This is a genomic window from Halobacillus litoralis, assembly GCF_020171725.1.
Lineage (GTDB): Bacteria > Bacillota > Bacilli > Bacillales > Halobacillaceae > Halobacillus > Halobacillus litoralis_F.
The window spans coordinates 57,672-114,066 of the sequence record NZ_JAIVAJ010000009.1; the positions used below are offsets into that span (position 1 = coordinate 57,672).

60 protein-coding genes, 2 tRNA genes and 1 other annotated feature (1 of these 63 running past the window's edge) are annotated in these 56,395 nt (G+C 47.3%); of the genes, 37 read left to right on the plus strand and 25 right to left on the minus strand.

Annotated features, from left to right (window positions below; all coding sequences use genetic code 11):
• Both LCM20_RS17115 and LCM20_RS17120 read right to left on the minus strand, forming a co-directional pair.
• A protein-coding gene (locus tag LCM20_RS17115) for an ABC transporter ATP-binding protein (protein ID WP_225196718.1) crosses the window boundary here: on the minus strand, positions 1-205 show its beginning. 650 nt of this gene lie to the left of the window's left edge; only the first 205 of its 855 coding nucleotides appear in the window; its start codon is at positions 203-205; the stop codon falls past the left edge of the window.
• Between the two features lie 265 nt (positions 206-470).
• Positions 471-803 (minus strand): hypothetical protein, encoded by a 333-nt coding sequence (locus LCM20_RS17120; RefSeq protein WP_225196719.1) that lies wholly within the window; start codon positions 801-803, stop codon positions 471-473.
• A gap of 203 nt (positions 804-1,006) precedes the next feature.
• Here LCM20_RS17120 and LCM20_RS17125 point away from each other — a divergent pair, with 203 nt between their 5' ends.
• Positions 1,007-1,270 carry a transcriptional regulator SplA domain-containing protein gene (locus LCM20_RS17125; RefSeq protein ID WP_318247325.1) on the plus strand — a complete coding sequence of 88 codons (264 nt, stop codon included), beginning with the start codon at positions 1,007-1,009 and terminating at the stop codon, positions 1,268-1,270.
• Positions 1,264-2,292 (plus strand): spore photoproduct lyase, encoded by a 1,029-nt coding sequence (gene splB / locus LCM20_RS17130; RefSeq protein ID WP_225196720.1) that lies wholly within the window; start codon positions 1,264-1,266, stop codon positions 2,290-2,292. Before LCM20_RS17125 ends, splB begins: the two co-directional genes overlap by 7 nt.
• 28 nt (positions 2,293-2,320) lie before the next feature.
• Here the strand turns inward: splB and LCM20_RS17135 are convergent, their stop codons facing one another.
• Entirely contained in the window at positions 2,321-2,779 is a 459-nt protein-coding gene (locus tag LCM20_RS17135) for a GNAT family N-acetyltransferase (RefSeq protein WP_225196721.1), read from the minus strand.
• Between the two features lie 104 nt (positions 2,780-2,883).
• Here LCM20_RS17135 and LCM20_RS17140 point away from each other — a divergent pair, with 104 nt between their 5' ends.
• Both LCM20_RS17140 and nei read left to right on the plus strand, forming a co-directional pair.
• The gene (locus LCM20_RS17140) at positions 2,884-3,753 is read left to right on the plus strand and encodes an SDR family oxidoreductase (protein ID WP_225196722.1); all 870 of its coding nucleotides are present in this window, start codon (positions 2,884-2,886) and stop codon (positions 3,751-3,753) included.
• Between the two features lie 63 nt (positions 3,754-3,816).
• Entirely contained in the window at positions 3,817-4,638 is an 822-nt protein-coding gene (gene nei / locus LCM20_RS17145; RefSeq protein ID WP_225196781.1) for an endonuclease VIII, read from the plus strand.
• Between the two features lie 27 nt (positions 4,639-4,665).
• Here nei and LCM20_RS17150 read toward each other — a convergent pair whose 3' ends face one another.
• Positions 4,666-5,160 (minus strand): metallophosphoesterase, encoded by a 495-nt coding sequence (locus tag LCM20_RS17150; RefSeq protein ID WP_318247326.1) that lies wholly within the window; start codon positions 5,158-5,160, stop codon positions 4,666-4,668.
• 121 nt (positions 5,161-5,281) lie between these two features.
• On the opposite strand from LCM20_RS17150, the gene LCM20_RS17155 reads away from it, so the two are divergent.
• Positions 5,282-5,890, plus strand: coding sequence for an acetate uptake transporter (locus LCM20_RS17155; protein ID WP_225196723.1), 609 nt, complete (start codon positions 5,282-5,284; stop codon positions 5,888-5,890).
• 41 nt (positions 5,891-5,931) lie between these two features.
• On the opposite strand, the gene LCM20_RS17160 is transcribed toward LCM20_RS17155, so the two are convergent.
• The 8 genes from LCM20_RS17160 to rpmH form a co-directional block, all read right to left on the minus strand.
• Complete coding sequence (locus tag LCM20_RS17160) at positions 5,932-6,654, minus strand: alpha/beta hydrolase (protein ID WP_225196724.1); 723 nt, start codon at positions 6,652-6,654, stop codon at positions 5,932-5,934.
• A gap of 240 nt (positions 6,655-6,894) precedes the next feature.
• A complete protein-coding gene (gene rsmG, locus LCM20_RS17165) occupies positions 6,895-7,611 on the minus strand; it encodes a 16S rRNA (guanine(527)-N(7))-methyltransferase RsmG (RefSeq protein ID WP_225196725.1) in 717 nt (238 codons plus the stop codon).
• A gap of 17 nt (positions 7,612-7,628) precedes the next feature.
• On the minus strand, positions 7,629-9,518 hold the full coding sequence (gene mnmG, locus LCM20_RS17170; protein ID WP_225196726.1) for a tRNA uridine-5-carboxymethylaminomethyl(34) synthesis enzyme MnmG: 1,890 nt from the start codon (positions 9,516-9,518) through the stop codon (positions 7,629-7,631).
• Positions 9,519-9,544: 26 nt separating this feature from the next.
• Positions 9,545-10,921, minus strand: coding sequence for a tRNA uridine-5-carboxymethylaminomethyl(34) synthesis GTPase MnmE (mnmE, locus tag LCM20_RS17175; RefSeq protein ID WP_225196727.1), 1,377 nt, complete (start codon positions 10,919-10,921; stop codon positions 9,545-9,547).
• 254 nt (positions 10,922-11,175) lie between these two features.
• A complete protein-coding gene (gene jag, locus LCM20_RS17180; protein ID WP_225196728.1) occupies positions 11,176-11,793 on the minus strand; it encodes an RNA-binding cell elongation regulator Jag/EloR in 618 nt (205 codons plus the stop codon).
• The gene (gene spoIIIJ, locus LCM20_RS17185; protein WP_225196729.1) at positions 11,790-12,551 is read right to left on the minus strand and encodes a YidC family membrane integrase SpoIIIJ; all 762 of its coding nucleotides are present in this window, start codon (positions 12,549-12,551) and stop codon (positions 11,790-11,792) included. The genes jag and spoIIIJ overlap by 4 nt, the downstream gene beginning before the upstream one ends.
• A gap of 82 nt (positions 12,552-12,633) precedes the next feature.
• Positions 12,634-12,981 carry a ribonuclease P protein component gene (rnpA, locus tag LCM20_RS17190; protein ID WP_225196730.1) on the minus strand — a complete coding sequence of 116 codons (348 nt, stop codon included), beginning with the start codon at positions 12,979-12,981 and terminating at the stop codon, positions 12,634-12,636.
• A gap of 218 nt (positions 12,982-13,199) precedes the next feature.
• Positions 13,200-13,334, minus strand: coding sequence for a 50S ribosomal protein L34 (rpmH, locus tag LCM20_RS17195; protein ID WP_079477485.1), 135 nt, complete (start codon positions 13,332-13,334; stop codon positions 13,200-13,202).
• A 662-nt stretch (positions 13,335-13,996) separates the two neighbouring features.
• Here rpmH and dnaA point away from each other — a divergent pair.
• The 8 genes from dnaA (at position 13,997) to LCM20_RS17235 (ending at position 24,493) form a co-directional block, all read left to right on the plus strand.
• The gene (dnaA, locus tag LCM20_RS17200; RefSeq protein WP_225196783.1) at positions 13,997-15,349 is read left to right on the plus strand and encodes a chromosomal replication initiator protein DnaA; all 1,353 of its coding nucleotides are present in this window, start codon (positions 13,997-13,999) and stop codon (positions 15,347-15,349) included.
• 175 nt (positions 15,350-15,524) lie between these two features.
• The gene (gene dnaN, locus LCM20_RS17205) at positions 15,525-16,664 is read left to right on the plus strand and encodes a DNA polymerase III subunit beta (RefSeq protein WP_225196731.1); all 1,140 of its coding nucleotides are present in this window, start codon (positions 15,525-15,527) and stop codon (positions 16,662-16,664) included.
• A 272-nt stretch (positions 16,665-16,936) separates the two neighbouring features.
• A complete protein-coding gene (yaaA, locus tag LCM20_RS17210) occupies positions 16,937-17,158 on the plus strand; it encodes a S4 domain-containing protein YaaA (protein WP_225196732.1) in 222 nt (73 codons plus the stop codon).
• A gap of 17 nt (positions 17,159-17,175) precedes the next feature.
• Positions 17,176-18,294 (plus strand): DNA replication/repair protein RecF, encoded by a 1,119-nt coding sequence (gene recF, locus LCM20_RS17215; protein ID WP_225196733.1) that lies wholly within the window; start codon positions 17,176-17,178, stop codon positions 18,292-18,294.
• Between the two features lie 9 nt (positions 18,295-18,303).
• Positions 18,304-18,588, plus strand: coding sequence for an extracellular matrix regulator RemB (gene remB / locus LCM20_RS17220; protein WP_225196734.1), 285 nt, complete (start codon positions 18,304-18,306; stop codon positions 18,586-18,588).
• A 40-nt stretch (positions 18,589-18,628) separates the two neighbouring features.
• Complete coding sequence (gene gyrB / locus LCM20_RS17225; RefSeq protein ID WP_225196735.1) at positions 18,629-20,551, plus strand: DNA topoisomerase (ATP-hydrolyzing) subunit B; 1,923 nt, start codon at positions 18,629-18,631, stop codon at positions 20,549-20,551.
• Between the two features lie 234 nt (positions 20,552-20,785).
• Positions 20,786-23,329: a DNA gyrase subunit A gene (gyrA, locus tag LCM20_RS17230; protein ID WP_225196736.1), complete on the plus strand. Its 2,544-nt coding sequence runs from the start codon at positions 20,786-20,788 to the stop codon at positions 23,327-23,329.
• 78 nt (positions 23,330-23,407) lie between these two features.
• Positions 23,408-24,493 carry an HD-GYP domain-containing protein gene (locus LCM20_RS17235; RefSeq protein ID WP_225196737.1) on the plus strand — a complete coding sequence of 362 codons (1,086 nt, stop codon included), beginning with the start codon at positions 23,408-23,410 and terminating at the stop codon, positions 24,491-24,493.
• 375 nt (positions 24,494-24,868) lie between these two features.
• Here LCM20_RS17235 and LCM20_RS17240 read toward each other — a convergent pair whose 3' ends face one another.
• Entirely contained in the window at positions 24,869-25,576 is a 708-nt protein-coding gene (locus LCM20_RS17240; protein ID WP_225196738.1) for a YaaC family protein, read from the minus strand.
• A gap of 173 nt (positions 25,577-25,749) precedes the next feature.
• Here LCM20_RS17240 and guaB point away from each other — a divergent pair, with 173 nt between their 5' ends.
• From guaB to LCM20_RS17270, 6 genes are all read left to right on the plus strand, one after another.
• The gene (gene guaB, locus LCM20_RS17245; RefSeq protein ID WP_225196739.1) at positions 25,750-27,219 is read left to right on the plus strand and encodes an IMP dehydrogenase; all 1,470 of its coding nucleotides are present in this window, start codon (positions 25,750-25,752) and stop codon (positions 27,217-27,219) included.
• Positions 27,220-27,379: 160 nt separating this feature from the next.
• Positions 27,380-28,654, plus strand: coding sequence for a serine hydrolase (locus tag LCM20_RS17250; RefSeq protein ID WP_225196784.1), 1,275 nt, complete (start codon positions 27,380-27,382; stop codon positions 28,652-28,654).
• A 196-nt stretch (positions 28,655-28,850) separates the two neighbouring features.
• A complete protein-coding gene (gene pdxS, locus LCM20_RS17255) occupies positions 28,851-29,735 on the plus strand; it encodes a pyridoxal 5'-phosphate synthase lyase subunit PdxS (protein WP_225196740.1) in 885 nt (294 codons plus the stop codon).
• A gap of 77 nt (positions 29,736-29,812) precedes the next feature.
• Positions 29,813-30,403: a pyridoxal 5'-phosphate synthase glutaminase subunit PdxT gene (pdxT, locus tag LCM20_RS17260; protein WP_225196741.1), complete on the plus strand. Its 591-nt coding sequence runs from the start codon at positions 29,813-29,815 to the stop codon at positions 30,401-30,403.
• Between the two features lie 39 nt (positions 30,404-30,442).
• Positions 30,443-30,665: a binding site (T-box leader), on the plus strand.
• Positions 30,666-30,715: 50 nt separating this feature from the next.
• Positions 30,716-31,990, plus strand: coding sequence for a serine--tRNA ligase (gene serS, locus LCM20_RS17265; protein WP_225196742.1), 1,275 nt, complete (start codon positions 30,716-30,718; stop codon positions 31,988-31,990).
• Positions 31,991-32,180: 190 nt separating this feature from the next.
• A tRNA-Ser gene (locus tag LCM20_RS17270) sits at positions 32,181-32,273 on the plus strand.
• Between the two features lie 129 nt (positions 32,274-32,402).
• On the opposite strand, the gene LCM20_RS17275 is transcribed toward LCM20_RS17270, so the two are convergent.
• A complete protein-coding gene (locus LCM20_RS17275) occupies positions 32,403-32,768 on the minus strand; it encodes a winged helix-turn-helix transcriptional regulator (protein WP_225196743.1) in 366 nt (121 codons plus the stop codon).
• A gap of 256 nt (positions 32,769-33,024) precedes the next feature.
• Between LCM20_RS17275 and LCM20_RS17280 the strand changes: the two genes are divergently transcribed.
• The 3 genes from LCM20_RS17280 to LCM20_RS17290 all read left to right on the plus strand — a co-directional run bounded on the left by LCM20_RS17280 (position 33,025) and on the right by LCM20_RS17290 (position 35,418).
• Positions 33,025-34,230 (plus strand): MFS transporter, encoded by a 1,206-nt coding sequence (locus tag LCM20_RS17280; protein ID WP_225196744.1) that lies wholly within the window; start codon positions 33,025-33,027, stop codon positions 34,228-34,230.
• 102 nt (positions 34,231-34,332) lie between these two features.
• Positions 34,333-34,947 (plus strand): NAD(P)-dependent oxidoreductase, encoded by a 615-nt coding sequence (locus tag LCM20_RS17285; RefSeq protein WP_225196745.1) that lies wholly within the window; start codon positions 34,333-34,335, stop codon positions 34,945-34,947.
• Positions 34,948-34,962: 15 nt separating this feature from the next.
• Positions 34,963-35,418, plus strand: coding sequence for an NUDIX hydrolase (locus LCM20_RS17290; protein ID WP_225196746.1), 456 nt, complete (start codon positions 34,963-34,965; stop codon positions 35,416-35,418).
• A 112-nt stretch (positions 35,419-35,530) separates the two neighbouring features.
• On the opposite strand, the gene LCM20_RS17295 is transcribed toward LCM20_RS17290, so the two are convergent.
• The 3 genes from LCM20_RS17295 to LCM20_RS17305 all read right to left on the minus strand — a co-directional run bounded on the left by LCM20_RS17295 (position 35,531) and on the right by LCM20_RS17305 (position 37,521).
• Positions 35,531-36,085: a hypothetical protein gene (locus LCM20_RS17295; RefSeq protein WP_225196747.1), complete on the minus strand. Its 555-nt coding sequence runs from the start codon at positions 36,083-36,085 to the stop codon at positions 35,531-35,533.
• 114 nt (positions 36,086-36,199) lie between these two features.
• A complete protein-coding gene (locus tag LCM20_RS17300) occupies positions 36,200-36,883 on the minus strand; it encodes a deoxynucleoside kinase (protein ID WP_225196748.1) in 684 nt (227 codons plus the stop codon).
• Positions 36,883-37,521, minus strand: a complete 639-nt coding sequence (locus LCM20_RS17305) for a deoxynucleoside kinase (protein ID WP_225196749.1) — start codon at positions 37,519-37,521, stop codon at positions 36,883-36,885. The genes LCM20_RS17300 and LCM20_RS17305 overlap by 1 nt, the downstream gene beginning before the upstream one ends.
• 196 nt (positions 37,522-37,717) lie before the next feature.
• Between LCM20_RS17305 and LCM20_RS17310 the strand changes: the two genes are divergently transcribed.
• Positions 37,718-37,790, plus strand: a tRNA-Arg gene (locus tag LCM20_RS17310).
• Positions 37,791-37,798: 8 nt separating this feature from the next.
• Here LCM20_RS17310 and LCM20_RS17315 read toward each other — a convergent pair.
• The 4 genes from LCM20_RS17315 to modA are packed head-to-tail and all read right to left on the minus strand — an operon-like array spanning position 37,799 to position 40,469.
• The gene (locus LCM20_RS17315; RefSeq protein ID WP_225196750.1) at positions 37,799-38,383 is read right to left on the minus strand and encodes a VanZ family protein; all 585 of its coding nucleotides are present in this window, start codon (positions 38,381-38,383) and stop codon (positions 37,799-37,801) included.
• Positions 38,380-38,997 carry an ATP-binding cassette domain-containing protein gene (locus LCM20_RS17320; protein WP_225196751.1) on the minus strand — a complete coding sequence of 206 codons (618 nt, stop codon included), beginning with the start codon at positions 38,995-38,997 and terminating at the stop codon, positions 38,380-38,382. The genes LCM20_RS17315 and LCM20_RS17320 overlap by 4 nt, the downstream gene beginning before the upstream one ends.
• 14 nt (positions 38,998-39,011) lie before the next feature.
• Positions 39,012-39,689, minus strand: a complete 678-nt coding sequence (gene modB / locus LCM20_RS17325; protein WP_225196752.1) for a molybdate ABC transporter permease subunit — start codon at positions 39,687-39,689, stop codon at positions 39,012-39,014.
• 3 nt (positions 39,690-39,692) lie between these two features.
• Positions 39,693-40,469 (minus strand): molybdate ABC transporter substrate-binding protein, encoded by a 777-nt coding sequence (gene modA, locus LCM20_RS17330; protein WP_225196753.1) that lies wholly within the window; start codon positions 40,467-40,469, stop codon positions 39,693-39,695.
• Positions 40,470-40,549: 80 nt separating this feature from the next.
• Here modA and LCM20_RS17335 point away from each other — a divergent pair, with 80 nt between their 5' ends.
• Positions 40,550-41,206 (plus strand): M50 family metallopeptidase, encoded by a 657-nt coding sequence (locus tag LCM20_RS17335; protein WP_225196754.1) that lies wholly within the window; start codon positions 40,550-40,552, stop codon positions 41,204-41,206.
• A 42-nt stretch (positions 41,207-41,248) separates the two neighbouring features.
• Here the strand turns inward: LCM20_RS17335 and LCM20_RS17340 are convergent, their stop codons facing one another.
• Positions 41,249-42,478 (minus strand): Ig-like domain-containing protein, encoded by a 1,230-nt coding sequence (locus LCM20_RS17340; protein WP_225196755.1) that lies wholly within the window; start codon positions 42,476-42,478, stop codon positions 41,249-41,251.
• Positions 42,479-42,626: 148 nt separating this feature from the next.
• Here LCM20_RS17340 and LCM20_RS17345 point away from each other — a divergent pair, with 148 nt between their 5' ends.
• Both LCM20_RS17345 and LCM20_RS17350 read left to right on the plus strand, forming a co-directional pair.
• A complete protein-coding gene (locus tag LCM20_RS17345) occupies positions 42,627-42,743 on the plus strand; it encodes a YjcZ family sporulation protein (RefSeq protein WP_318247327.1) in 117 nt (38 codons plus the stop codon).
• Between the two features lie 253 nt (positions 42,744-42,996).
• The gene (locus LCM20_RS17350; RefSeq protein WP_225196757.1) at positions 42,997-43,248 is read left to right on the plus strand and encodes a hypothetical protein; all 252 of its coding nucleotides are present in this window, start codon (positions 42,997-42,999) and stop codon (positions 43,246-43,248) included.
• A 10-nt stretch (positions 43,249-43,258) separates the two neighbouring features.
• Here the strand turns inward: LCM20_RS17350 and LCM20_RS17355 are convergent, their stop codons facing one another.
• Entirely contained in the window at positions 43,259-43,453 is a 195-nt protein-coding gene (locus LCM20_RS17355; RefSeq protein ID WP_225196758.1) for a hypothetical protein, read from the minus strand.
• 101 nt (positions 43,454-43,554) lie between these two features.
• Here LCM20_RS17355 and aldA point away from each other — a divergent pair, with 101 nt between their 5' ends.
• Complete coding sequence (gene aldA, locus LCM20_RS17360; RefSeq protein WP_225196759.1) at positions 43,555-45,006, plus strand: aldehyde dehydrogenase; 1,452 nt, start codon at positions 43,555-43,557, stop codon at positions 45,004-45,006.
• Positions 45,007-45,081: 75 nt separating this feature from the next.
• Here the strand turns inward: aldA and queF are convergent, their stop codons facing one another.
• Positions 45,082-45,576, minus strand: a complete 495-nt coding sequence (queF, locus tag LCM20_RS17365) for a preQ(1) synthase (protein ID WP_225196760.1) — start codon at positions 45,574-45,576, stop codon at positions 45,082-45,084.
• 347 nt (positions 45,577-45,923) lie between these two features.
• Between queF and acsA the strand changes: the two genes are divergently transcribed.
• From acsA to LCM20_RS17415, 10 genes are all read left to right on the plus strand, one after another.
• Positions 45,924-47,633, plus strand: a complete 1,710-nt coding sequence (acsA, locus tag LCM20_RS17370) for an acetate--CoA ligase (RefSeq protein ID WP_225196761.1) — start codon at positions 45,924-45,926, stop codon at positions 47,631-47,633.
• A 670-nt stretch (positions 47,634-48,303) separates the two neighbouring features.
• A complete protein-coding gene (locus tag LCM20_RS17375; RefSeq protein ID WP_225196762.1) occupies positions 48,304-48,867 on the plus strand; it encodes a sigma-70 family RNA polymerase sigma factor in 564 nt (187 codons plus the stop codon).
• A gap of 4 nt (positions 48,868-48,871) precedes the next feature.
• Positions 48,872-49,102, plus strand: a complete 231-nt coding sequence (locus tag LCM20_RS17380; protein ID WP_225196763.1) for a hypothetical protein — start codon at positions 48,872-48,874, stop codon at positions 49,100-49,102.
• A gap of 232 nt (positions 49,103-49,334) precedes the next feature.
• Positions 49,335-49,970 (plus strand): D-Ala-D-Ala carboxypeptidase family metallohydrolase, encoded by a 636-nt coding sequence (locus LCM20_RS17385; RefSeq protein ID WP_225196764.1) that lies wholly within the window; start codon positions 49,335-49,337, stop codon positions 49,968-49,970.
• A gap of 15 nt (positions 49,971-49,985) precedes the next feature.
• Positions 49,986-50,534, plus strand: coding sequence for an N-acetylmuramoyl-L-alanine amidase family protein (locus LCM20_RS17390; protein WP_225196765.1), 549 nt, complete (start codon positions 49,986-49,988; stop codon positions 50,532-50,534).
• A gap of 24 nt (positions 50,535-50,558) precedes the next feature.
• The gene (locus tag LCM20_RS17395) at positions 50,559-50,711 is read left to right on the plus strand and encodes a YvrJ family protein (RefSeq protein WP_225196766.1); all 153 of its coding nucleotides are present in this window, start codon (positions 50,559-50,561) and stop codon (positions 50,709-50,711) included.
• A 131-nt stretch (positions 50,712-50,842) separates the two neighbouring features.
• Positions 50,843-52,180, plus strand: coding sequence for a purine/pyrimidine permease (locus tag LCM20_RS17400; protein ID WP_225196767.1), 1,338 nt, complete (start codon positions 50,843-50,845; stop codon positions 52,178-52,180).
• A complete protein-coding gene (locus tag LCM20_RS17405) occupies positions 52,173-53,471 on the plus strand; it encodes a lysine N(6)-hydroxylase/L-ornithine N(5)-oxygenase family protein (protein ID WP_225196768.1) in 1,299 nt (432 codons plus the stop codon). Before LCM20_RS17400 ends, LCM20_RS17405 begins: the two co-directional genes overlap by 8 nt.
• Positions 53,472-53,576: 105 nt before the next feature.
• The gene (locus LCM20_RS17410; RefSeq protein WP_225196769.1) at positions 53,577-54,092 is read left to right on the plus strand and encodes a type 1 glutamine amidotransferase domain-containing protein; all 516 of its coding nucleotides are present in this window, start codon (positions 53,577-53,579) and stop codon (positions 54,090-54,092) included.
• A 199-nt stretch (positions 54,093-54,291) separates the two neighbouring features.
• Complete coding sequence (locus LCM20_RS17415; RefSeq protein WP_225196770.1) at positions 54,292-55,059, plus strand: DUF3891 family protein; 768 nt, start codon at positions 54,292-54,294, stop codon at positions 55,057-55,059.
• On the opposite strand, the gene LCM20_RS17420 is transcribed toward LCM20_RS17415, so the two are convergent.
• Complete coding sequence (locus tag LCM20_RS17420; protein ID WP_225196771.1) at positions 55,060-56,346, minus strand: glycosyl hydrolase family 18 protein; 1,287 nt, start codon at positions 56,344-56,346, stop codon at positions 55,060-55,062.
• Between the last annotated feature and the right edge of the window lie 49 nt (positions 56,347-56,395).

The window sequence follows — 56,395 nt, forward strand, 5'->3', positions numbered from 1 at the left end:
GTCCGATCTTTTTCTTTCCTTCGTACCAGTCGATGTGCCCGTTCGTCGCTTTAATATTTCCCATCAGAATGTCGAGAAGTGTCGTTTTCCCAGCTCCGTTCGCCCCAAGCAAAAGGACACTCTCTCCCTTTTCAAGCGAAAATGTAACATCGTGCAGCACGCGCTTTCGGCCGAAGTCTTTTGCCAAATGTTCTACGCTCAACATAACCATCACCCTTTCTATCCTTATCATAAAGGGCACAGGATTCGTCTTGTAGAAACCTCTGTCATGACTTCAGATGACAATTGTCACATCCAAAAAAATCCTATGGTCTCTTGCTCAGACTTCTATATTGTTTCAGATGAAAATTCCGGGCTAAGTCGTTCATTCAATGATTACGACCCCAAAGTCGGAATGCAGACTTTAGACCTTCTTTACACACATAAAAAAGGCCACTTGAGTCTGTTAAAACTCAAGTGGCCTTCTAAGATTATTCAACTTCAGGTGCGTTCCTTAGACGTGCACCGATTCTGAGCTTCTCAACTACTTTCTCTTCGATACAGCACACTCGATCCAAGACCCCGCGCACAGAATTATCGATTTCAACCAAGTCATTCATCGCCGTCTCTGTTGGGCTGTTATGCGTAACATAATGTGTCGCAGCTTTGATTTTCTTCGCTTCTGCTCCAATTACTTCCGCCAGTTTGAATTCTGTCAAAAGTGCAGACAGGATGATCAACCCACCCAGTCCGTCGTTACCTAGAAATTCTGTCGCCTGACCAGCTTCATCAATCATTCCCATGATTTCTTTTTTTTCAGCCATTATTATCCCTCCCTTTTCTCTTGATAGTTACATCCTATGAAAAAGAAAGGGACTTGCATGGACAAGTGGCTTATGTCATCGGCTGATTTTTTCACGTGAAAAGAATTGAATGCCCTCTTCTTCAACTTTACCACTTATTAGTACCTCATAAATCTTTCGCTTTGTGGAAAAATGAGCACAAACGATGGAAAGCAGGTGAAAGCATGGAAATGAATGAACAAAACTACCGTGCAGGAGATATTGTGTACGTCATCTATCGCAACCCTCACACGTACGATGTCGCCAATGTCCAGGAGGCGGCTGTCGTGAAGAACCCGGAACAGCCCGGGGAGCTGGCTTTATTTTTATATGAAACCTATTTTCCGTTAGATTCTGATATTGCGGTCTATGCTTCCGAAGGCGATGCAGAGCGCGCCTATCACGATGCGTTCGGTGGCGGAGTGGAATCGGAGGGAGAGCTGTGGTAAAACCTTTCGTACCTGAACTGGTTTACATCGAGCCCCGCGCGTTGGAGTACCCGCTCGGGCGAGAGCTGAAAGAGAAGTTCGAGGGGATGGGCATTGAAATCAGAGAAACGACGTCCCATAACCAAGTCCGCAATCTGCCCGGGGACAATGACTTTCAGAAATATAGAATGGCGAAGTCGACGCTTGTGGTCGGAGTGAGAAAGACTCTCAAGTTCGATACCTCCAAACCCTCTGCGGAGTATGCCATCCCTTTTGCGACGGGCTGCATGGGACACTGCCACTACTGTTATCTTCAGACGACAATGGGGAGTAAGCCGTATATCCGGACGTATGTGAATACGAATGAAGTGTTTGAAGCGGCAGAGGAGTATATGAAAGAGCGTGCACCTGAGGAGACGCGGTTTGAAGCGTCTTGTACATCGGATATCGTCGGGATCGATCACCTGACCCATACGCTGAAGCATGCGATCGAATACTTCGGTCAATCCGAGCACGGGCGCCTTCGTTTTGTGACAAAGTTCGCACATGTCGATCATCTGCTGGATGCGAAGCACAACGGCAGGACGCGGTTCCGCTTCAGCATGAATGCGGACTATGTCATCAAATATTTAGAGCCCGGCACCTCACGCCTCGATGACCGCATCGAAGCGGCTGCTAAAGTAGCGAAAGCCGGCTATCCACTCGGCTTCATCATCGCACCGATTTATTTGTACGATGACTGGAAGGAAGGGTACCGGATCCTTTTTGAAAAGCTTCATGACAAGCTACCGGATTATGCGACGAAGGATTTGACGTTCGAGCTGATCCAGCACCGCTTCACGAAGCCTGCGAAACGCGTCATCCAGAAAAACTACCCGATGACGAAGCTCGAAATGGACGAAGAGAAGCGCAAATACAAATGGGGACGGTACGGAATCGGTAAGTACGTCTATCAAAAGGACGAACAGGAAGATATGAAGAGCACGCTTGGCGGCTACATCAATCAATATTTCCCTGAAGCGACCTTGGAATATTTCACATGAAACAAACCCTTCCTCAATCGAGGGAGGGTTATTTCAATTTCTTCTGCACGACTTCCCGGTGCTGCACATATCCTTGTTTTTCATAAAACGAGCGTGCTCCGGTATTGCCCGCCCAGTAATCAAGTTCAATCGCATCGATTCCTTTTTCCCGTGCGAGGTCTTCGACAGCCTCGAGAAGCTTCCGCCCGTAACCCCGCTGCTGCTTCGTCGTGTCGACACTGATCTGATGCACGTACAACGAAGCACGTGCCTTCTTGAAGTCGTTCTCTTCCTCATAGCGTTCTTCGACCCATACAAAACCGACCGGCTCTTCGTCGATTGCAATCAGGAACGTATGGTACGGCTTTCCGATTTTACTTTCAAAAAAGTTCAGCATCCGTTCAAATCGATATGGCTTGAATAGATGAGGGTACAGTTCAACGTGCAAATCATGGACAAACCGGTTCAGCCGCGCGACGACTGACGCATCCTTCGTTTCCTGAATCATGTTCATTCCCCCTTTTTTTCCACTATACGAAAACAAATGCGTAGTGTCACGGGAATTGTGGAAAGATAAGGAACAGAAAGAAAATGAAAAAGGAGAGATGAATGATGGATCGATCAAAACGTCAATACGGAGGACAGCCCGCTCAGACACAGAATAGACAACCGGGAGTAGAGTCAGAGATGAATCCTGCTCCGCTGCATGCCGATACCGATTATCAAAGTGGGCAGAAGCTGAAAGGGAAAGTCGCGCTCATCACAGGCGGAGACAGCGGAATCGGGAAATCCGTTGCCATCGGATACGCGAAGGAAGGTGCGGATGTCGCGATTGTCTATTTGGATGAGCATGAAGACGCCGAGAAGACGAAACAGCTTGTGGAACAGCAGGGACAGAAAGCGATTCTCATCCCTGGTGATGTAGGAGAAGAGACGTTCTGCCAAACCGTCGTTCAGCAGACGATCAAGGCATTCGGAAAAATCGATATCCTCGTCAATAACGCAGCTGAACAGCATCCGACCGACGACATCCTGAAGATTACGAAGGAGCAGCTCGAGCGTACGTTCCGGACGAACATTTTCTCGATGTTTCACATGACAAAAGCGGTCGTCCCGCATTTAACGCAAGGAAGCTCGATTATCAACACGGGCTCGGTCACCCCGTTCGTCGGAAATGAACAGCTTGTCGACTATACAGCGACAAAAGGAGCGGTCGTCGGCTTCACCCGTTCCCTTGCCAAGCAGCTCGTATCAAAAGGCATTCGCGTAAACGGCGTAGCACCAGGTCCGATTTGGACACCTCTGATTCCGTCTACATTCCAGGCAGACGATGTCGCGAAATTCGGGGCTGACACTCCGATGGGACGTCCCGGCCAACCCGTCGAGCACGTCGGCAGCTACGTCCTGCTCGCATCCGATGACGCCTCTTATATGACGGGACAGTTCATCCATATCAACGGCGGAGCTTACACATCGAGCTAAGCAGGACAGTTGCAAACGCCCGCTTCCCTTTTACAATAAAAAGTAGGAAGGGAGAAGGTGCTGATGCCGGAAGGTCCTGAAATTAGAAAAGCCGCCGATTATGTCGAAAAAGCCGTGGTAGGTCGCGAAGTGCTGGAAATTTTCTTCGCCTTCGATCACCTCAAAGACTATGAGGAGATCCTGAAAGGACGGCACATCCTTCGTGTCGACACGAAAGGGAAAGCGATGCTCACCCGCTTCGACAACGGCTATACGATTTATTCGCACAACCAGTTGTACGGCAAGTGGTACACACGGAACGCCTACAACTATCCGAAAACGAACCGCCAGCTCAGATTTGCGATTCATAATGAAAAGAAATCTGCGCTCCTCTATAGTGCTTCTGATATTGAAGTGTTACGAGATGAGGAAGTGGAGGCCCACCCGTTCATCGCGAAAGTCGGACCGGATATTCTGAGTGAAGACGTCACGAAAGAAGAGTTGGTCGAGAGGTTCCACGAGAAACGGTTCCACCGCAGAAAGTGGACTTCGCTTCTCCTGGATCAAGCGTTCATCGGGGGAATCGGCAACTATCTGCGGAGTGAAATCCTGTTCGTCGCAGGTATCCACCCTGAGCTGAGACCCGTCGATTGTACAGAGGAACAGCTTGAGAAAGCCGCGCAGGCGAGCATCGATCTGATGTGGCAGTCGTACAAGCATAAAGGGATTACGAACGACCTGGAACTTGCCGAGAAACTGAAAGCCTCAGGAGCGAAGCGGTACGAATATCGTCATTGGGTGTTCAACCGTGAAGGAAAGGCCTGCCGCGTGGACGGCACGGAAATCATCAAATTCCGAGCCGGATCACGAAGATGCTACTACTGCCCCACTTGTCAGTCGAAGTAAGCCGGAGGAAGCAATCCTCCGGCTTTTTCATGGGAAGAAAACATGTTCAGCATGAAGTTCTTCCCCGAGCGTCAGAATACCGAACGAATAACGCGGGAGTCTTCGTTTGTCCGTCACTGATCCCGGGTTAAACAACATCGTGTTTTTCACAAATCGAAGGAGCGGAAGGTGGGAATGACCGAATACGATGAGGTCCAATTCCTCTCCTTCAAACGCTTCGACGACCCGCTTCTCCGTCGTCTTCTTTTCACCATGTCCGTGGACGATCCCAATCCGAAATCCGCCTGTCTCTATGATCTGTTTTTCTGGAAAGACCGATTGAATCTCCTCCCCATCCACGTTGCCATAGACTCCGTGTACGGGAGCAAATGTCTTCAGCTCTTCATAAACGTCAAGCGTCTGCCAATCTCCGGCATGGATGATTCTATCTGCAGCCGTAAGCTCTTCGGTCAGTCGTTCGGGCAGCTGCTTCGCTTTTTTCGGGATATGCGTGTCCGATAACACGACCAACTTCATCACCATCACCTCTTATTTTTTCTGAATTTTTCACCATTTCCTTGTTCGACATTTTCCCTGAACTTTCTATTGCATAACCACCTTTTCTTCTGTACAGTAGTCAAGTATGTGTAAGGAGGAATGCAACATGAATCAACAAAAACAGGTACAGATGGTGACCGCTGATCCATCTGCTTTCGGATTATTCGGACTCGCGATGGTTACACTCGTCGCTTCATCCGCTAAATTAGGATTAACAGACGGCGTGTCGTTCGTACTGCCTTGGGCGATCTTCTTAGGTGGAATCGCACAGCTGATCGCAAGTATGCTTGACGCGAAGCATAACAACACATTCGGGATGACCGCTTTCGGTGCATTCGGACTCTTCTGGCTCGGCGTCGGAACGTCCTGGTTGATCGACTTCGGTGTATTCGGTGAAGCTGCGGCGCAGGCCGTCGACCCGAAACAGCTCGGTATTGCCTACATCGGCTACTTGATTTTCAGTGTGTTTATGACAATTGGAGCGATGGAAACGCATAAAGTGCTATTCTTTATTTTCGTCCTTATTGATTTCTTATTCATCGGCTTATCCCTATCGACGCTTGGCGTCATGCCGGAAGCGATGCACACATTAGCGGCTGTCGCAGAATTCTCGATTGCGATTCTCAGCTTCTACGGATCCGCAGCAAGTGTGTTGAACACGCACTTCGGAAAAGTGACATTACCTGTAGGCCAACCATTCGGTATCTTTAAATAATTTGTAAGACCGATGCTTCTAGAGAGCATCGGTCTTCTTTTTCAGCTATTCTTCTCTTTTAGCCATTGCGTGATGACCTCGACGATTTCATCCTGCTGTTCTTTGACAGAGATGTCAGCTGCCCGGTCCCCCTTCTGCTCACCATACACGCCGAACTGAGCGTGGTTGCCACCATCGATTTGATGGAGCGTCGTCTGATCAGAAAGGTAAGGCTCTGTTTCTTCAATTTTCTCAGGAGTCGTCAGTCCGTCCTTTTCCCCGTAAATCGATAGAATCGGAACATCGGTATCAGCAAAGCTGGTTCCTTCCGTTGGATAAGACGCTAAGAAAATGACACCTGCGGCCTCGTCTTTACTTGCAAAAGAAGCCGCTGCTACTCCTCCAAGGGAATGACCGCCGACGTACCAGTTATCCACATGTGGATAACGTTCGATTAATTCTTCTGCCTTACTCGAATCGGTTAAAGCGAGATTCAGCCGAACATCCGGCACTCCTGTCAGATACCCGGCTTCTGCCAGCTGCTCCGCCAAATAACCGTAAGCTTCCGGCTCCACTTTTGCCCCTGGATAAAGGATGACCCCTGATTCCGGTTCCTCATCCGGCTCAAACACGACCCAGCCCTCTGACTTTTCGATGTCACTCACCCATTGATTGAGCTGTTCTGACGGTTGATACGTCTGCTGCGTCCAAATGTAAAAGCCGATAACAGCGACGAGTAGTAGTACTACGACGCTAATGGCTGCATATTTGATGAACCGTTTCATGAGCTCGCCCCCTTATTTCTATGATCATACTATACATCTTCCAGCTGAAACGGTCGAGAGAATGGCAATCATGCCGTTTTTCCCGATTCCTAGATGATGAAATGGTAGAGAGACGTTTCATCAAGGTCGTTTTCAACCCGTGAAAGCTTGAAAAACGTTGTGACCCAAGCTCTCACGAAACTTTTCCCCCTCTGACACCAGAAAAAAAGACGACTCCCGGCATCGAGAGTCGCCTTCTGCCTATTCAATCGGCTGTTTATTCGGTGTACCGGCTTTACGCGGGTACTTCTTCGGTGTTTTTCTACGCTTTTCGATAATGGCGATGTTCCGCTCGCTGTCTTCTTCAGGCAGGTGGAACGTGAAGACGTCCTTCACTTCGCCACCAACCGTCTGAACAGCGACATTGGCATCTTCCATTTCGTCCATCAGGTTCGGGCCTTTCATCGCCATGAAATGACCGCCCTTCACGGTGAGGGGCAGGCAGAGCTCGCTCAGTACGCTCATACGCGCGACGGCTCTGGCCATAACAAGATCGAATCCTTCACGGAATTTGTGGTTCTTCCCGAAGTTCTCGGCACGATCGTGATAGAAAGCGACATCATCAAGCTCCAGTTCATGAGCTAAATGGTTCAAGAAGGTGATGCGCTTCTTGAGTGAATCGACGATCGTCACCTTCAACTGAGGAAAAGCGATTTTCAGAGGGATGCTCGGAAAGCCTGCACCCGCTCCGACATCACAGATTCTCAGCTCCTGAGTGAAATCATGATAGAAAGCAGCCGTCAACGAATCATAGAAGTGCTTCAAATAGACGCCTTCCTGATCCGTGATGGCCGTCAGATTCATTTTTTCATTCCATTCGACGAGAATGTCGAAGTAACGCTGGAACTGCTGTTGTTGTTTCTCATCAAGTTCGATGCCTTTTTCTTTCAAAGCATCTACAAACGTCTTCGTATCCATAGCTTCCTCCCCTTGGTTTATTCCCCTGAGACGCGGGCGACGTTCCCTTGCTCAATGTAAACAAGCAGAATCGATACGTCCGCCGGGTTTACACCAGATACACGGGAAGCTTGACCGACAGATAGTGGACGAACATTCTTCAGGCGTTCGCGTGCTTCTGTCGCAAGGCCGTTGATGGCATCGTAGTCGATGTTATCTGGAATCTTCTTCGTTTCCATCTTCTTCATACGCTCGATCTGCTCAAGGGCCTTCTTGATATAGCCGCTGTATTTCACCTGGATTTCGACCTGCTCTTTTTCGTCCGCTGTAAGAGGCTCCTCACTAGGGGACACGCGCTCGATATGCTCGTACTTCATCTCAGGTCGTTTCAACAGGTCAAGAGCGTGCATCGCGTCCTTCAACGGAGATCCGCCGGCTTCTTCGATGACAGCCTGTACCTCATCGGTCGCCTTCAGGATCTGCTTGCTGAGACGCTTTTTCTCTGCTTCGATCTTGCGTTTCTTCTCAAGGAAACGGTTGTAGCGTTCTTCCGGAATCAAGCCGTGCTCATAGCCGATTTCAAGCAAACGCATATCGGCATTATCATGGCGCAGCATGAGGCGGAATTCGGCACGGGATGTCAGCAGACGATACGGCTCACTCGTCCCTTTTGTCACAAGGTCATCGATCATGACGCCGATGTAGCCTTGGGAACGGTCGAGTACAAGCGGATCGAGATCAAGAGCTTTCGCAGCCGCGTTGATTCCAGCCATCAAGCCTTGCCCAGCCGCTTCCTCGTAACCGGATGTTCCGTTCAACTGACCTGCTGTAAAGAGACCGGAGATCTGCTTCGTTTCAAGCGTCGGCCACAGCTGTGTCGGGACGACGGAATCGTACTCGATCGCATAACCGGCACGCATGATCTCAGCATTCTCAAGTCCTGGAACCGTACGCATCATTTCGTTCTGCACGTATTCAGGCAGGGACGTGGAAAGGCCTTGTACATAGACTTCTTCCGTGTCGCGTCCTTCCGGCTCAAGGAAGACTTGGTGACGAGGCTTATCGTTGAAACGAACGATTTTGTCCTCGATGGACGGGCAGTAACGCGGCCCGGTTCCCTTCACGGCACCTGAGTACATCGCGGACAATCCTAAGTTGTCGTCGATCACTTTGTGCGTCGTTTCATTCGTGTACGTCAGCCAGCACGGAATCTGGTCGGTGATGAATTCCGTCGTTTCATAGGAAAAGGAGCGCGGCTCTTCTTCTCCAGGCTGGATTTCGGTCTTCGAATAGTCGACCGTCTTACTGTTGACGCGCATCGGGGTACCCGTCTTGAAACGGACCATTTCGATGCCCATCTCTTCCAGCTGCTCGGATAAGCTGACGCTTGAGCGCTGGTTGTTCGGTCCACTTTCATAGGAAAGGTCGCCGATTAGTACTTTTCCGCGCATGAACGTACCGGTTGTCACGATGACGTTCGGCGCATAGAAAGCCGCTTTCGTCTCTGTGACGACTCCTTTGACTTGATCGTCTTCCACAAGGACTTTTTCGACCATGCCCTGCTTCATCGTCAAGTTGTCCTGGCTTTCGAGTACGCGTTTCATTTCTTTAATATATAAAGGCTTGTCCGCTTGCGCACGAAGCGCACGTACGGCCGGCCCTTTTCTTGTATTCAATAGGCGCATTTGAATGTGCGTCTTATCAATGACTTTCCCCATGGCTCCGCCAAGCGCATCGATTTCACGGACGACGATTCCTTTCGCCGGTCCACCGATGGACGGGTTACATGGCATAAAAGCAACCAAATCCAGGTTCAACGACAGCATCAACGTCTTCGCTCCGCGGCGTGCGGCTGCAAGACCTGCTTCAACCCCTGCATGACCGGCACCGATTACAATTACGTCATAATGCCCTGCATCATATGTCATGTGGTGACTCTCCTTTTAAAAAGTAATTATTTTCCTAAACAGAACTGCGAGAACAACTGATCGATTAAGCTCTCATTGACGGTATCTCCGACAATTTCACCTAGGATTTCCCATGTGCGGGTGACGTCGATTTGGACGACATCAAGCGGAACGCCCATTTCCATGCCGTTCTGAGCATCTTCAAGGGCTTGTTTTGCCTGCTTGAGCAGCTGGACGTGGCGCACGTTCGACACATACGTCATATCACCGGCATCCAGATCTCCTTCAAAGAACGTATCCGCAATGGCATTCTCAAGCTGATCGATGCCTTCCTCACGGATCAGAGCGGTTGTCACGACAGGATTGTCGCCGGAAAGCTCCTTCACGCGTGCGATATCGAGCTTCTGTTCAAGATCCGTCTTATTGACGATGGTAATCACATTCAAATCAGAAACCGCTTCGAACAGTTTCTCATCTTCTTCTGACAGCTCTTCTCCATAATTCAAGACGAACAAGATCAAATCGGCTTCCTTCAACACCTGTCTGGAGCGCTCGACACCGATCTTTTCGACGATATCTTCCGTCTCGCGGATTCCAGCCGTGTCGATCAGACGGAGCGGAACCCCGCGCACGTTGACGTATTCTTCGATGACGTCCCGTGTCGTTCCAGGGATCTCTGTGACGATGGCTTTGTTTTCATGAACGAGGGCGTTCATCAAGGATGACTTCCCGACGTTCGGGCGGCCGATGATGGCTGTGCCTAACCCTTCACGGAGAATTTTACCCTGCCGTGCCGTTTCGAGAATGCGGGTCACTTCTTCGTGAACCTCTTTCGTCTTCTGTTCCATCATCTCATGGGACATCTCTTCGACATCATCGTATTCTGGATAATCGATGTTCACTTCTACGTGAGCAAGCGTCTCAAGCAGCTTTTGACGGAGGTCTTGAATCAGTTTCGACAAGCGGCCGTCCATCTGCTTAAGTGCCACATCCATCGCACGGTCCGTCTTGGCACGGATCAAGTCCATAACGGCTTCTGCCTGGGACAGGTCGATGCGTCCGTTCATGAAGGCACGCTTCGTGAATTCACCCGGCTCTGCCAGACGTGCGCCACTTGCAAGGGCGATCTCCAGTACGCGGTTGACGGAGACAAGTCCGCCGTGACAGTTGATTTCGACGATATCTTCTCTAGTAAACGTCTTCGGTGCCCGCATGACAGAAACCATAACCTCTTCCGCCATGTCCCCTGTTTCAGGATCGATGATTTTTCCGTAATGCATCGTGTGGGAGTCGACTCCATTCAGATCCTTGCCTTCGAAGAGCTTAGCGGAAATCGAAACCGCTTCTGGACCACTGAGTCGTACAATTGCAATCGCACCTTCCCCCATAGGGGTCGAAATGGCGGTTATTGTATCAGTTTCCACACGCGCTCACCTCCTTAAAATAACGAATTCTCATATCTATATCCTATTCTTTCTCTATTATCCACAAATCGCTGATATTTTATATTCACTAACAACTTAGAATACCACACACCCTGGTGTTTTGAAAAGCTATCCACATCGAATCGGAAGACTGCGAATGCTTATAAGTTGTCCACATGTGCATAACCATTCTGATTGAAACGAAACCAGAACTCAAAAAAAGTACTTCCATCGAGACGACGGAAGTACTTTTTTTACCTGACAGGGCGAATGACGACAAATCGTCGTGGTTCTCTCCCATCGGAATACGTTTCTACTTCTTTCTGCTGCTGCAGGACGGCATGGATGACCTTCCGCTCGTAGGAAGGCATCGGTTCGATCCTGACTTCTTTGCCCGTGCGTACAGCTTTATCGGCCAGGCGTTCAGCTAAATTCTGAAGCGTCTCACGCCTTCTGCCCCGATAACCTTCTGCATCGAGCATCACCGTAAAGAATTGATCTGATTCACGGTTGATGACAAGTTGAGCTAAATATTGCAATGAGTTCAGTGTCTGACCGCGCTTACCGATCAGCATGGCGACCTTGTCGCTTTCGAGCTCCATTGTAATGTCGCGGTCTTTCACATCTGTCTTGATTGTGACAGGAGCACCCATTTGCGCTGCTACATCCTGGATGAAATACTCGGCATCCTGCACAGGGTTTTTTCGAATGGAGACTTGTACAATGTAAGGTTTAGATCCAAAGCCAAGAAATCCTTTTTTCCCTTCGTCAATAACATGAACGTCGACATTCTCTTTCGAAGTCTGTAATTGCTCAAGTGCTGATTCGACTGCCTCGTCCATCGTGGTTCCTGTAGCAGTTATTTGCTTCACTTGCTCGCTCCTCCCGTCTCATCTTTCATCATTGGTTTACGAATGAAGATGGTTTGAAGAATCATGACAATGTTACCGACGATCCAGTACAACGCCAGTGCTGATGGGAAGAAGAAGGCAAATGTACCGATCATAAGAGGCATGATGTAAAGCATCATCTGCATCTGCGGGTTTTGGGCCGCAGCTCCGCCAGCCATCATCAACTTCTGCTGTAGGAACGTCGTTGCTGCTGTTAAGATCGCCAGGAATGGATCAGCTGTGCCCAACTGCAACCATAGGAAGTCATGAGTTTGAATGGCATCTGTTCGCATTATGGCGTGATAGAATCCGATCAGAATCGGCATCTGCACAATAATCGGCAGACAGCCCGCCAGCGGATTGACTCCATGCTTTTGGAAAAGCTGCATCGTTTCCTGCTGGAGCTTCTGCTGCGTCTGGGCATCCTTTGATGAATATTTTTCACGTATCTCTTGTAATTCAGGTTGAATATCCTGCATCGCTTTCGAGCTCTTCAACTGCTTGACGTTAAGTGGTAAAAGCAGAACACGGATGATGATCGTCACGATAATGATCGCAAGTCCGTAACTTCCACCGGTCACCTCAGCGAAGAAAAGCAACGTTCGTGACAATGGATAAACAATATATTCATTCCAAAAACCTGTACTATCCGCAGTGATTTCCTGATTGACTTGAGTACACCCGGATAAGAACGTAAGCACTCCTGCCATCGCAAGCAGCGCAATGATTTTATTCCGCACGTTCCTTCCTCCTTACTAAAACTTACCAAACCGATTGACTACGTTTTCATTCAACAGTGTAGCATTCTTTTTATTCAAAAATCTATTTTTTCTTTATTAAAAGCTTCGACCTTTTCAGAACGTGGGTCAAGCTGCGTTTGATTTCATGAAGATTCATTTGATTGGTTGGCTTTCTAGCGATGATGACAAGGTCGTAATCTGGACGGATCTCCTCTTCCATTTCGAGGAAAGCTTGTCTCAAGTAGCGCTTCACTTGATTCCGCAGTACAGCATTTCCGATTTTCTTACTGACAGACAGTCCGATACGAAAGTGCTTCTGGTCTGACTTTTTTTGATAGTAGACGACCAGCTGACGGTTCGCAAACGATTGCCCGTGCTTGAAAATCTTCTGGAATTCTTCATTTTTCTTGATGCGGTACGCTTTTTTCATGAATGATCCTCCTAAGAACGGTGACTCAAATACACAAAGAGGTCTCCTCTTCGCCTTTTGAGTTAGAGAGGGCTACTCCAGATGCAACGAAATTTCGTCGTTACATGACAAAAGCACAAGCATCCTGGTGACACTTGAGCTTTTGGGAAAGGTGTGAAGCAGCCTCTCCGATCCTTATCTCTTTGCTAGAAAAAAGACCACTGATTGTTTTCAGTGGCCTATGCTGATAGAACTTTTCTTCCTTTGCGACGACGACGTTGAAGAACTTTACGTCCATTCGCAGTGCTCATACGAGAACGGAAGCCGTGTACTTTTTTGCGCTTACGGTTATTTGGTTGAAATGTGCGTTTCATTATATATACACCTCCTGCGGAATATTCCAATAAACATACATCTAAAAGGCATTCCCGTAAAGTATAATCAAAACACAAAAAACTGTCAATGCATTTTCTATTTTTATTTGTAGAAGAGGGAAACGAGAAGGGAGTGATCCTCCCGTTATATAACAGATTCTGTACTAGAACAATTCATCCGCTTTTTCGCACGTTCACAGCGACTGTGTATAACTTATTTGACCCAAAATGACTGTCCACAACAAATATCGACAAGATAATCACAAAATCTAGTATTGTGGATAGAACCTATCTACAACGTGTGGTCACTGTGGATAAGTTTTAAAGATGCGTTGCAAGACAGGTTTTTATCTGGTATTATATTTGTGTTTAACCGTGAATGTCGTTCGGACCCTTAAAATCTTTTCCACAGATTGTGGATAACGTGTGGACAGTTGTTAACAGGCTTGTTTATTCAATTATGCACAAGGCTGTGGACAATGAAAACAAGTTCTTTTAACACTTATGTTGACTGGCTTGAGTCGTCCACACCTATAGGAACGGTAGAAGAACTTTATATTTATACAAGATGACCAACATGACCTTTCGATCCCTTTGTTACGTTCGAAAAAGAGAACGAAAGGTTTTTTTGTTTTCCAATGAAAGAGAAAGGGGTGAAAAATTTGGAGAACATCCACGAACTTTGGAACAATACCTTGGAGAAAATCAAAGAGAAAATCAGTAAACCAAGTTTTGAGACCTGGCTGAAAGCAACGAAAGCCGATTCGCTTAGTGAAAATACATTGACGATCGTCGCTCCAAATGAATTCGCACGAGACTGGCTTGAGAATCAATATGAAGGATTGATTACAGAAACACTATATGAAGTAACGGGAGCTGAGCTCTCTGCACGGTTCATCATTCCTGAAACAAAAGAAGAAAATGTCGATGATGTGAAGCTTCCGAAGAAAGTACCGGATGTGAAAAACAACGGAAATGAAGAATCCCCTCAAAGTATGTTGAACTCGAAATATACGTTCGATACCTTTGTCATCGGTTCGGGAAACCGTTTTGCCCATGCAGCATCGCTAGCGGTCGCAGAAGCCCCGGCCAAAGCCTATAACCCTCTATTCATTTACGGGGGCGTAGGACTCGGAAAGACTCACTTGATGCATGCCATCGGCCATTATGTACTCGATCATAATCCGAATGCGAAAGTGGTTTACCTATCATCAGAGAAATTTACAAATGAATTCATTAATTCCATTCGAGATAACAAAGCGGTCAATTTCCGCAACAAATATCGAAGTGTAGACGTTCTTCTGATTGATGATATTCAATTCTTAGCTGGAAAAGAACAAACGCAGGAGGAATTCTTCCATACGTTCAATACGTTGCATGAAGAATCCAAACAAATCGTCATTTCCAGTGACCGTCCGCCTAAAGAGATCCCGACGCTCGAAGACAGACTGAGATCTCGTTTCGAATGGGGACTGATCACGGATATCACACCACCCGACTTAGAAACACGAATCGCCATTCTCCGTAAGAAGGCGAAAGCGGAAGGTCTTGATATCCCGAATGAAGTGATGCTTTATATCGCCAACCAAATTGATACCAACATCCGAGAGCTGGAAGGAGCTCTTATTCGTGTTGTTGCGTATTCTTCTCTGATCAATCGCGATATCAACGCTTCATTAGCAGCAGAAGCATTGAAAGACATCATTCCGAGCTCGAAACCGAAAGTCATTACCATTGAAGCGATTCAGGAAATGGTCGGAGAGAAGTATAATGTGCGTTTAGAAGACTTTCCGGCGAAGAAGCGTACGAAGTCTGTCGCTTTCCCTAGACAGATCGCCATGTATTTAACACGTGAACTCACCGACTTTTCCCTTCCTAAAATAGGAGAAGAATTCGGTGGACGTGATCATACAACCGTGATTCATGCGCACGAGAAGATTTCCAAAATGATCGACGCAGATCAACAATTGCAGCGTGAAATCGACGAAATCCGGGAGCAGCTGAAATCTCATTAAGTGGATAATGTGAATAACGATTACACATTCGTCAACACCCTATCCACATGTGGACAACCTAGTCTTTATAGTGTTTATACAGCTTATCCACAAATCCACAGCCCATACTACTATTATTACGGGTTTTATATAATAATAATTAATATATATATGATCAGTAGGAGGATTCTATATTATGAAATTTGTGATTCAACGCGATCAATTGATTGAGAGCGTTCAACATGTCATGAAAGCCATATCGTCAAGGACTACTATTCCAATTCTGACCGGGATGAAAATCGAAGCTAGAGAAGACGGAATCAAACTGACCGGTAGTGATTCTGATATCTCCATCGAATCTTTTATTCCTAAAGAAGAAGACGGGATTGTCTATATTGACCATATCGAACCAGGAAGTATCGTCCTTCAAGCGAAGTATTTCCCTGACATCGTGAAGAAGCTTCCACAAAAAACGGTCGAAATCGAAAGTGATAACAACCGCAATGTCACGATTCGTTCTGGAAATGCGGAATTCCATTTGAACGGTCAAGATCCGGAAGAATACCCGCAGCTTCCTCAACTGCATACAGAAGACAGTTTTGAACTGCCGATCGATCTATTGAAAAATCTGATACGTCAAACCGTTTTTGCCGTATCGACATCAGAAACAAGACCGATCTTAACAGGTGTTCATGTGAAGCTTGAGAATGGAGAGCTGGAGTTCATCGCAACGGACAGCCACAGACTCGCTTCCCGTAAAATCCCTTTGGAACAGACAGAAGAGAAGAACCTTCCTTCCGTTGTCATTCCTGGAAAAAGCTTAACCGAACTGAATAAGATCCTCCAAGACTCTGAAGATACGATTGAAATCAGCGTGACAGAGAATCAAGTTCTCTTCCGCACGAAGCATCTTTATTTCCTATCACGCCTGCTGGATGGAAACTATCCGGAAACATCCCGTCTGATTCCAGAGCAGAGTAAGACGGTTGTGACGATTGATGCGAAAGAATTGTTGAACTCTGTCGATCGTGCTTCCCTACTTGCAAAGGAGAACCGTAACAACGTCGTCCGCCTGATTACGAAAGAGAACGACCACCTTGAAATCACAGGTAATTCCCCGGAAGTCGGGAATGTTGTGGAAGAAGTACTGGCCAAAGAAGTGGACGGCGAAGACTTGAAGATTTCGTTCAGTGCCAAATATATGATGGACGCCTTGAAGGCAGTCGATCACGATCAGGTGAAGGTCGAATTCACTGGAGCCATGAGACCATTCCTTATCCGTCCGGTTGATAACAATCAGATTCTTCAACTGATCCTTCCTGTTCGTACGTATTAAAACATCAGGAATAAAACGACAAATAAAGTGAAAAATAGAAATATTGAGAGGGTGCGGTTATGAATCGTCATAATCCGCACTCTTTCTTTTGTTAGAAAAAAGGTTCTCATGACAGAAAAACAGAGAAGAAGACGTCTCGTGCTGTGAATGGGAATTACTTATCCACATGTGGACAATCATTTAATCGAACCTGGTATATGCCAGGCTTTTCTTACACCTCTATCTTTAGTAAAATAGAGAGAGGTGAATTCATGAAATAGGGTGAATAAAAAATGAGCGAACGAATTGAAATTTCAACAGAATACATTCCGTTGGGACAATTTTTGAAATTAGCTAATGTTGTAGAGTCCGGCGGTATGGTCAAGATTTTCCTTGCTGAATTTGAAGTGTATGTCAACGGAGAACTAGAAGCGCGTCGCGGACGAAAACTGTACCTGGGAGATACGGTCGAGATCGAAGAATTCGGCACCTTTGAAGTGGTCCGGGAAGAGTAGGCTGACACAGCCCGTCTATGTATATACAAGAGCTGTCCCTTAGGTCTTACCGAAATTATGATCAATTGTCTTTACAATTCGATGATAAGATCAATGTCATTATTGGTGAAAATGCCCAGGGAAAAACCAATTTGATGGAGGCCATTTACGTCTTAGCATTCACAAGATCCCATCGAACGCCTCGTGATAAAGAACTGATACAATGGGATGCTGAGTATGGTAAAATAAAAGGGAGTATATTTAAACGCAATCGACGTTTTCCTTTAGAAATCGTAGTTTCCAATAAAGGCAAAAAAGTAAAATTCAATCATATCGAACAAAAGCGCCTGAGTGATTACATAGGTGCTTTAAATGTCGTGATGTTTGCACCTGAGGATCTGAACTTGGTAAAGGGGAGTCCTCAGGTGCGTCGTCGGTTTATTGACATGGAGATCGGTCAAATCCAACCGGCTTACATTTATCATCTGGGTCAGTATCAAAAGGTGCTGCGCCAGCGCAATCATTTGTTAAAAGATCTCCAACGGAAACGGGATGCTGATCTTACCATGCTTCGCGTATTGACGGATCAGTTGATTGAACATGCCGCAACGATTGTTGAGCGCAGGTTCCGTTTTCTTCAGTTGTTGCGAGAATGGGCCACTCCCATCCATGAGGGGATCAGCCGGAAGCTTGAAAAACTCGAAATTGCTTATGATGCTAGTGTGAAAGTATCAGAGGCGATGGATTTGGAAACACTGAAGAGTACGTATCAGGAAAAGTTTGAAAGCATCGAGTCGAAAGAGGTCGAACGGGGAACAACACTTGCCGGTCCACATCGTGACGATTTAGTTTTCTATGTGAACGGGAAGGACGTACAGACCTACGGCTCGCAAGGACAGCAGCGCACAACGGCTTTATCTTTGAAACTCGCTGAAATCGAACTGATTCATAGTGAAGTAGGCGAGTATCCGATTCTTCTGCTGGATGATGTCCTAAGCGAGCTGGATGATTTCAGACAGTCCCATCTTCTTCATACGATCAGAGGCAAAGTCCAGACGTTCGTATCGACGACGAGTATTGATGGGATTGAACACGAGGCGCTGAAGGAAGCGGAGATTTTTCACGTGAAAGAAGGAACAATAGATATACAGAAATGAGGGGTCCCATTGTTCATTCACATCGGTGATGACCATGTCATTCAATCCAAAGATGTCGTCGCGATTATCGATCACAGTCTGATCGGTTCTTCTTCAATCATAGAAGAGATGCTTTTCAATCAACGGAAAAATAGACAAGTGGTTGAAACGCAGGATCATGAAGCGAAATCCATTGTCATCACACAAGATGTAATCTACTTCAGTCCACTGTCTGTGTTCACTTTGAAAAAACGAGCAAATATGATGTCTACTTTAAATAAATTAGAAGATTTCTCGGATGAAGCCGAGGAATAGGTTCTGGCGTAAAACCACTTGAGAAATGTAGGTGAGTACCATGAAAGAAGAAATTATTGGAGAAGGACAATCCTATGATGAAAGTCAAATACAGGTGCTTGAAGGGCTCGAGGCCGTAAGAAAACGTCCTGGAATGTACATTGGTTCCACGAACGAAAAGGGTCTTCACCACCTTGTATGGGAAATTGTCGACAACAGTATTGATGAGGCCATGGCCGGTTTTTGCGATCATATTCAAGTATTTATTGAAAAAGACAACAGCATCACCGTCATTGATAATGGACGCGGAATTCCTGTAGGTACCCAGGAGAAGACAGGACGACCAGCGGTAGAGACGATTATGACGGTCCTTCACGCCGGAGGTAAGTTCGGCGGTGGCGGTTATAAAGTGTCAGGTGGTCTTCACGGGGTTGGGGCATCTGTCGTAAACGCCCTATCCACGAAGCTTGAGGTGTTCGTACACCTGAACGGAAAAGTCCATTATCAATCGTACCATCAAGGTGTGCCGGATGAAGATTTGAAAGTGATCGGAGAAACCGACATCACCGGGACCCGTATTCAATTCAAGCCGGATCCTGAAATCTTCACAGAAACCGAAGAGTACAAGTTTGAGACGCTTGCGAATCGCCTGCGTGAGCTTGCGTTCCTGAATAAAGGATTGACGATTACCGTAGAAGATAAACGTACGGATGAAGAGGCCGTCAATTATTATTACGAAGGCGGAATTGTTTCGTACGTCGAACATATGAACCGTACACGCGAGACCCTTCATGATGCCTTTTTCGTTGAAGATGAGCAGGACGATATCTCCATCGAAATCGCACTTCAGTACAACGATGGCTTTGCTAGTAATATTTACTCCTATGCCAACAATATTCATACGTATGAAGGCGGTACGCACGAATCCGGATTCAAAACCGGTTTGACGCGTGTCATCAACGACTATGCAAGAAAGAACAACATGTTCAAGGAAACAGACCCGAACTTGACCGGGGATGATGTGCGTGAAGGCTTAACAGCGATCATTTCCATCAAGCACCCGGATCCGCAATTCGAAGGACAAACGAAGACGAAGCTCGGAAACAGCGAAGCAAGAACGGTCACAGATGCTTTGTTCTCTGAAGGCTTTTCGAAATTCTTGTTCGAGAATCCGAATATGGCGAGGAACATCGTCGAGAAAGGACTGATGGCTTCCCGTGCCCGTATGGCTGCGAAGAAGGCCCGTGAACTGACCCGCCGTAAGAACGCGCTCGAAGTGTCCAACCTTCCGGGTAAACTGGCGGATTGTTCGTCTAAGGATGCCAACATCTCGGAGCTGTACATCGTTGAGGGTGACTCGGCCGGTGGTTCAGCGAAGCAGGGTCGTGACCGTCATTTCCAGGCGATCCTTCCACTGCGTGGTAAAATCATCAACGTAGAGAAAGCCCGCCTTGATAAAATCCTCTCCAATAATGAGGTTCGTACGATCATTACTGCACTTGGTACAGGCATCGGAGAAGACTTCGATATTTCCAAAGCACGCTATCATAAAATCGTCATCATGACCGATGCGGACGTAGACGGTGCTCACATCCGAACACTGCTGCTTACGTTCTTCTATCGCTACATGAGACCGTTGATCGAGCATGGCTATATCTACATCGCACAGCCGCCGTTGTATAAAGTACAGCAAGGAAAAGCGATCTATTACACGTACAGTGATGCCCAGCTCGACAAAATCATGGCTGAGCTTCCGAACTCACCGAAGCCAGGCGTCCAGCGCTATAAGGGTCTTGGTGAGATGAACCCGGAACAGCTGTGGGAAACGACGATGGATCCAGAGACGAGAACGCTGCTTCAAGTCAGCCTTCAGGATGCCATGGGAGCGGATGAAACGTTCGATATTCTGATGGGGGACAAAGTCGAACCTCGTCGGAACTTTATACAAGAGAACGCTCAATACGTTCAGAACCTGGACGTATAAACAATAGATTCAGTACAGAGAGAGGCTTACGGCCTGACTCTTTTATCGATAAAAGCGATAGATCTTGAACCTATAGAAGATCGTCAGCCGAACAAGCTAAATACCGGCTCAGGCGTCCCTCTTTCCGTCTAAGCAGAGAACAGCTGGCAGCCTTGCTGGTTGTTTTGCTGCGTAGGGGAGAGTGTCAGGACGCTCGGAGCCTTTGTTCTCTAGAACAAATAGGAGGTAACGAGAATGGTGGATCAACCCGAACGCCCCCGCGTACAGGAAGTGAATATAAGTGATGAGATGCGTACGTCGTTTCTTGACTATGCGATGAGTGTAATCGTTGCGCGTGCTCTTCCTGACGTGCGTGACGGCCTAAAGCCCGTACACCGCCGTATTTTGTATGCGATGCACGACTTAGGTATGCATGCGGACAAAGCTTATAAGAAGTCTGCGCGTATCGTTGGTGAAGTAATTGGTAAGTATCACCCCCACGGTGACTCAGCCGTTTACGACACGATGGTACGTATGGCGCAGGACTTCAACTATCGATACATGCTTGTCGATGGACACGGTAACTTCGGTTCAGTCGATGGAGATGCTGCAGCAGCCATGCGTTATACTGAAGCCCGCATGTCCAAAATCTCGATGGAAATCCTTCGAGATATCAATAAAGACACGATTGATTACGATGATAACTATGACGGAACAGAACGCGAGCCATTGGTGTTACCTGCCAAGTTCCCGAACTTGCTTGTAAACGGTGGTTCCGGTATCGCGGTCGGTATGGCGACCAACATCCCGCCGCACCAGCTCGGAGAAGTGATCGATGCAGTTCTTGCATTAAGTAAGGACTCTGAGATCACGATCCAAGAGTTGATGGAGAACTACATCCAGGGTCCTGACTTTCCGACAGCAGGTAAAATCCTCGGACTCAGCGGAATCCGCAAAGCCTATGAAACAGGGAAAGGCTCGATTACCGTTCGTGCCACTGTAGAGATTGAGGAACAAGCGAACGGCAAGTCCCGTCTGATCGTGACTGAGCTTCCTTATCAAGTGAACAAAGCCCGTCTAGTTGAAAAAATAGCCGAGCTTGCCCGCGATAAGAAGATCGAAGGAATCACAGACCTGCGAGACGAATCCGACCGTAATGGTCTGCGAGTCGTCCTCGAGCTCCGTAAAGATGTGAACCCGAATGTTCTGCTCAATAACTTATATAAAATGACATCCCTGCAATCCACGTTCGGCATCAATATGCTGGCGCTTGTGAATGGACATCCGAAAGTGCTGAACTTGAAGGAGTGCCTTGAGCATTACTTGGAGCACCAGAAGGTCGTTATTCGCCGCCGTACGCAGTTTGAGCTGAATAAGGCGGAAGCCCGTGCCCACATCTTAGAGGGACTGCGCGTAGCCTTGGATCACTTGGATGAAGTCATCAAGTTGATCCGTGAATCTCAAACGACTGACATCGCCCGTACAGGGTTGATGGAACGTTTCGGTCTGTCCGAGAAGCAGTCGCAGGCGATTCTCGATATGAGACTTCAGCGTCTGACAGGACTAGAGCGTGAGAAAATCGAAAATGAATATCAGGACATTATGAAGCTGATCGCTGAATTGAAGGCGATTTTGGCAGATGAAGAGAAGGTATTGGAGATCATTCGTGAAGAGCTGTTGGATGTGAAAGAGCGCTATAACGACGAGCGTCGCACAGAAATTGTACTTGGCGGAACAGACTTCATTGAAGATGAAGACTTGATCCCTGAAGAAACGGTCATCGTTACGTTGACGCACCAAGGATATGTGAAGCGTCTACCGGCGAACACGTACCGTTCTCAGCGTCGAGGTGGACGCGGGGTACAAGGAATGGGAACCCACGAAGAGGACTTTGTCGAGCACCTTCTATCTACTTCGACCCACAACACCCTTCTGTTCTTCTCGAACAAAGGGAAAGTGTATAAGGCGAAAGGATATGAAGTGCCTGAATTCAGTCGTACAGCGAAAGGAATCCCAATCATCAACATGTTGAACATCGAGCGCGATGAATGGATCAACGCGGTTATCTCTGTCGAAGACTTTGTGGATGACTGGTACCTGGTCTTCACGACACGAAACGGCATCACGAAGCGTACGACGCTATCGCAGTTTGCGAATATCCGCCGTGGTGGATTGATCGCCCTTGGTCTTCGTGAAGATGACGAACTGATTTCCGTAAGACTGACGGATGGTGAGAAAGACATCATGATCGGAACGGAGAATGGTTACCTGATCCGTTTCAACGAAGATCAAATCCGTGCCATGGGTCGTACAGCTGCCGGTGTGAAAGGGATCTCCCTTCGAGACGACGACCGCGTCGTATCGATGGAAATCCTCGATGACAGCCTGCAGGTACTGACGGTTACGACGAAAGGTTACGGAAAGCGTACGCCGGCCACTGATTACCGCATCACCAACCGTGGTGGTAAAGGAATCATCACATGTAACCTGACCGATAAGAACGGAAAGGTCGTATCCACGAAAGCCGTCAACGGCGAAGAGGATATTATGATTATTACAGAAGCTGGTGTGCTGATCCGTATGCCGATGGAAAGCATCTCTGAAACAGGACGTAACACGCAAGGCGTCCGTCTGATCCGCCTGGGTGATGGGGAAGAAGTAGCCACAGTCGCCCGTGTAGAATCAGAGAAAGAAGAGGAAGAGCTCATCGAAGAAGCGGTTGAAAAAGCCGAAGCAAAAGAAGCAGACAACGAAGAGACACCTGAGACTACAGCAGAAGAAACACCTGACGAAGAATGATGTAACGTAAATCGTCGCCTGTCGAACACTTAGCGGCAGGCGGCTTTTTTTATCAAATCACAAGAGGTGAAATTGGGTATGAAGGTGCATTCCTCACAAGTTGTCATCGGGTGTATCATCACGCATGATGTGATGGGCTCGACCAAAAGACCGCTGATTCCGAAAAATACGGTCGTACAATCTATACATATGAAAGTCCTGAATCAATTCAAAGTGGGTGTCGTCGAAGTGGCGAGTAAGCTGTCCGACGGTTCCCCTTTCATACCGGAAGAAAAGATCGATGAACCGGAACAGGAGAAGCAGGATGAAAAGGCTCCGATCTCCTTCCAGGATCAATACCTGGATGCAGTCCGTTCGTATAAAAAATGGTTCGAAGACTGGCGGGGCGGCGCTCCTGTCGATACAGCCGCTGTCCGTAAGGTGATGGTTCCGCTTCTTGAACGTGCCGTTAAATTGAAGCGTGACGTCTTCTTGCTGCACCATTACTCTTCCAAAAAAGAATACTTCTATCATCACAGTGTCGCTGTCAGTCTCATTGCAGGGTACCTCGCATCCAGGCTTCAATACGGTTATGGGGATTGGATGCAAGTGGGACTTGCGGGAGTGTTCGCAGACAGCGGAATGGCGAAGATCGATTCTAAAATCATGAGCAAAACGGATACGTTGAACGAGCATGAGTTTGAACAGATCAAGACTCACCCTACCCATTCGTACCGCCTCGTGGAGAAAATTCCATCTCTAACGGCGAATGCGAAGGTCGCGGTGCTGCAGCACCATGAGCGGCTGGACGGGAGCGGGTATCCGCTTGGTTTGAAGCATGAGAAACTGCACATTTTCAGTCAGATCATCGCGGTCAGTGATATGTATCATGCGATGACTTCAGAGCGTGCTTACCGGAAGAAGCATTCCCCGTTCAGAGTGATCGAAGAAATGCAGAAGGAACAGTTCGGACGCTTTAACCCGACCGTTGTCAGTGCGTTCGTGAAAGAGATGACGAACTTCTCACAAGGGACTAGGGTTCGGTTATCCAATAATAAGCTCGCTGATATCGTGTTTGTCGAGTCTGCCTACCCGACGCGTCCTTTAGTGAAGCTGGAAGAAGATCAGGAAATCTATTCTTTAAGGGATCATCCAGATCTACATATCGAGGAAGTACTTGATTAGAAAAGTTTCTAGGCTTTGGGAAGGTTCTGGATGAAATACAGAGAACCGTGGGGTGGAAAATAACTCGCTTTCCGTGGCCCAACAGGACGTTGGATCGTTCGACGTTGCCACAGGACGTGGCGGTTTTAGTTCGAACATCCTTATTCCTTTTGATCTCCTCATTCCCTTCGGTCACTCCGGGGTCTCACCTGACCTATTGTTCCCACAGGAGTCTCGTCATTTTCCACCCCACTTTGCGAGAACAGTGTGGCCAGAACCTGACTGAAACCAGACTATGAAGCGATAATCTGTGCGAACAATACGCATTTGAACATTCCCTCAGCTTATATCAACAATCTACATGGAGCTTTCCTTATTTAGGGAAGCTCCTTTTAATTACGATAGAGAAGAAAACTGTGACTCGAGCCAGGAGGAGATCAGGTTTGGGATCTCTCCGGTTGCGGAATCGAGAAATTGGATGATGAATACATAGTCGTCACGATCGCGCATCTGCTGCATTTCGCCCCACCATTCCCCTTCGTAACGAACGAGCATACTCAGGTTGTATAAGACAGCGAAATACGCCATCATCGCGGGCCACTCTTCTTCTTTTTTCTCGAACCCTTTCATCTGATAGAGGCTCTCCATGTGAGGGAGTGGGCGGAGGAGTTCGTCCATCGACACTTTCTCTCTCGGAGTTTCGAATTGAAACAGGTGGTATGATGCATAAGGAAAGAGACCGTGGGGCTGAATACGAATGTCGTCTTCTAGGAAGCGGTAGTGCTGTTTCTTACGCTTTCTCGTTGATAATCCATGGGCGAGTACCTTCGACGTTGCGGGGTAGCCGGGGTCCACGGTCAGGAGGCAGCTTTTGATCATGTGATTCAATCCGTAGTAATACAGGAGCGGCTTCACGCTGAGTGGTGTGGCGTGCGCAGAGTGCCAGAAATCCTCTCCGAGCATCAACCCGTGGATGAATCGCTCTGCGTTCTGATACGCATGATGGTCGGCCTTCGGATGGTTCATTTTTTCATAACACTTTTGTAGAAAAGGTCTCGTATGGGATGTCACTTGTAAGTACCTCAAGATCGTAGAACCTTTCACGTTTCTCCCCTCCTTTAATTGGTAGCGTTTTCTGTCGAATCGATTCAGATTTATAGTTGAAAAAGCCTAATGGTTGTCGTATTGTAAATAACAATAAGAAATGCAGTTATCCGTTTTATTTCATAGTTTACCCACCTTTACCCAAACTATTTGAAAAGAAGGAGTGTTGGAGCATGCGTGAAGATAAGTTTGCCAAAGAAGGTCTGACGTTTGATGATGTGCTGTTGATGCCGGCTAAATCAGATGTACTGCCAAGAGATGTATCCTTAGCAACGGAATTGTCGCCAAGTCTTAAACTGAACATGCCGATCATTAGTGCCGGGATGGACACAGTCACAGAGGCAGGCATGGCCATCGGAATGGCTCGTCAAGGCGGTCTTGGTGTCATTCACAAAAATATGTCCATTGAAGATCAGGCAGAGCATGTGGATCGAGTGAAAAGATCAGAAAGTGGAGTCATCACTGATCCATTCTTCTTAACTCCCGATCACCAGGTGTTTGATGCAGAGCATTTGATGGGCAAGTTCCGTATTTCTGGTGTTCCGATTGTAAACAACACAGATGAGCGAATTCTCGTAGGAATCATCACAAACCGTGACTTGCGATTCATTCAGGATTATTCGATGAAAATCAGTGCGGTTATGACGAGTGAGAATCTTGTCACGGCCCCTGTCGGCACGACGCTGGACGAAGCGGAGAATATTTTACAGAAATACCGTATCGAAAAACTCCCTCTCGTTGATAATCAAGGAGTCCTTAAAGGGTTAATCACCATCAAGGATATTGAAAAAGTCATCGAATTCCCGAACTCTGCGAAAGACGCTCAAGGACGACTGTTAGTGGCTGCAGCAGTAGGGGTTACAGCTGATGCGATGACACGGATTGATAAGCTGGTTGAAGCAGGTGTCGATGCACTTGTCGTGGATACAGCTCACGGACACTCCCAAGGGGTGATCGATCAGGTTGTACGTATCCGAAGCAAATACCCTGACGTGAATATCATTGCAGGAAACGTTGCGACACCGGAAGCGACACGCGAATTGTTCGAAGCTGGCGCGGATATCGTGAAAGTAGGAATCGGACCTGGCTCTATCTGTACGACACGTGTCGTAGCAGGTGTCGGTGTTCCACAGATTACAGCTGTATATGACTGTGCACAGGAAGCGGAGAAACATGGCAAGTCGATCATTGCCGATGGTGGTATCAAATACTCAGGCGATATCGTGAAGGCATTGGCAGCAGGTGGACATGCTGTTATGCTCGGAAGTCTTCTTTCCGGCGTTTCAGAAAGCCCTGGAGAGACAGAAATCTTCCAAGGACGCCGTTTCAAAGTGTACCGTGGAATGGGATCGGTCAGTGCGATGGAATCCGGATCGAAAGACCGTTACTTCCAGAACGAATCCGAGTCGAAAAAGCTTGTTCCAGAAGGTATCGAAGGTCGTATGCCTTACAAAGGACCACTGAACGATACGATTCACCAACTTCTTGGTGGACTTCGTTCCGGTATGGGCTACTGCGGAACAGCCAACATTCACGAGCTTCGTCACGATGCTAAATTCACACGCATCACGAACGCTGGTTTACGTGAGAGCCACCCGCACGATGTTCAAATTACGAAAGAGGCGCCAAACTACTCCATTTGACCCTCTTCCACTAGGATAGACAGGGACTTTTCCCTGTCTATTTTTTTGTATAGCCATGTGATAAACTAATAGAGATGCATATTTTAAGGGTGGAGGTTGAGAAAAGTTGATACAACGATTGAAAGCATCAGTAGCCATAACATTAGTGTTTCTTCTAAGTATGACTTCTGTATTTGTAAATCCTGACCATACATACGCGGCCGTTGATATTGGGGCGAAGTCAGCGATTTTGGTGGATGCTGAGACAGGAAAGGTTCTATTTGAAAAAGAGGCAGATTTAACCCTACCTCCAGCAAGTATGACGAAGATGATGACAGAGTATTTAGTGCTAGAAGCCATAGATGAAGGACAAATCGGCTGGGATACGACGACTCAGATCAGTGATTATCCGTATGGAATTTCGGCAAACCCGAATTTCTCCGGTGTCGGTCTCAGACAGAATAAAGATTACACGGTAAGAGAATTATATGAGGCAATGGCCATCAATTCCGATAATGCGACGACCATTGCTTTAGCCGAATTGATCGCCGGTACGGAAGGCGAATTTGTAAAAATGATGAATGAAAAAGCAGCGGAACTTGGACTGCCGGACTATGAGTTCGTCAACTCTTCAGGGTTGAACAACAGTCACCTTGGTGAGAACTATCCTGAAGGGACATCACCGGACGCAACGAACTTGATGTCTGCACGCTCCGCCGCTTTGCTTGCTTATCACTTAACGAAGGATTACCCGGAAGCGCTCGATTATTCAAGCGTGCCGACAACAGAGTTCGACGGACAGACGATTACGAACTGGAACTGGATGCTTCCAGGCATGCCGGGACAACTGGCTCAATTCAGCTATGAGGGCATGGACGGCTTGAAGACCGGTTATACAGAGCTTGCAGGAAACTGCTTCACAGGTACGGCAGAACGTGACGGTCGTCGACTGATTTCTGTCGTGATGAAATCTGATACCCGCGAATCCCGCTTCCAGCAAACAGCGAAATTGTTTGATTACGGATTCCAGCAGTTCGAAAAGCAGGAGCTTTACGAAGAAGGATACCAGCTTGACGGCCAGTCGGATCTTCCTGTTGCAAAAGGTAAAGAAGATACGGTAGCCATTCAAACAGACAGTGCCATCGAGGATGTCATCCAAAATGGCGAAGGGGAACAATATACGATCCAATACAACATCGACTCGGACAAATTGGACGATGAAGGCAACCTTGTCGCTCCGATCGAATCAGGGCAGAAGGTCGGGACAGCCGAGCTTGTCTACAACGGTGAAGAGAGTTACAGCTACCTGATGTCTGATGGACCTAAGACGGTCGATCTTGTTACGACATCAGCTGTCGAGAAGTCGAACTGGTTCATGCTGATGATCGGCAATGTCGGAGAGTTCTTCAGTGACATTTTCACAGGAGCGGTCGACATGGTGAAGGGCTGGTTCTAATTTCATGATTTTTTAAAGAAGTGGGAATGAATTTTCGTTCCCACTTCGTGTATAACATGAAGTAAAAAATCCCAGGTTTTCTCCAATAAAATTAGTAGGATTTACCCGAGTATTGCGTTACAATAGAAAAATAAGTGAAAACTTCGTCAATAATAGCGAACACAATATAGAGCGAAGGATAGGGAGGAAACGAATTATGTCTCAAACAGGAACAGATCGCGTAAAACGTGGAATGGCAGAAATGCAAAAAGGTGGCGTCATCATGGACGTTGTCAACGCTGAGCAGGCTAAGATCGCAGAAGAAGCAGGTGCCGTAGCCGTTATGGCTCTAGAGCGTGTACCAGCAGATATTCGTGCTGCAGGCGGCGTTGCTCGTATGGCAGACCCAACGATTACAGAACAGGTAATGAACGCGGTTTCCATCCCGGTTATGGCCAAAGCCCGTATCGGTCACATTACAGAAGCGCGCGTACTTGAAGCGATGGGTGTCGACTACATTGATGAGAGTGAAGTACTGACACCAGCAGATGAAATCTACCACATTAAGAAGGATGAATACACGGTACCATTCGTATGTGGCTGCCGTAACATCGGTGAAGCGGCTCGTCGTATCCGTGAAGGAGCTTCCATGCTTCGTACGAAAGGTGAGCCCGGCACAGGGAACATCGTAGAAGCGGTTCGTCACATGCGTCAAATCAACGCAGAGATCCGTCAGCTTCAGAACCTTTCCGAAGATGAAGTGATGGTCTTTGCACGTGATCACGCAGCACCATTCGACCTTCTGATGGAAATCCGTGAAGAAGGACGTCTTCCTGTCGTAAACTTCGCAGCAGGCGGTATCGCAACTCCAGCGGATGCAGCCCTTATGATGGAGCTTGGCGCAGACGGTGTATTCGTAGGATCCGGTATCTTCAAATCCAAGAACCCAGAGAAATTCGCTCGTGCAATCGTAGAAGCGACAACGCACTATAATGATTACAAGCTGATCGGCGAACTATCGAAGGATCTTGGTACGGCAATGAAAGGGATGGAAATGTCCTCTCTTGAAGGCGACCAGCGTATGCAGGAGCGTTCGAAGTAATCTTAATTCAACACAAGCGGCGACCGTTTTAGGACGAGTCGCCGCTTTCATAGGTTTTAATAAAGGAGACATGCATCATGACAACAATCGGTGTATTAGGACTACAGGGAGCTTTTCGTGAGCATGTGCGTTCGGTAGAAGCAGCAGGTGCTGAAGGGGTCATCGTGAAGAAAAAAGAACAGTTGGACGAGATCGATGGGTTGATTATCCCCGGCGGTGAAAGTACGACGATGCGCCGTCTGATTGATAAGTACGATTTCCTTGAACCGATCCGTGAATTCGGAAAATCAGGCAAGCCGATTTTCGGTACATGTGCCGGGCTCATCCTACTTGCTTCTGAAATCGATGGATCTTATGATGTACACCTAGGTGTAATGGACATCAAAGTACGCCGGAATGCTTTCGGGCGCCAGCGTGACAGCTTCGAAGCGGACCTCGATATTGAAGGGGTGGCAGAAGGGTTCAACGCTGTCTTCATCCGTGCTCCATATATTGAGGATGTCGGAGAAGAAACAAAGGTATTATCCCGCTACGACGGTCATATCGTTGCTGCTCAGCAAGGTCATTATCTGGCTTGCTCGTTCCACCCGGAGCTGACGGATGACCACCGGATTACCGCTCATTTTGTAAAAATGGTGGAAGAATCCAAAAAAAGCCTTGCATTATAAATCATTTTCCGCTAATCTTATGTCACATAAACAACAAACCAAAACGCGATGACAGGAACTAGTAACAAGTCCCTTTTCTAAAGAGAGTCAGTGGTCGGTGTGAACTGATGAAGAGTACTTGTGAATCCATCCTTGAGTGTCTGACGGTACGTAAGGAAGTCAGACCGGCCCCTCACCGTTATGAGTTAAGCCGGAAGGTCATGTGTACCTTCAACCTGGGTGGTATCGCGGGAAGCATAGAACCAAAGCTCTCGTCCCTTTTTTATAAAGGGACGGGAGTTTTTTTATATAGAAAATAAGGAGGAAATGAACATGTTGGATATGAAATATTTGCGTCAAAACTTTACAGAAGTCAAAGAGAAGTTGAAGAACCGTGGAGAAGATCTATCAGATTTGGATGCGTTCGGTGACTTGGACAGCCGACGCCGTGAATTGATTCAGGAAACAGAGGAGCTGAAGGCGCGTCGTAACGAAGTGTCTAAAGAGATCTCCCAGTTGAAAAAAGCGAAAGAAGATGCGGATGATAAAATCAAGGAAATGCGTGAAGTCGGCGACCGCATCAAGACACTCGACAGTGAACTGAAGGAAGTGGAGGAGAAGCTTGAGACGATGCTTCTATCCATTCCGAACATTCCACATGATAGTGTGCCAGTCGGAGACGACGAAGACGATAACGTGCTTGCCCGTGAATGGGGAGAGAAGCCTCAAATGGCATTCGAAGCGAAGCCACATTGGGACGTAGCAGCAGATCTCGGGCTTCTGGACTTCGAACGCGCATCTAAGGTGACAGGAAGCCGTTTCGTCTTTTATAAAGGCTTAGGAGCGCGTCTTGAGCGTGCGCTCTTGAACTTCATGATGGACCTTCATTCTGATGAACATGGATATGAGGAGATGCTGACACCGCAAATGGTCAATCGTGATGCGATGACAGGAACAGGTCAGCTTCCGAAATTCGAAGAAGACGCCTTCAAGATCGAAGGATGGGACTACTTCCTCGTACCGACAGCAGAAGTGCCTGTGACGAACTATCACCGTGAAGAGATTCTGTCAGCTGAGGATCTACCGAAGAAATTCGCTGCCTTCAGCACGAACTTCCGCTCTGAAGCAGGATCTGCAGGCCGTGATACACGCGGACTGATCCGTCAGCACCAGTTCAACAAAGTCGAGCTTGTCCAGCTTGCGAAGCCGGAAGATTCTTATAACGTGCTGGAAGAGCTGACAGGTCACGCCGAGAAGGTTCTTCAGTTGCTCGAGCTTCCGTACCGTGTCATGAGCATGTGTACAGCGGATCTTGGTTTCACAGCTGCGAAGAAATACGACATCGAAGTGTGGATCCCAAGCCAGGATACGTACCGTGAGATCAGCTCTTGCTCAAACTTCGAAGACTTCCAGGCACGCCGTGCAGGCATCCGCTTCCGTCGTGAAGAAAAAGGGAAGCCTGAATTCGTTCATACGCTGAACGGCTCTGGTCTGGCCATCGGCCGTACGGTCGCTGCCATCTTGGAGAATTATCAGCAGGAAGACGGCTCACTTGTCGTACCGAATGTTCTTCGTCCATACATGGGTGGAAAAGAAGTCATTAAGTAATGGAACAAAACCTCAGGGCTCACGCTCTGAGGTTTTTCTAAAAAAATGTTGACTTACAGGTTCATTACTCGTTATAATAGCAAAGTGGAAAAAACGAGTCAGCCTTTGTCGAACAGCTTTTATTAAAAAAGTTACGATAAAATGTTGACGAGATAAGACAAGCGTGATATTATATTACTTGTCGTCACACGGAGGAGTACTCAAGTTTGGCTGAAGAGAGCGGTCTTGAAAACCGCCAGGGGGTTAACGCCCCGCGGGGGTTCGAATCCCTCCTCCTCCGCCATTTTTAATTCAACAATAGCGCATAATATTGGAGATTAATAGAACAAAAATCGTTACTTCGCGTAGCGATTTTTTTATTTGATATAGAAAAGCTTCAGCGAACGCATTGTTCAGCTGAAGCTTTTTTTGGTTAGACCGTTTCTAATGATTCTTCTGTCTCGAGTACATCCTCTTTGTCAGGATACGTCCTTTCGATGTGACGCTCTCCCCAGGCACACAGCATGTCTAACCCTTCTTTCAATGTCCAGCCGTATTCAGTCAACTCGTATTCGACCTTAGGCGGGACTTGATTGTATATGATTCGATTGACGACTCCATCTGCTTCAAGCTCACGCAGTTGTTGAGTAAGCATCTTTTGTGTAATTCCGGGCATCAATTGTTTCAGTTCACAAGTACGGCGTTTCTCTTTGATCAAGTGACATAAGATGACGACTTTCCACTTTCCTCCAATGACCTCTAATGCAGCTTCGACAGGAATGTTATACTTTTTAGCCATTTCGTCGACACCTCCTCTGTAACATTTCCATCATTAAATTAGCACGTGAACCGCTGTATTACCACTTATCTGCTTTTCTTTATATTTTTCTCGAATTTTTTTGTGTGAATCAGACCTGTGATGGCGAAATAGTTACTTACAGGTGCCTATAGCACAACAAAGTGCGTACTTCCAAATCCTCCTTTACCGTTGCATAATCATAGTTGCGATCGAAACGGCGCCTTCGATCAAAAAAATACAAGGAGGTCGATGAGTGATGAGTACAAACAGTCAAACGGTTCATCAAGCATCGGTTGAACAGAATAGAAGTAATACACTCGCTTTGGTCGCGCTTGCGATCAGTGCATTCGGAATCGGAACGACCGAGTTCGTTCCTGTTGGCTTATTGTCTGCGATTTCTGGTGATTTATCGATTTCGATTACGTTAGCTGGTTTATTGATTTCAGGTTATGCGATTGGAGTGGCCGTCGGTGCGCCCGTCTTAACCGCGCTCACGGACAAAATCAGTCGTAAAAATCTACTGCTTGGATTAATGGTCATTTTTATTATAGGAAACGGAATTGCTGCGATTTCGACGAGCTTCAGCTTACTGCTCCTTGCTCGATTTGTGACAGCTTTCTCACACGGCTTGTTTTTCTCGATTGGTTCGACAATTGCTGCCAGTCTCGTTCCTGAACATAAACGGGCAAGTGCGATCGCCTTTATGTTTACAGGCCTCACGGTAGCGACCGTTACAGGCGTACCTTTGGGAACATTCGTCGGGCAGGCTTTCGGTTGGAGAGCAACCTTTGCCGGAGTGGCGTTACTTGGTGTGATTGGAATCGTTGCCAGTGCAATCCTCGTGCCAAAGAGTTTAGAGGAGCCGCCTCCTTCATCGTTCCGTGACCAATTGAACATCTTAAAGAATAAACAAATCATGCTTTCATTCCTCATTACTGCCCTTGGTTACGGCGGGACGTTCGTGGCGTTCACGTATTTAGCTCCACTGTTGGAAAACGTGACTGGAATCGATTCAAGCTTAGTCAGTGTCATTCTGCTGTTTTACGGATTGGCCGTAGCAATCGGAAATACAATTGGAGGAAAAGCATCGAATAACAATCCATTAAAAGCCTTGTTCATCATGTTCATTCTGCAGGCTGTTGTATTGTTTATCCTGAGTTTGACGATATCCAATCAGGTTCTAGGGGTTGTTGTCATTGTCCTGATGGGGCTGTTCGCATTCATGAACGTACCAGCGTTACAGATCCTAGTCGTTCAATTAGCGGAGAAATATGTTCCATCTGCTGTGAATGTGGCCTCTGCTTTGAACATTGCTGCCTTTAACGTGGGGATTGCCATTGGATCCTTCGTCGGAGGCATCATCGTGGATACGATCGGTTTGATTCACACGCCTTATATTGGGGGCATCATGGTGGTTGGAGCTGTTCTTCTGACCGCTTATTTACGAAAAATTGAAAAGTAACATGGAGAGCCTGGTGAAGCATCAGGCTCTTTTCCTCAACCCTTCCTACTATCCGCCTAAACAGAATCCCGTTATAATAAAAAGAAAAAGGTGGATGCTCGTATGAAAATCATTGTATTTGGTGCGACTGGAAAAACAGGACTGGAATTGGTTTCACAAGCGTTGGACTCGGGTCATGACGTCACCGCTTTTGTTCGTACGCCTTCCAAGCTCACCCTTCAACATGAACGGTTACATACAATCCAAGGGGATGCACTTGATATCGATGCTGTAGAAAAAGCGATCAGCGGACACGAAGCGGTTGCCTCGTGTTTAGGTTCGGAGGGTTTGAAACCTTCCCGTGTCTTAGAGCAGATGGCAGGGAACATCGTGAAAGGGATGCAGAAGCACGGAGTGAGCCGGATTGTGTATGTTGCTTCTGCAGGAATCCATAAGGAAATACCCGGATTCACCGGCTGGATGTCTCAGCGCATTTTGAAAAATGTCCTCGTAGACCATAGGAATGCTGTCAATGCGATGATTGCGGCTAAACTGGATTATACGATCGCCCGTCCGATGCAATTGAAGGATGGAGAACGCAAAGAGACGTATCGTACAGCAGAAATCGGGGTACCGCACAGCGGGAAAGAGATTCATCGAAGTGATGTGGCACACTTTTTATTAGAAGCGTTAGAGAACGATCAATGGATTAAGCAAACGGTTGGTCTCGCTTATTAAAAGGCAGGGATGGCAATGGGTTATGTAGAAGATTTGCGAAAACTAATTGGGCATCGACCGATCATTTTAACGGGCTCTGTCGTTCTCGTCATAAATGAAGAAGGACAGCTGCTCTTACAGCAGAGGACGTACCCAGAAGGCGTCTGGGGGTTGCCCGGTGGATTGATGGAGCTTGGGGAAAGCACAGAACAAACGGGCGTGAGAGAAGTGTATGAAGAGACGGGATTGTCCGTTCGACAGTTGAAGCTGATCGATGTGTATTCAGGCGAGGAGTATTTTGCCGTTGCGGAAAATGGGGACGAATTCTACACGGTGACGACTGCGTATTATACAACGGAGTATAGCGGTGAGGTCAATGCAGATTTGGATGAAGCGATCCAATGCCGCTTCATCGACCTCCATCATCTACCGGAACGGATGATCGGCAGTCACCGTGAAATCATCGAAGATTTTCTGGAGCGTTTCTACTGAATGACAATGAGTTATTTTTCAAAAGCCAGAATAAAGGCAGCTTGACTCTGCCTTTATTCTGGCTTTTTTAAAACGTTCTTTTATGTATTCGCTGACCTTCGTCTTATGTATCTTATCCTTCAAAGGGCATCAGCCCCCAGTACTGTTCTCTAATGACATCCCTTACATCTGAACTGTCCCGCTCATCAAACGCTTCTGCCCACGCAGCAGGCTTGTCCTCCGGCAGGTTCTCTTCGGCGTATGACATGATCTCGGACAAGGCGTTCACCTTGAGATCGATTTCTGTTTTCAATTCTTCAATGTTCTGACCACTGTCTATCTTATCTTTCAGCTCGTAGATGTCTTTGTTCAAACGGCTCAACAAGTCGACGATTTCATAGCCATAGTGATGGCTGAACGAGAGCGACCGCCACGCTCCTTCCCGAAGCTTGAATTCTCCGGACAGAACCTCGAACCGATTAGATTCTCCATCTGAAGTGATGACATCTTCCCAAACCCCGGCACTCATCATGTTAAGACCCATTAACGTCGCTTCGACAACGCGCTGAACCTGCTTTCCTTCATCGATCACCTTTTCACGATTTTCATGAAACGATTGATAGTTGAAAAATAGAGAAAACCACAAGGCGGCCGTAACCAGGATCAGCCCTATCTTTTTCTTATCCATGAATGACTCACCCCCTCGATACTGATTATGTCAAAATCCCCTGATTTTCACAATGTGAGGGCGTGAATGAATATAAAAAAGCCTTGCAGCTCACGTGAGCTGCAAGGCTTTGATTTACGTTAACAAACGGCTGGAACGCCATTTGCGTGATTGCTGGATGAAGTGTCCGATCTTCTCTAAAATCGGCTCGACGCTCTTCTCATCGTTCAGCACATCGTAATCCGCGATATTCAGGCGGAGAACAGGGCAGGAGTTGAAGTTGTCGATCCAGTTCTCATAACGGTTGAACATCTCTTCCCAGTATTCGACCGGTGTTTCCTGCTCCATCGGGCGTCCGCGCTCTTTGATGCGGGAAAGAATATCATCGAAGGATCCTTCCAAGTAAATCAGAAGGTCCGGGTGAGGGAAGTACGGCGTCATGACCATTGCATCGAACAAGTTACGATACGTCTCATAATCCGTTTCAGACATCGTTCCTTTTTCATAATGCATCTTGGCGAAGATGCCGGTATCCTCGTAGATGGAACGGTCTTGGATAAAGCCGCCGCCATATTCGAAGATCTTCTTCTGTTCCTTAAAACGTTCGGCCAAGAAATAAATCTGCAGATGGAAGCTCCATCGTTCGAAATCCTGATAGAATTTATCGAGATATGGGTTGGTTTCCACTTTCTCAAATGATGTGCGGAAATTCAGCGCATCCGCAAGTGCATTTGTCATCGTCGACTTTCCGACGCCTACTGTACCGGCAATCGTAATCACGCTGTCATGTGGAATACCAAAACGTTCACGTGCATTCATTAGATAACTTCTCCTTTATATAAATGCTGCTTAACATGATCAACTATGCGGTTCAAATCTTCCTGATGTTTGACAAAATCAAGCTCGTCCCCGTTCAAACGGATGACAGGGATATCTGGATTCTGCTCTTCGAATTGGTTCATAAACTCTTCATAATCCTGAGACAGCTGCTGCAGGTAAGAAGGTTGAATGTTCGATTCGACATCACGATTCCTCATTCGAATGCGGTCCATGAGTGTATCCAGGCTCGCATCCAAGTACACGACCATATTCGGACGTGGCATATCATGTGTTAGTATATCAAAAATCTGAGAGTATTTATGAAACTGATCTTCTCTCAATGTACGACGAGCGAAGATCATATTCTTTAAGATGTGATAATCCGCTACGACCGGCTTTCCTTGAGTGAGGTAATCACGGTCAATGTCCTCCAGCTGTTTGAAACGATTGCACAAGAAGAACATTTCCGTCTGAAAGCTCCACTCTTCAATATTGTCATAAAACTTGCCTAAAAATGGATTCTCCTCAACGATTTCCTTCAATAAATGAAAATCAAACTGGGAGGCGAGTTTTTTAGACAGAGACGTTTTCCCAACCCCAATGGGCCCTTCAACGGCGATGAAAGGTATTTGTCCCATCTCTTCTCCTCCTTAACAAGACCTGTGCACTTCAAGTGCCCGGTAATAAAAAAAGACATAAATCGATACTTTTTTACAGACAAGTTCTATTTTATCACATACAAATCGATGAAGTAACAGGGAAGGGAGTATTTTGAAGGGGAATTTGCTAGGCAAAGATAGCAAAATTTTGTATAATATTCTCGTACGCTTTTTTGCCCCCGTAGCTCAGGGGATAGAGCATCGGTTTCCTAAACCGTGTGTCGCAGGTTCGAATCCTGCCGGGGGCATTCTTTCATTACGTTCTCCGAACAAACCTTTCCTTTAACAGGGGTGCAAGCAGAAACCCCATCCCTACACCAGCCAAATTCAAAATGAAATCATCAATATCCAGACTGCCGCGAATGGTTAGATACTGAGTCAGTTCGACAGCTGCAATCGTTGCGGCTGGAATCGTTACCCGTGTGCGCCATCTCTTACTTACATACATCAGATAGATCCCGAACGGAATAAACAATCCTACATTGGCGGCTAAGTTATAGAACCGGATGAAGAAGGGCAGCTCATTGAACAAATACAATTGAATCGTCTCAAAAGGTACCCAGTTGGCCGATCTGAAGCCGTTCGTGCCTGAGCGTACAATCAACAGGAAAATCATCAAGACACTGTACGCAAGAAAAAGGATATGAAACCACAAAGGGTGTATCGCATAGCGGATCCGCCACAGAAAGGCCCATACAATGAAAGCAGACAGCACGATGCCTAAGTTGATGATGACATAAGAGGCAGGGTGCAGGTTTTCGGTTAAGCCGGACATCAAGGGAAACAGACTCCAAAACAGAATTTGCCCGACCAGAATGGGGTAAAGCACATCTCGTCTCAAACCACCAGCCTCCCGTGATCGATTTCAATAATCCGGTCAGCCAGCTTCTCGGCTTCGTTCCGGTCATGCGTAACCAGAATAACGGGAATCTCCCACTTATCATGAAGTCGAAGCAGCTCGTGGTGACACTCTTCTTTGACGTTCGCATCCAGTGAAGAGAACGGTTCATCTAATAAAAGGAGATCGGGCTCTGTTGCAAAAGCACGGGCTAAGGCGACGCGCTGTTTTTCACCGCCTGAGATGTTTTTCGGGTACTCCTCCATCAAATGATCAATGCCGAGTGCCGTGACGAGCTGGTCCACCTCTTGTTGATCTTCCGCCCCATACAGAATGTTCTTCCGTACCGTCATATGAGGAAATAGCGCATAATCCTGAAACACATACCCGACACGGCGCTTTTGTACTGGTAAGGGTTTATCGGAACCTGAGAAAAGCGTTCTTCCGTTCAGTTGAATCCTTCCATCATCAGGATGGGTAAGACCGGAAATGCAGTGTAACGTCGTCGTTTTACCAGAGCCCGAGGGACCGAAAAGAACGATGATCTCCTTATCCATGGAAAAGGCTAGATCAAGCGTGAAGTTCTTCAATTTTTTCTTGATATCGACTGACAGCATAGCAAAGCCACCTTTTAGGAATCTTGTTTAAAGGCCATGACATTCCGTTTCGTCCACCAGTTGAGCCAGAGGACGGAACTGAAGCCTAAGGCGATAATGATGATGACCCATGTGTAGGCCTGCTCCATTCGCCCGGCCTCGACGGCTGAATAAATGGCAAGCGGAATCGTAGAGGTCACCCCTGGGATATTCCCGGCGATCATCAACGTCGCTCCGAACTCGCCGAGAGCCCTGGCGAAGGTGAGCACGAGTCCAGCCAAAAGACCGGGCCAGGCAAGGGGGAAGGAAACCGTGAAGAACACCTTCACCCTTGAAGCGCCCATCGTCAATGCGGCATTCTCAATGTTCGGATCATAGTTTTGAAAAGCGGCGGATGCGCTTTGGTACATCAACGGGAATGAAACGACCACTGCAGCGACGACAGCCGCCACCCAAGTAAAGACGATTTTATAATCAAAGAAATAAAGCAGCCACTGCCCGACGGGACCGTTTACCCCGAATAAGTAGAGAAGTCCGAACCCGACGACAGTGGGAGGAAGCACGAGCGGAAGCAAAAGCACGGACTCGATGATACTTTTCCCGGGAAATACTTTCCTCGCTAACAATCGGGCGAGTAGAATTCCTAAAAGAAAAACAATGATGGTGGCAATGGTGGCAATGCGTAAGGATAGAAAGAGCGGGGAATAACTCATCGATCACCCATCACTTTCTGCCATCGGAGTGAAGCCTCGATCCGCTAGAATCTGCTGTGCTTCATCACTCATCAAGTACGATACAAAATCACGGGCTGAGTCCTCCTGTTGGCTCGTTTGTACGACAGCGGCAGGGTAGACGATCGGATCGTGAGCATCGGATTCGAATTCTGAAACGACAGCCACTTGACCAGAAGAAGCCGCATCGCTTCCGTACACGATTCCGTATGTAACATTGCCGGATTCGACGTAGGCAAGCACTTGTCGAACATCGCTTCCAAACACCATTTTCTCCTCTAAATCGTCCCAAAGTTGAATCGTTTCCAGAGCCTGTTTCGTATATGTACCAGCAGGAACGCTGTCCGGCTGACCAAGTGCGATCTGCTCATTGGTGCCAAGGTTCGTCATGCTTTGTAATGAGGAAAGAGGCTTTGTCCCATTTTCAGCAATGACGACTAATCGGTTTCGGACGAAGTCGACTCGGGTCGACGGGTCGATGGACTGGCTTTCTTCAAGCTGATCCATCCATTTTTGGTTGGCGGAAAGGAAAACATCAGCCGGCGCACCTTGTTCGATTTGCTGGGCTAAGCGTCCGGAACCTGCTACATTTAAGGTGATGGTCGTATCCGTCATTTTTTCATAGTTTGCTGTAATTTCTTCGATTGCATCTGTTAAACTTGCCGCGGCAGAAATGGTTAAGGTTCTTCCCTCTTCGGCATTCGATGTGCAACCGGTCAGGGCAAGTACCAAGATGAATAGAATCGTTGCCTGTTTCCACATAACCTTTCCCCCGGTTCATAGATTTTACATTAATTATACGGTCTCAAAAAAAGGAAGTAAAAGATTAAAGGAGAGTCAAAATGAAAACACAAGTCGTGGTCGGTTTAATTCTGGCATTGCTGCTGACTCAGATGCCGATTGTCGGGAAGTATTTTGCGATTTTAAATACAATGATTCATGAATCCGGTCATTCCTTGATGGCGTTGATAACGGGCGGAGAGGTAAGGCGGATTTCTCTTCTTCCGAATACAGCGGGGACGACCTTAACCGGTCATACTTCGTGGATCGGTCATTTCTTAACGAGTATCTCAGGCTACGTCTTTGCCTCGTTCTTCGGTTTTCTATTTTTCTACCTGATTGCCAAGGGGCAGTATAAGTGGATGATCTACATCCTGCTCGCCTTTTTATCAGTGAATCTCATCTTCTGGGTCAGGAATGTGTACGGGCTGTTCTGGATCGTGACCTTCGGAGCGTTGTTCATCTTTCTGCTACGCAGTGGGAACCAGATGTTCATCCAGTATGCGCTTGTGTTCTTCGCCTCCTTGATCCTCGTGGAATCGGTAACGAGTGCATTTGAAATCATGTGGATCAGTTTCGTCTCTCCGATGCAGGCGGGAGATGCGGCGAATTTATCGAAGGCGACGGGGTTCATCCCAGCACCGATCTGGGGAGTCGGATTCTTCGTCCAGGCCTTGTATTTCGCACTGCTTGCGGTCAGGCAGGTGTTTCGGATCTGATAAAAAGAGCGCTGCTTCGATGGGAAGCAGCGCTCTTCTACATTATTGGACCGTAAAGGTGTAACGGATGGGTGTTCCCATCATGACGCCTTGTGTCGATTCGACTCCTTTTGTGTAAAGAGTGTAGGTTTGACCGGATTCGAGATCGTACGTTGGGTTCACTTCAATGGAATGTCCATTCTCAAGAAGTTCGACTGTAGCGAATACCCCTTGTCCATCTTCACTGACAAGATAGACATGTTCGGAATCAACAGTATCCTCATTCAAATTCACACGTTCCTGGAAGTTGATCGTGAATGTCTTGTCCGGATTTACGTTCTCCATGTCGACATTATCGAATGTCTCAAATGCTGTTGTATCACGCTCGGCCAGGTTCAGGTTGGAGGAGGAAAGGTAACCGACGGTATTTCCCCGCTTCACTTTGTAATAGCCGTAATGGTTACTGGACTGATTGGTTTCCTTGAATAAAACCTGATCATCCACCACTTCAAAGGTTGTGTAATAAGGGACTTTTTCACGTTCAATCAGGCTGTCATCTTCATATAAATACCCAAAGTCAACGTTAGAGTTATTAATAAGATAGATTTGATCCCCTGTTTTGACGTCCATTCCTGTGTACGTACCGGGCTCATTAAAGGTCACGGTATCCTCTTCAAAAGAAATGACACCATCATCGTTAATCACGGTGTATTCAAGGTCATCGATGAATGTCGTATCGGCCAAATTCAGTTCACCGAAGTTCTCCATCAGTTTGAAAACATGCTCCTGATACCCACGGTCCTCTGCATCCGCTTCTCCTTTTGGCACGTTGTACTCGACGAATCCGTTATACGCCATCACGGCAAAGTACCAGTGCTCGATGATGTCACGGTCATTCAGCTCGCTGTCTGTCGTTTTAATGGAAGGCAGTGTACCATCTTCAACTAATTCCCACTTTTCATTCAGGACTTCGGCACCCGCTTCAATGTTGGCGCGGGTATTAGTTTTGATTTCTTCTGTCACGTAGTCTGGATTCGTAATCTGCATAATTCCAAAGCCGCCGTCACCATTTGTTGATTCGAAAGCTTCACCGTCTGCTCCATACTGCTGGAAGGCGGACTCTTTGTAAGCCATCGCAATCAGAATTTCTGGCGGGATGTCATAGTCCCGTGCTACTTCGACAAGCAGTTCTTTCTTTTCATTGAAACTGAGTTCTTCTTCTGCGGATACCGCTGGTGCAAACAGTGTCGTCACCATAAGGAATGCCGTCATCAGGATTGCTAGTTTTTTCATTATGTCCCTCCGTTTTCAAATTTCACTAGTTTCATGCTATCCTATTTTTTTAGATTTTTCCATAAAAAAACATTGGAACTCCGCACCTGCCTTTACCAGATGGCACCGAGCGCATAAGGTAGTAAAGTAAGTGAAAGGAGGAATGAAAATGAGCGAAGGATACGGCGGCGGATACGGTGGCGGATTCGCACTGTTGGTTGTACTGTTCATTCTGTTGGTTATTATTGGAGCATCATATGTAGGCCGCGGAGGCTACGGATACTAATATAAACAAAGCGGGGATGCTTCCCCGCTTTTTTACATATTATTAGAGGAGATTCTGGACGAAGTAAAGTGAGTCGTGGGTCGGAAAATAACACGCTTTCCGTGGCCCAACAGGACGTTGGATCGTTCGATGTTTGACGGTATTAGCTGGAACAACCTTGGTCATTTTTGAACGTAGCAAACGAAAAAAATCGTTTGTCTCTGTCTGAAGTTGGGTATCAAATCAATACAACAGTTGGACGGAGGAATGACCGATGGACTTAAAAGACCAATTGCTTCAAAAAGGATACGATCAGGTAGATATCCTGCTCGTTGATGAGAAGTCGAATCAAACGACCGTTCCAGATATCACCCTGCACAAAGTAACCGATCTGGAATACAAATTATACTTGAACCCGGATACCATCCAGTACCACCTGGAAGAGGACGATCCCTATTTTGAAGCGGAACAAAAAGATGAAGAAGGCGGCACGAAACGCGTGAAAGGGTTCGTGCTCGAGTGGTAAAGTCCTGATTTCAGGACTTTTTTTTCGCTTTTCTCGTCCTCTCCTTCTTGTCTACATAGCCCCCGATGACCAGGAGAATCCCGGATGCAATCAACAACATCGGAACCATCGCTTCATTAATCGTTATGAAAAGAATGAGTGCTGCGATGATGTTACAGATTCCGATTGTACCTAAAATGAACAGCATTTTATTTTCTTGTTTCATACGTATTCCTCCCTTTTCTTCTTAACTTTAACCGATTCCGTTGTTTACTTTCAAAAAAACCGTGGAAATGAATGGATAATTACATCAAGGAGGTTATCCAATTGCAAACGCACCAACTCTATATTAACGGGAAATACACAGAATCGGAAGGAAATGAATGGATCGATGTGTTGAATCCAGCCACAGAAGAAGTGATCTCGAAAATACCGAAAGGAACGACAGGCGATGTCGACCGAGCTGTCGAAGCAGCCTTCCAAGCACAACATAAATGGGAACTGACTCCGAACATCGAACGTGGAAAAATCGTTCGTGCACTTGGAGATCAAATAGAAGAAAAACGCGACACTTTCATTAACCTGCTGCAGGAAGAGCAGGGGAAAGACTACGAACTGGCGAGTGGGGAAATCGATCTCGCCATCGATTATTTCCGGTACATGTCGGAATGGGCCCGCCGTATTGAGGGAGAAATCGTTCCGAGTGATCGTGAGAACGAGAACATCATGATTTATAAGAAGCCGATCGGCGTAGTCGGAGGCATCGTGCCGTGGAACTTCCCGATGTTCATTTTGGCTCGTAAAGTGGCAACGGCTCTTGTAACGGGCTGTACGATCGTACTTAAACCGAGTCAGCAGACGCCGAATACAGCGATGGAGTTTACAAAGCTTGTGGATGCCATGGATGAGATTCCAGACGGTGTGTACAATGTCGTCACAGGTACAGGCTCTGAAATCGGAAATTCGCTCGCCAAGCATGAGAAGGTACACATGATTTCGATGACAGGCAGTGTTCCAGCAGGTACGAAGGTGATGGAAGCAGCCGCTCAGAACATTACGAAGGTCAACCTTGAGCTGGGTGGTAAGGCACCAGCGATCGTAACGGCAAACGCGGACCTCGATATTGCAGTCGAAAGCATTACGACCTCTCGTTTAGCGAATAACGGTCAAGCCTGTACGAACGCCGAGCGTGTCTATGTCCACGAAAGCAAGGCTGATGAACTGATTGAAAAGCTGCGTCACAGCTTCGAGTCTAAGAAGCTTGGTAATCCGCGTGAAGATAAAGACGCGGATGTCGGTCCACTGGTGAGTCAAGGTCGACTGGAAGAAGTCGAAAGTATGGTAAAAGAAGCGGTCGAGGCCGGAGCGAAAGTCGAGATCGGTGGAGAACGAGGCGATCAGGAGAAAGGCTTCTTCTATAAGCCGACGATTTTGACGAATGTAGATCACAAATCCAAGATCATGCAGGAAGAGATCTTCGGTCCTGTCATTCCGATTGCCACCTTCAAAACGTTGGATGAAGCCATTGAAAAAGGGAACGACACTGATTTCGGTCTTTCTTCATCCGTTTATACAGATGACCTGAACGAAGCGATGCGTGTCGTCAATGAACTGAAGTTCGGCGAAACCTTCGTGAACCGTGAGAACTTCGAAGCCGTCCAAGGCTACCACGCCGGGATGAGAAAGTCGGGGCTTGGCGGTGCTGATGGCAAGCACGGCATGGAAGACTTCCTTGTCACTCAAGTGGTTTACATGCAGTACAAAAATGATAAGAAATAATAGGTGAAAGTGCTTTTCTATACAGTAAAAAAGGACGCCGGTTTAGGGCGTCCTTTTGCATGGATGAAAACTGAATTAACGGTTATCGATTTTTTCCGGATAAAGGTCATGGTTCATTAAGCGGTGGTCAGCCATCTGTTCGAATTTCGTTCCAGGCTTTCCGTAGTTGCAGAATGGGTCGATCGAAATACCGCCGCGAGGGGTGAATTTGCCCCATACCTCGATATAACGAGGGTCCATCAACTCGATCAGGTCATTCATGATCGTGTTTACACTGTCCTCGTGGAAATCTCCGTGGTTACGGAAGCTGAATAGATACAGCTTCAGCGATTTACTTTCGACCATTTTGACATCAGGAATGTAGCTGATGTAGATGGTCGCAAAATCAGGCTGGTGGGTTTTAGGACATAGTGTCGTAAACTCCGGGCAGTTGAATTTTACGAAGTAATCGCGGTTCGGGTGTTGATTATCAAACGTCTCCAGCACGTCCGGGTCATACTCAAAAGAATAAGCCGTTCCTTGGTTTCCGAGAAGAGACAAGTCCAAGCTTCCATCATCGCGTCCAGGCATACATATGCACCTCTTTTTTTAGATTAAATAAAAAAACCACAACCCTCTAAGGGCTGTGGTTTGGAATCATATCAGCGTCCTTAGTTTTTTAGAGAGGGGTTGGCTAAGAAACCTCTTTATTACGTAATCTATTATATTCGCGGCTGCGATCCCTGTCAATAAAGGTAGAAAAGACACATTTTTTGTAAATGTCTGGTATAACCCTTTAAAAAAGTGAGCGTTTCCACTAAAATAGAAAGTAATTAATGAAAAATTCAGAAAAAACTGTGTAGCTCTGAAAACAATCAGGGCTTTATTCAGCGAGATTGAGAAAACGTTTTCAAAATTCTTTGATGAGGTGATTGAACATGGACATGAAACCAATCCCAGCCCGTTCCGGAGAACACAACATGCAGCATTATGATGAAGCGTATGCTTTATTCGACTGGAAGAACGTTAAGGAAGAGTTCACTTGGAGCCAGACAGGAAAAGTGAACATCGCTTACGAAGCCATCGACAAGCATGCCGAAGATCCTCAAAAGAAAAATCAGGCGGCTTTGATTTATTCGTCTCCTGATCGTGAAGAAACTTTGTCGTTCGAAGATTTGCGAGTGCAGAGTAACAAATTTGCAAACGTGCTGAAAAAGCATCAAGTTGAAAAAGGGGACCGCGTGTTTCTTTTCATGCCTAGAAGCCCGGAGTTTTATGCGGCCTTCCTTGGTATTTTAAAAACAGGAGCGATCGCAGGACCGTTATTTGAAGCCTTTATGGAACAGGCGGTTCGAGACCGTCTTGAAGATAGTGAAGCGTCCATGCTCATTACGACGCCGGACCTGCTTGAACGTGTCCCGGTGGACGAGCTTCCTGATTTGAAGCAGATTGTGCTTGTTGGAGGAGATGCGCCTGGCAATTACATTTCATTTGAAGAAGAGATGGAGGCCGCTTCGGAAGATTTCGAGATGGAGTGGGTCGACTTAGAAGACGGGATGCTCCTTCACTATACATCTGGTTCTACCGGCAAACCGAAAGGCGTATATCACGTGCATAACGCCATGATCCAGCATTACCAGACAGGGAAATGGGTCCTTGATCTTAAAGAAGACGACGTCTATTGGTGTACCGCTGACCCAGGTTGGGTAACGGGAACAAGCTATGGCATTTTTGCCCCATGGTTGAACGGTGTCACGAACGTAGTCCGAGGGGGGCGTTTCAGTCCGGATGATTGGTACGGAACCATCGCTGACAAGAATGTGTCGGTTTGGTATTCCGCTCCGACCGCTTTCCGTAAGCTTCTGAGTGCAGGGGAGGAAGCAGTGAAGAAACATGACTTGTCGACGCTGCGCCACATCTTAAGTGTAGGGGAGCCGTTGAATCCAGAAGTCGTGACGTGGGGGCTGAAGGCCTTTGATCTCCGCATCCACGATACATGGTGGATGACAGAAACGGGCGGCATGCTGATTTGTAACTACCCGGCGATGGACATGCGCCCAGGTTCAATGGGTAAACCGTTCCCTGGAATCGAAGCATCGATCGTCGACAATGATGGCAATGAGCTGCCAGCGAACCAAATGGGGAACCTCGCGATTAAAGAAGGCTGGCCATCGATGATGCGCGCCATTTGGAAGAACCCTGGCAAGTATGAAAGCTACTTCTTAAATGGCTGGTATGTATCGGGGGATAGTGCCTACAAAGATGAGGACGGCTATTTTTGGTTCCAAGGACGCTTGGATGATGTCATCAATACATCCGGTGAGCGCGTAGGTCCATTTGAAGTCGAGAGCAAGTTGATCGAACACGAAGCTGTCGCAGAAGCCGGCGTCATCGGTAAACCGGATCCGGAGCGCGGAGAGATCATCAAAGCCTTCATCACGCTTCGGGACGGCTACGAGCAGTCCGACGAGCTGCTTGAAGAAATCCGCCTGTTCGTGAAAAAAGGGCTCAGTGCCCATGCCGCACCACGCGAAATCGAAATCAAAGATACGATTCCGAAAACGCGTAGTGGTAAAATCATGCGCCGCCTGCTCAAGTCCTGGGAGCTCGGTCTTCCAACAGGTGACACATCTACGCTCGAAGAATAATGACTGTTATCAACTCCCTTAATCGTCATCCAACGGTTAAGGGAGTTTTCTCATATGTCCATAGTTGAAAGGATCGGATCCACTATTTCACGGCGCATGGCCCCTTCATACAATGGTTCCATGATTTATGGGACAGGATGTTAACCAATCAGGAGGTTCATAGTCCGATAAATCTTTTAATGGGACAGCCGGAATGCCAAGCGAGAAGTTCATAGTCCCATAAACCATTTAATTGGACAGCGAGTAAGCAGGTCGAGAGATTCATAGTCCCATAAACTATTTAATGGGACACACAGCACACCAATCGAGCGCTTCAAAGTCCCATAACCCTTTTATTGAGACAGACCAGCCGCCAAGTAGGCATTCCCTGTCCCGATTCTCCTAGAAGTACCGTTGTTAGGCACTCTTCTGCCTACAGAACGGTTTATAAAACAACGAATTAGGACGTTTCCCCCTTTCTTTCCACATCTTGTTATGGTGTAATGAATAGGAAGAAGGAACGATATTCATCCGCTTGGTTGTGATTTGGCGAAGTGAATGTTCTTTATAAAGTAGTCCCCTTCTAAAGAAGAGGATGTTTATAAAACGGAAAGCAAAAGAGGCTCTTGTCTTTTTGCTTATTTTTTTCACTATAAACCGAACATATGTTCTAATTTTGAGGTGATGAGTCATGAACAAGCTAGCGAAACTGTTCTTTCATGCTTTTCCGAATCTAAAGGGAAACCGTGCGGTCGAAGCCTTCATAAGAAAGCCGGAGTATCAGGAGGCGATCGAACAGTATTTGAACGATCCTGTCGAAGAGAACCGGCTTGTGCTGGACGAATGCTTTAAGGACTTCTACTTCGGCGTCCGTTTTACGTCTTACGTCAGCACATCGCTTTATTTTCAAAGTGTCAATTTTGATAAGCGTTCCAGAAGATTCGAAGAAAGAAATGCCCTGACGCTCGATCAGCCGGTCGGGGATGAAGAAGGGGTAACCTTGAAAGATCAGATTATAGAGGGAGAAGAGGATACAAAGAGAGAACCTCTCGAAGCCTCTATCGAAAATCAGCGGCTGCTTGACGCGTTTCTCTCATTGACCGTTCAGCAGCGGAAGATACTGAATTTGGCTTATGTCGAGCAGTACACGGACACAGAGATTGCCGCTTCTCTCGGGGTGTCCCAGCAATCTGTGTCAAAGAGTCATAAGCGAGCCTTGGACAAGTTGAAAGAACAATGGACAGAAGGAGTGTGACAGCATGTTGAGTTTCTATCAAACGATCAAGAACTCACGCGAGTTGAATGAAGAAGTCATCCTTACAGCCTTTGAACCGAAGATCAAATCGTCTCTCAGAATGACGAAGCCTGCCAATCGGGAGGATCTCGAGCAGGAATTGAAGATGCATGTCATCCATTATGTACGGGAGTACGCGGTTGATGATGTACCGGGGTTGTTTGAATTGAATCGAAGACAGAGGAAACGAGCCTGACAAAGCGCACATTAGGGGAAGTGCGCTTTGTCTTTTTTTGTTGTCTGGGAAACGATGAATCCAGCCTGAGACTTTTTTCTGCAAAAAATAGAGAAGCGGTTGTGATTTCTGCCGCTCATCTTTCTTTATAGAGTGTAAGGCAACAAAACAGAGCGAAACGGCTTGGGATGGTTCGTCCACGCTCTGCATCCCTTTTGATTGTCTCAATACACTCATCAAAGGAGAGATCGAGATGGAATGGACAAGAACTTTACAAAATGGTGATACAGGCAGTGACGTAACAGAACTTCAAATCCGTGTAGCAGGTTTTGCAGCTAATTCTCCTTCACAATCGTACGTCAGCGTAGACGGTGTGTTCGGAAATGGTACAGAGGCAGCGGTGACCCGCTTCCAACAGGCTTACGGCTTAATGGCAGACGGCATTGCCGGACCACAGACGCACAACCAACTGAATGCGCTGGAGGCATCTGACGGTTCGACCGCCAATTTCGCTTTCAGTGAATTTTATTCAAAAGACGGAAGTGCCTTCAACGGAGGGAATGTTTCCGCAGCTCAGGTGAAAGAGAATGTCCGTCGTCTCATGTACAAGCTCGAAGCGGTTCGCAACAAGCTCGGCGGTGTTCCGGTGGTCATCAACTCCGGATTCCGAAGCATCAGCCATAACGCCAATGTAGGCGGAGTTTCCAACAGCATGCACACGTACGGCATTGCAGCGGACATCGATCCGGTCGGCAAGTCGCCTTCACAAGTTGCTGAAGTAGCGAAGACCTGTGGATTCAGCGGCATCATCGAATACAACACGTTCGTGCATAATGACAGCCGCATCGAGTATCCGTACGGCGCGACATTCTATTACTGGAACGCATAAAGGAGGACGAACATGATGCCCATCGTTGTAATCGACCCTGGTCACGGCGGTTCCGATCCCGGAGCCGTGGCCAACGGTCTACAGGAAAAAACACTCACACTGGAAATCGCGAGGCTCGTGCGGGATAAGCTCGAAAGTCGTTATATCGTCGATGCCCGCCTTACAAGGGATGCAGACGTTTATGTCGGCTTGTCTGCGCGGGCGGATTATGCAAATCAGCTCGGAGCTTCCTACTTCGTCTCCCTTCACCATAACGCCGGTGGGGGAACGGGATTTGAGAGCTTCGTCTATCCCGGTACACGAAACACCGAAACCGGCAGACGCCAGGACGTCCTCCACAACCGGGTAGCGGACTTTTTCGAAAGCTACGGCTTCCCTGATCGTGGCAAAAAAGAAGCGAATTTCACCGTCGTCCGCGAAACGGCGATGCCGGCGGTATTACTTGAGAACCTGTTTCTCGATACGCAGGCAGATGCGGATGCGTTGAAGGATCAATCTTTCCTGAATGCCTTGGCTGACGCTGTGACGACCGGGATTGCAGACGCTCTATCGCTGTCATCGTAACGTTTCAAAAAGGGGGGGAGGATCATGGATTACGCAGCCTTTGCTCAACTTCTTGGAAATGTTGGCTTCCCTATTGCCGTAACAATTTTTCTACTCGTCAAGCTTGAGAAGAAGATGGAACAGTTGGAATCAGCGATTCACACCTTATCTGAATCGGTGAAATCAAGAAAACAATAGAAACCTGATGCCCCGGACGGTCTATGGCCCGGGGTGTTTTGGTTGTTCAAATCCACTTGTTTCACATGAAACGTACACGGAGTTTTTTGTCAAAAGCTGTGGTACGATGTAAAAAAATGAGGAAAACGCAGGTGAGAGAATTGGAAACAAAATCAGGAACACTTATTGGCACTACACTCGAAACATCCCAATGGTTCGTCTTTCTACTGGCAAGCTCGGTCGCCCTGCCGATCGTCATCGGTTCCATTTTTGAATTGAACTTTGCTGAAATCGCAGGCCTGATGCAGCGGACCTTCTTCGCCGTCGGCATCACCTCCTTCCTTCAAGGCGTATTCGGTCACCGACTGCCGATCTTGGAAGGACCCGCAGGACTATGGATCAGTATTTTCGCCGTCATGGCATATTCCGGAGTAGAATCGGGAAAAAGTTATATAGAGACACTGCAGACACTCGAAGCCGCCATGCTTTGGACAGGAGCCTTTCTCCTGTTGTTCGGCATCTTCCGCCTGGCGCACCGCGTGCTATTCGTCTTCACTCCACTCGTCACCGGAGCCTTTTTATTTTTACTGACCGTTCAATTGAGCGGCACCTTCCTGCAAGGCATGCTCGGCGTCCAGCAGGAAATCGAAGCCATCCACCTGACAGAAGCAACCATCGCCTTCTTCACCTTCTTCTTCGTCCTCGCCCTTTCTCTTTTTGGAAAAGGGTGGCTGAGGAGTTATGCGGTGCTGCTTGGAATCGTCACGGGGTGGATCGCGTATAAGGTGTGGATCGGCTCAAGTCAGGATGGGGTCCAGGAGATGAAACTCTTCCAAGCTCCCGAATGGCTGGCCTTTGGACCTCCGAACTTCGAATGGAGTGTCATCCCGCTCGCGTTCATAACCGCGGTGATTCTGCTTTCGAATATTGTCGCTTCCGTCGTAGCGGTCAGCCAGTCGATTTATGGGAAGCCTTCCTATACATATAGTCAGGTTAATCGGGGAAGCAGCTTTCTAGGAGTCACACACGGCATTACCGCGATGTTCTCGGCCATCGCCAATGTGCCGCTTGCTTCTTCGTCTGGATTCATCGATTTGACCGGGCAGAAGAAAAAACGACCGTTTCTTTATGCTTCGCTTATATTAGTCGTAGTGGCGTTTTTTCCACCCATCGTTTCGTTTATTTCAGGGATTCCAGCTCCGGTGGCGAATGCAGCGTTGCTTGCGACCTTTGTACAATTGATGGGGCTTGGCCTCTCGAATATCGCAAGTCAGAAGCTGGACCAGCGGCGCCTTACGATTTTAGGTGTCTCCTTTTTACTTGGCATCGGCCTTATGTTCCTTCCATCTGAAGTGTTTCAGGGCATGCCTGGGTTAATGAGGAATTTAGTGAGTAATGGTCTGCTTGTCGGGACGATGCTCGTCATTATTTTTGAACAGCTTTGGAAGGAGCCATCCCAAAGTGAGAAAGGAAGGGATCAGAATGAGTAAGATCTATGATGTGATTGGTATAGGTGTCGGCCCATATAATCTTGGGCTTGCGGCATTACTTGAAGATACAGAGCTTGACGCGGTCTTTTTTGAGAAGACACCCGAGTTCGTCTGGCACCCTGGGATGCTTATTGAACGAATGGATCTACAGGTCCCGTTTCTTGCGGATCTTGCGACGTTCGCTGATCCGAAGAGCCGCTTCACGTTCATGAATTATTTATATGAGAAGGACCGGATGTTCCCGTTCTTCTTCCATCAACATTTTCAAATTCCGAGGCAGGAATACAACGATTATCTACAGTGGGCTGCGGATCAGATTTCGACGATCCGCTTCGGGCATACCGTCGTAGATGTGATCGATCAGAAGGATCACTATCAGGTGGTGGCTGAAGAGACGGCGACAGGAGAGAAAGTCTATGTCAAAGCGAAGCACGTCGTGATGGGCACAGGTAACGAGCCGCTCGTATTAGATGGCATGGACGGCTTCCCGAATGAGGACGTCATGCACTCGAGCCGCTATCTGTTCGAGAAGGACCATTTACTGAAAGCGAAGCACGTGACCGTCGTAGGCTCTGGTCAAAGCGCACTCGAAATCTTCTTGGATTTGCTGGAGGAGCAGGAGCGTCAGGATATGAAAGTGACGCTCTTTACCCGTACGGGCGGATTGTTTCAGCTGGATCAGGCGAAGTTCGCTCAAGAGATGTTCACACCGGGATATGTCGATTACTTTCATCAACTGAGTCTCGACCAGCGTAAAGAAGCATTGGATACGTTGAAGCCTTTGCGGAAAGGCATCGATCCGGATACGCTCACGCAGCTGTACACGAAACTTTATCATCGTACAGCAGGCGGGGAAAACGCCCGCATCTTGATTCAGCCTATGACGGAAGTGAATGATATCGAAGCGGATGAGGACGGCTACCTTCTTCACTGCCGCCAGTGGCAGGAGGAGCATGATTACACATACTCAACCGAAAAGGTCGTGCTCGCGACCGGCTACAAGCCACATATTCCGGATTGGTTCATGGACCGGTTCCAAGATGCAATCGAGTGGGAAGAGGAAGGCATGTACAAAGTGAGTCGTGATTATCATCTGCAATTCAAAGATGAACGGGAGCATCACTTTTTCACATTGACGAACCTTGTCCACTCCCATGGAGCAGGGGCGACAAACCTCGGTCTGTCTGTCCACCGCAATGTCCATATCATCAACACCATTGCGGGAAGAACCGTCTATAAGAACCAGGAGGACACCTCTTTCCAACAGTTTTCGATGAAGCACTTCAACTAACGGACATCCATTTTATTCAAGTTCGCGTGTTTAGTTTTCTGCACGGTGGGAAAATATGCTATGTAGATTAAACCAAACCAAGAATTGACAAGGAGAGATGGAAACATGAGTAAGATTGCATGCGTAATCACTTCCGAATTTGAAGATGTTGAATACACACAACCGAACGATGCCTTTACACAAGAAGGGCATGAAGTGACAACGATTGAATGGGAAGCAGGTAAGCAGGTGACGGGTAAACAAGGTGAAACGACCGTTACAATCGACTCCTCGATTGACGATGTGAAACCTGAAGATTTCGATGCGCTGTTCATTCCAGGTGGATTCTCGCCGGATCAGCTGCGCGCTGACGATAAGTTCGTTTCATTCGCGAAACACTTCATGGACCAGAAGAAGCCGGTCTTTGCCATCTGCCACGGACCTCAGCTATTGATTACAGCGAAGTCCTTAGAGGGTCGCACGGCAACAGGTTTCCACTCGATTGCGGTTGATATGGAATATGCGAAGGTAAATTACAAAGACGAGGAAGTCGTCGTCTGTCAGGACCAGCTGGTGACAAGCCGTCAGCCGGATGACATCCCAGCTTTCAACCGTGAAGCCTTGAAACTGTTAGAATCCTAAGACGAACAGACCGTCCATCCTAAAAGGTGGGCGGTTTTTTATCGTTTTATGTCCTTTTTTTGTCTATTCTGAAAATGGTTTTGTTTTTCAACCTTGTAACAGGTATGCTAAAAGTACATGATGTTGAATAAGCGAAGGATGAACGGGGAATGAACAAATAGAATATGGTAATAAAAAGCATTACATAAGGAGGATGACGATGATTGTCTTGGAGCGTGACAAAGATTTTATCTTAATCAAACAACACGACCATGCCGCACTATCCGGTCAAATGGTGCGCGAGTGGAAGCAGAATTTCCTGCTTCGTTCGAAATTGAGAGAAGAGGCGGATTGGGCTGCGGCTCAGCATGACCGTGCCTGGATCCCGCTAGACGATGAGCCGCGCTGGAATGAGGAAGAAGGACGTCCGTACTCGTTTATCGATTATCCCCTGGAGGAAAAGCTGGCCGCCTATCAGCGTGGGATTGAGGAAGTGGCCGGGCAATCGCTTTACGCAGGGATGCTGTGCAGTATGCATTATCAATCATTCCTTTCTGAAGACAGTGAGAATCCTGTCATCCGGCAGTTTGTTCAGGAAGAGAAGGAACGGCAGGAGGATCTGTTCGCCTCTATGGAAATGGACGTGCCGAAAGACATTTATGACCTTCACTTCAAACGCCTTCAGTTTTGTGACGATTTGTCGCTTTATGTATGTATGAACCAGCCGGGCACATCCAAGGAACAAGAGGTGTCGTGGTTCAAAGATGGATTCCGTCAGGCTTTTGACTTTGCGCCTGAAGGGATGATCGCGCACTGGGTGGATGATAAACAAGTATCCGTTGACCCATTCCCGTTTGAAAACCCGTTCGATGCTCAAGTTCCTTACAAATTGGTCAGGAAATCTTCCATTGACCGACTTGGGTTTACGGAAGCTTACAAACAAGCGGAAACAGATCAACGGCTGATTACATTCATACCAGCTGAATAACTAGCTCTTAGAAATGGTGAACTGATCGCCGAGAAGTAACCAATTCTGAGGAAAAGACAACCCTAACTTCCAATAGCTGATTCCGAGCAGTCCGCGGTCTTTGATCAAATCAAATTTACGCTGGATGGAGCGGGCATCTTCAAACCAGACCTCATGCTCGCTGCCGTTTGGATCAGTGTACGTAAAATAAGGCGCTTGTTCCTCTGTATCATAAGAAATGCTGACATTGTTCTCTCTTGCGATTTGAATCGCACGTTGTGGGCTGACCGCTTTGGCATACTTCCCACCCGGCTCATAAGGAAGGGTCCAGTCATACCCGTACAAATTCTGCCCGAGCAGGATCTTGTTGGCGGGCATCACGGATAAAGCATAATCTACAACTTCCGTTACAGGCCCGATCGGAGATACAGCCCGTGGCGGCCCTCCACTATATCCCCACTCATACGTCATCAACACGACAAAGTCGACAATTTCCCCATGCGCTTTATAATCGTGCGCTTCATACCAAGCTCCTTCTTGCTCAGCACTCGTCTTCGGAGCAAGAGCTGTCGACATCAACAACCCTTCTTGTGACAAACGCTGCTTCGCTTTTCGCAGGAATTGATTGTAATTCTCTTTAAGCTCAGGAGGTAGAAACTCCATATCGAAGTGTACGTCACTGAACCCAACCTCTTTGGCCGTTGCGATGATGTTATCCAGTAACGTGTTCTGGACATTTTGATCGGTCAAAATGGTACGCCCGAGCTCTGCGCTGAACTCACCGTTTGCCAGGTTCGTGACCACCATCATTAAAGAGGCGTCGTTGTTCGTTGCAATCTGCTTGAAGTTATCAAGCGGCGGTGCCTTCAAAGAGCCATCCGGTTTGATTTCGTAACTGAAGGGAGCGAGATACGATAGAAGTACCGCTCTTTGTTCAGCTGCAGTCCGGAGGGTGTTGGAAACCTCGCCCCCATAAGGCTCGATATACGCATTTGAAGTCATAGGGGTCGGCGGCGGATCCGGAATATAGAGCCTCAGCCCGACTTGCAGCGCTCCGTTTGCCGGAATCCCGTTCACCTGCGCCAGCCGCTCAGCCGGAATCCCGAACTGCTGCCCGATCGAATATAAGTTGTCTCCCGGTTGGACAAAATAAAACCGGCCTACAATCGGGATGACGATGGCCTGCCCGATGACAAGATCACCCGGAGTTTCTAATTCATTTGCTTCAATTATAGCTTGTGGCGTACTATCGTATAGACGAGCAATCGAAAATACAGACTCTCCTTGTTGGACGACATGAATTTGCACGATCGTCCCTCCTTTCTCATCTTTACTAATGTATGAGAATGAAGGAGCA

What these genes read in the sequence shown, in the direction of transcription:
- LCM20_RS17120 (WP_225196719.1), bottom strand. Translation starts at nt 803, where the DNA reads ATGGCTGAAAAAAAAGAAATCATGGGAATGATTGATGAAGCTGGTCAG.
- LCM20_RS17125 (WP_318247325.1), top strand. Translation starts at nt 1,007, where the DNA reads ATGGAAATGAATGAACAAAACTACCGTGCAGGAGATATTGTGTACGTC.
- LCM20_RS17135 (WP_225196721.1), bottom strand. Translation starts at nt 2,779, where the DNA reads ATGATTCAGGAAACGAAGGATGCGTCAGTCGTCGCGCGGCTGAACCGG.
- LCM20_RS17140 (WP_225196722.1), top strand. Translation starts at nt 2,884, where the DNA reads ATGGATCGATCAAAACGTCAATACGGAGGACAGCCCGCTCAGACACAG.
- nei (WP_225196781.1), top strand. Translation starts at nt 3,817, where the DNA reads ATGCCGGAAGGTCCTGAAATTAGAAAAGCCGCCGATTATGTCGAAAAA.
- LCM20_RS17150 (WP_318247326.1), bottom strand. Translation starts at nt 5,160, where the DNA reads ATGGTGATGAAGTTGGTCGTGTTATCGGACACGCATATCCCGAAAAAA.
- LCM20_RS17155 (WP_225196723.1), top strand. Translation starts at nt 5,282, where the DNA reads ATGAATCAACAAAAACAGGTACAGATGGTGACCGCTGATCCATCTGCT.
- LCM20_RS17160 (WP_225196724.1), bottom strand. Translation starts at nt 6,654, where the DNA reads ATGAAACGGTTCATCAAATATGCAGCCATTAGCGTCGTAGTACTACTA.
- rsmG (WP_225196725.1), bottom strand. Translation starts at nt 7,611, where the DNA reads ATGGATACGAAGACGTTTGTAGATGCTTTGAAAGAAAAAGGCATCGAA.
- mnmG (WP_225196726.1), bottom strand. Translation starts at nt 9,518, where the DNA reads ATGACATATGATGCAGGGCATTATGACGTAATTGTAATCGGTGCCGGT.
- rnpA (WP_225196730.1), bottom strand. Translation starts at nt 12,981, where the DNA reads ATGAAAAAAGCGTACCGCATCAAGAAAAATGAAGAATTCCAGAAGATT.
- rpmH (WP_079477485.1), bottom strand. Translation starts at nt 13,334, where the DNA reads ATGAAACGCACATTTCAACCAAATAACCGTAAGCGCAAAAAAGTACAC.
- dnaN (WP_225196731.1), top strand. Translation starts at nt 15,525, where the DNA reads ATGAAATTTGTGATTCAACGCGATCAATTGATTGAGAGCGTTCAACAT.
- yaaA (WP_225196732.1), top strand. Translation starts at nt 16,937, where the DNA reads ATGAGCGAACGAATTGAAATTTCAACAGAATACATTCCGTTGGGACAA.
- recF (WP_225196733.1), top strand. Translation starts at nt 17,176, where the DNA reads ATGTATATACAAGAGCTGTCCCTTAGGTCTTACCGAAATTATGATCAA.
- gyrB (WP_225196735.1), top strand. Translation starts at nt 18,629, where the DNA reads ATGAAAGAAGAAATTATTGGAGAAGGACAATCCTATGATGAAAGTCAA.
- gyrA (WP_225196736.1), top strand. Translation starts at nt 20,786, where the DNA reads ATGGTGGATCAACCCGAACGCCCCCGCGTACAGGAAGTGAATATAAGT.
- LCM20_RS17235 (WP_225196737.1), top strand. Translation starts at nt 23,408, where the DNA reads ATGAAGGTGCATTCCTCACAAGTTGTCATCGGGTGTATCATCACGCAT.
- guaB (WP_225196739.1), top strand. Translation starts at nt 25,750, where the DNA reads ATGCGTGAAGATAAGTTTGCCAAAGAAGGTCTGACGTTTGATGATGTG.
- LCM20_RS17250 (WP_225196784.1), top strand. Translation starts at nt 27,380, where the DNA reads ATGACTTCTGTATTTGTAAATCCTGACCATACATACGCGGCCGTTGAT.
- pdxS (WP_225196740.1), top strand. Translation starts at nt 28,851, where the DNA reads ATGTCTCAAACAGGAACAGATCGCGTAAAACGTGGAATGGCAGAAATG.
- pdxT (WP_225196741.1), top strand. Translation starts at nt 29,813, where the DNA reads ATGACAACAATCGGTGTATTAGGACTACAGGGAGCTTTTCGTGAGCAT.
- serS (WP_225196742.1), top strand. Translation starts at nt 30,716, where the DNA reads ATGTTGGATATGAAATATTTGCGTCAAAACTTTACAGAAGTCAAAGAG.
- LCM20_RS17275 (WP_225196743.1), bottom strand. Translation starts at nt 32,768, where the DNA reads ATGGCTAAAAAGTATAACATTCCTGTCGAAGCTGCATTAGAGGTCATT.
- LCM20_RS17280 (WP_225196744.1), top strand. Translation starts at nt 33,025, where the DNA reads ATGAGTACAAACAGTCAAACGGTTCATCAAGCATCGGTTGAACAGAAT.
- LCM20_RS17285 (WP_225196745.1), top strand. Translation starts at nt 34,333, where the DNA reads ATGAAAATCATTGTATTTGGTGCGACTGGAAAAACAGGACTGGAATTG.
- LCM20_RS17290 (WP_225196746.1), top strand. Translation starts at nt 34,963, where the DNA reads ATGGGTTATGTAGAAGATTTGCGAAAACTAATTGGGCATCGACCGATC.
- LCM20_RS17295 (WP_225196747.1), bottom strand. Translation starts at nt 36,085, where the DNA reads ATGGATAAGAAAAAGATAGGGCTGATCCTGGTTACGGCCGCCTTGTGG.
- LCM20_RS17300 (WP_225196748.1), bottom strand. Translation starts at nt 36,883, where the DNA reads ATGAATGCACGTGAACGTTTTGGTATTCCACATGACAGCGTGATTACG.
- LCM20_RS17305 (WP_225196749.1), bottom strand. Translation starts at nt 37,521, where the DNA reads ATGGGACAAATACCTTTCATCGCCGTTGAAGGGCCCATTGGGGTTGGG.
- LCM20_RS17320 (WP_225196751.1), bottom strand. Translation starts at nt 38,997, where the DNA reads ATGCTGTCAGTCGATATCAAGAAAAAATTGAAGAACTTCACGCTTGAT.
- modB (WP_225196752.1), bottom strand. Translation starts at nt 39,689, where the DNA reads ATGAGTTATTCCCCGCTCTTTCTATCCTTACGCATTGCCACCATTGCC.
- modA (WP_225196753.1), bottom strand. Translation starts at nt 40,469, where the DNA reads ATGTGGAAACAGGCAACGATTCTATTCATCTTGGTACTTGCCCTGACC.
- LCM20_RS17335 (WP_225196754.1), top strand. Translation starts at nt 40,550, where the DNA reads ATGAAAACACAAGTCGTGGTCGGTTTAATTCTGGCATTGCTGCTGACT.
- LCM20_RS17340 (WP_225196755.1), bottom strand. Translation starts at nt 42,478, where the DNA reads ATGAAAAAACTAGCAATCCTGATGACGGCATTCCTTATGGTGACGACA.
- LCM20_RS17345 (WP_318247327.1), top strand. Translation starts at nt 42,627, where the DNA reads ATGAGCGAAGGATACGGCGGCGGATACGGTGGCGGATTCGCACTGTTG.
- LCM20_RS17350 (WP_225196757.1), top strand. Translation starts at nt 42,997, where the DNA reads ATGGACTTAAAAGACCAATTGCTTCAAAAAGGATACGATCAGGTAGAT.
- LCM20_RS17355 (WP_225196758.1), bottom strand. Translation starts at nt 43,453, where the DNA reads ATGAAACAAGAAAATAAAATGCTGTTCATTTTAGGTACAATCGGAATC.
- queF (WP_225196760.1), bottom strand. Translation starts at nt 45,576, where the DNA reads ATGCCTGGACGCGATGATGGAAGCTTGGACTTGTCTCTTCTCGGAAAC.
- acsA (WP_225196761.1), top strand. Translation starts at nt 45,924, where the DNA reads ATGGACATGAAACCAATCCCAGCCCGTTCCGGAGAACACAACATGCAG.
- LCM20_RS17375 (WP_225196762.1), top strand. Translation starts at nt 48,304, where the DNA reads ATGAACAAGCTAGCGAAACTGTTCTTTCATGCTTTTCCGAATCTAAAG.
- LCM20_RS17380 (WP_225196763.1), top strand. Translation starts at nt 48,872, where the DNA reads ATGTTGAGTTTCTATCAAACGATCAAGAACTCACGCGAGTTGAATGAA.
- LCM20_RS17385 (WP_225196764.1), top strand. Translation starts at nt 49,335, where the DNA reads ATGGAATGGACAAGAACTTTACAAAATGGTGATACAGGCAGTGACGTA.
- LCM20_RS17390 (WP_225196765.1), top strand. Translation starts at nt 49,986, where the DNA reads ATGCCCATCGTTGTAATCGACCCTGGTCACGGCGGTTCCGATCCCGGA.
- LCM20_RS17395 (WP_225196766.1), top strand. Translation starts at nt 50,559, where the DNA reads ATGGATTACGCAGCCTTTGCTCAACTTCTTGGAAATGTTGGCTTCCCT.
- LCM20_RS17405 (WP_225196768.1), top strand. Translation starts at nt 52,173, where the DNA reads ATGAGTAAGATCTATGATGTGATTGGTATAGGTGTCGGCCCATATAAT.
- LCM20_RS17410 (WP_225196769.1), top strand. Translation starts at nt 53,577, where the DNA reads ATGAGTAAGATTGCATGCGTAATCACTTCCGAATTTGAAGATGTTGAA.
- LCM20_RS17415 (WP_225196770.1), top strand. Translation starts at nt 54,292, where the DNA reads ATGATTGTCTTGGAGCGTGACAAAGATTTTATCTTAATCAAACAACAC.